We start from the raw sequence: 56,476 nt of genomic DNA on the forward strand, positions 1-56,476 counted from the left end.
TGAGCTGACACTGGAGTCATCGTTTCAGACGCAGAAGGAATCTCCTGCCTTCAGGTAGGGGAGGATGTCAACGATACGTCCGTGTATCCGCTGTCGAGCAAATCGTCGACCAACGTGGATTCGCCGCCACCGACATCAATGATGCTGGCCGCTGCCGTTGGGGCCGCGGCGCGGATATACGCCATCGAGCTTTGCAGGTGAGGCGCGTACCAGCTTACCTGCTCGGCCGACTTGCGTTGATAGACGCTTTCCCAATGGGATCGATTGGTCATGGTGCACTCGAATTCATCGCTTCTATACTGAGCTTACGACGTTGCGAGACTCGCGCCCGGCGCAGTTGTGACCCGTCCGGCGTGGATGTCATCGCGGGTTCACATTTGCCTCGAATCGGGCAAGGAGATTTTCCATGGCCAACACTCAAGGACAACTTGTCTTCACCCTGAACCACCTGATCGAAGTCGGCAAGGATGGCGAGCTCACTTGCATGACCGGCGCTCGCGAAGTGAGCAACGCCGAGATGCGCAGCGTCCTGAGCGGCACCGCCGATACCTGCCGCAATTCGGTGGCCGAGTTGCAGACTTTGGTCAGCTCGATGGGTGCCGTGCCGCGCGACCGTGGCACCATGACCGGCACGATGCATCGCGGCTGGATGGAGGTAATGCACATCATCGCACCACACAACGATGACGCGGTGCTGCAGTTATGCGAGCGTGAAGAAGAGGCGGCCAGGCGCGAGTACCGCTCGGCGCTGACGAAGGACATGCCGGATGAAGTCCGCTCGGTGCTCCTGCGCCAGTACGAAGGCATGCAGAAATACCATGAACGCATCCACGCCATGCGCGGCATGCAGATTCATTGATGCACCGTTTGTGTTCGAGCGCGTTCGAGCACGCTGATTGATCCGTTCGCACAGGCGGGCCGGCAGCCGGGAGGCTCCGGCCCGCTTCCTGTTTCGACGCACCCATCCGGTTAGCACGATACCGAGCGATTTCGACGTCTATAATCGGCCGGCACGATCGCAACGTCGAGCAACTTCGATCCTGGCCTCGCTTCTTGACGTGCCAACCAAGCCCAATTTTTTCTTAAGCCTTTCAACCGCGGAGAAAACAATGATTGACCACACCGGCGTTACGGTAAGCGACTATGCGAAGAGTCTCGCGTTCTATACGTCGGCGCTGGAGGCCATAGGTATGGCCAAGATCATGGAAATTCCCGCCAGCGTAACCGGACACACCGATGTTGCGGGTTTCGGGCCGCCGGGCAAGCCGGAGTTCTGGATCAGCCGCGGCAGGCCGAACGACCCGCCGGTTCATATTGCGTTCCGGGTAGATAGCCGGGCAGAGGTCGACGCGTTCTACCAGGCAGCGATCGCTGCAGGTGGTTGTGACAATGGTGCACCTGGAATCCGTGCGCATTATCACGCCGACTACTATGGCGCCTTCGTGCTGGATCCTGATGGCCACAATATCGAGGCGGTTTGTCACCGGCCCGCCTGAGAGAGCCGATTTCAAGGGCAGGGGGGCAGCAAGCGACCGAGCCAATAGCTCGGTCAATTGCGCGTTGGGACGGCTCCGAATGCGGCGATGGATCAGTGTCTTTCGGCAGTCTGCGACGGAAGATGCAACATCGCCCCGACAGCTTCGGCCTGGGAACGCGTGCCAGTCTTCTCGAAGATCGCGCGCAACTGGGTACGAACCGTGGCGACGGATACACCGGCGGCAGCGGCATACTCGTCGGGTGTCTTGCCGCCTATTAGCGCTTCACCCACCGCGGCCTCGGCCGCAGTCAGCCCGAACGCCTGCTGCAATTGTTTCGCGCGAACCAGTGGCACTTCGCCGCGGCGCCTGGCCGTTACCAGGATTTCCGCATGGCCGAAGGCCATTTGGGTATCGCGGCCAGGAAGTCGGCTGATACCCAGGAAGACTTCGGGCTGAAGGCCCGGTGCCGGCCGCAGTGCCAGGCTTTCTCCCTGGCGCGATCTCGCGGCACTGGTGATTGCGGCCTGCAGCCTGGCACTCTCGCTTGCTACGGTGGCGGACAGCCGCCCATGGCTGAGCTTCAGGCAGGTCGCGGCGCGCAGCATGTTCTCCGCCGATTGATTGGCAAAAACCACCTTCATGCTGCCATCGAGCGCGAATACGGCAACCCCCAGCTGCGCCATCAGTTCCGACCCTACGGCCGCGTCGCGATGCAGTACGCGCGCATCCATCCAGAGATTGATGGCGCGCTGCAGATGGGGCGACATGCTGTTGATGCCCTGGCGCTCCTGGTCCGAATAGGCCGGACGATCGTTCGAGCGCAACAGCCCTAGCAGGATGTCATCCGAACCGGTCCGCGACAGACGCGCACCGGCAAGGTAGCGGAAGCCCGTGGGAATATGAAAGTCCTGATAGAACTCGCTGCGCGCCACGTCAGCCTCGCTCAGGTAGTCCTGGCAGAACTGGAACTGGCCGATTTCCGCCTTGGCCACCACCTCGCGCCGCGGATCCAGCGCGCCGTAATACTGGTCATAGAGCGCCACGACCGTATCCCAGTGTTTGTCCGAGGTGTAGGCAGCCAGGTGTGGGGCGTTGCGTTCCGGGTCCCAACTGAACATATGGAATCCGGTGGCTCCCAGCGTTTCTACAGTTGTTTGAAACACGTCGAGAAAGCCGTCCCGTTGCAAGGCGGCCTCATAAAGGTCGCCAGTAAGATGGTCCCGTAGCAATGTCTTCCTCCCTGAACAGATTCTTTTCCTATTGACCGGCGCAGACGCCGGCAAGCCTCTAGTGGGCGTCGTTCAGCTTCGCACAACGACGACCTGGATCGTGCCCTGCGGATTGGGGGATTGACGGCATTTCATTCAAATGAATGATGCGCAAGGATTTTCCATTTCAGAGAATCGCAGCGCGAAGACGGGCCATGCCCGTCTCTCGCTTTCTGAAAACGACAGGGGGAATCCGGTTCATGAAAACAAGACTTATATTCGCGGCAATTGCCGCTGCCGCACTGAGCGCGTGCGGTGGTGGTTCCGATTCGACGACGCCGTCGGCTACACCAGTCACGCCGACCACCACCACCACCAAGTTGTCCGGCACCGCCGCGGTGGGTGCGGCATTGCCGAATGCCACGGTGCAGGCCAAATGCGCATCCGGTAGTGGTACGGCTACCACGGCGGCCGATGGCACTTTCACGATCAACATCCCGGACGCCAAGCGGCCGTGTGTGCTGAGCGTCACAACTGCCGACGGTACGGCGCTCCATTCGGTGGTCGAGGCCGGCACGAGCACGAGCGCCGTGGCCAACATCACGCCACTGACCGAGCTGATCACGGCATCGCTGGCCGGCGGCAATACCAAGGCCTTCTTTGACAGTTTCGATGCCGCTGCGCAATCGAAACTGAACGCCGATGGCCTCAGCGGCGCGATTGGAACGGTGAAGCTGATCCTGAGCGGCACGGTCGATCTGGCCGGCATGGATCCGCTCAAGGACACGCTCGTTGCCGCGCATGGCAATACGCCGGGCAACGCGTTGGACCAGCGGCTCGATACCTTGGGCACCGCGCTCTCCACGTCGAAGACATCGATCTCGGATCTGTCCGATGCCGTGGCCAGCAACAAGGGTTCGACGGACGGCATCAAGACCCTCCTGAATCCCGCATCGGCCACCTGCGCGACGTACCGCAGCGGCAAGTACCAGAAGGTGGACCTGACCGCGAACACGATCCAGCGGTTTACCGTGGACGCAGTCGCGCTTACACGCACCAATGACGCCACGAGCACATCGGAACTGTTCGAGGCGAATGCCACCGAAGTCTGCCGCTTTGGCAATGTCGATGCCAGGCTGATGGTTTCCAAGTCCGGCCTTGGGCTGGAGCGCCGCGCCGGCGCCCCGAGCCTGTTGATTCCGGAGCAGACCATTCCGCTGTCCGAACTGGCGGGCGACTGGGTGGCGATGAGCTATGAGCGCGCCACCAATCCTGGCAACTACGGCTCCGGCCTGATCCAGTTCAAGGTGGATGGCGCGGGCAAGTTCACCACGGCCGCCGATTGCGGCATGAGTGGCTGTGGTCAGCCCTGGCCTGCCGGTGACCTGCCGACGTTCTCGGTCAATGCCAATGGTGGCTTCGATCTTACCGACACCAGTGGTACGGCTCGCGCATTCGGCTTCAAGGGCGTGGATGGGCAACTCGCCATCGTGATCGTCCATGCAAATGGCTTCATGATCGCAAGGCATCCGGTCGCACGTGTACTGCCTGCACTGGGCTTCACCAACGCCTACTGGGATGCTTCGGTAAGCCCTGTTGGTGTCACCGACATCACCACGTTCTCGAACACGGTGACTGCCGTCGATACGACCGCCCACACGTACACGCGCCAGCGCAACGACGGCCGCATCGACACCTGGTATGACAACGTGCCGTCCACGGGTCTTCGTTACCGGCCTGCCGTGGCACCGGTCAACGCCATCCCGGGCGCCGCCGCGTCCATCGGCATGAACCTGTCCAATACGGGCCTGACCATTTCGATCAACGTCGACCCGAGCAACCCGTTCTATTCGATCTCGATTGACCGGCCGTAAGCCAGTCCGGCTGATTTTTGTTTGCTCCAGGCCCTGCGGGACTTTCGTCCCGCGGGGCCTTTTTTTATTGTTCGGGAACTGGAGGGCATCGTGTTTGCGGTCCCCGATCGACTGGGTACTCGCTCGTCTGGCTGTCAGTGCTGTCAATTGGAAGTTCCTTCCGGCAAGTGGGTCGGAGCGCTAAACTTTTTACAAAGTCAGGTGCGGTGCCAGGCTCGTGAATGGCGACCGGACAGGTGCGTAGATGCCGATTGATCACACGCACCCGATGTTGTCCTTGTCGACAGTTCGGCGCGAGTTCCTGGTCCGGCAACCCGTCGTCGCTGGTCGTTCGATGGGTTCACTCTTCAGGGAGGTAGCGCCATGGGCGAGTTTGCGATTCAGGAATTTCGCGGGAGGCTGATCGGTCCGTCAGACCAGGACTACGATGAGGCGCGAGCGCTGTACAACGGCATGATCGATAAGCGGCCCAAGGTGATCGCTCGCTGTGCCGACGCCGCCGATATCATGGCGGCGGTAAACTACGCGCGCGAAAACAACCTGCTTCTCGCAATACGCGGCGGCGGACACAATGGCCCCGGTTTGGGCAGTTGCGAGGGTGGACTAGTCATCGACCTGTCGCAGATGCGTAGCGTGCGTGTCGACCCCGCGAACCGCACGGTGCGTGTCGATCCAGGCTGCACTGCAGCGGATCTCGATCACGCGACCCACGCCTTTGGCGTCGCCGTACCGCTGGGCATCGTCGGCAGCACTGGCGTCGCAGGTCTCACCTTGGGCGGAGGAACCGGCTACCTCACGCGCAAGCACGGCCTCACGATCGATAATTTGCTAGAGGTGGATGTAGTGCTGGCCGACGGCTCTTTTGTCACCGCTAACAAGGACAAGCACGCTGACCTCTTCTGGGCGGTACGCGGTGGCGGCGGCAACTTCGGCGTGGTCACGAGTTTTCTGTTCCAGGCCCACCCCGCCAAGATGGTGTTCGCCGGTCCGATCTTCTGGGACGCCAGCGAAGCCAAGCAAGTCATGTCGATGTACCGCGACTTTATCCCACACGCGCCCGAAGAACTTGGCCTTTTTGTCGGCCTTAAAACCGTGCCTCCAACCGATCCCTTCCCCAAGGAGCACTGGAACAAACGCGCCTGCGCCCTGATCGGTGCTTTCAACGGGCCGATCGCAGAGGGTACCAAGCTCATGGACTCGCTGCTCCAGAAACTGCCCGCGCCGCTGTTCAACTGGATGGGCGAAATGCCGTGGACTGCCATTAACAGTCTGTTCGACCCCTTCTTCCCTAAAGGCTTGCAGTGGTACTGGAAGGGTGACTTTGTCAAGGCGCTGCCTGACGAGGCGATTGACGCGCACATCGCCAACGCGCTCAAGGCACCGACTCCTTTTTGCCTGATGCACCTCTATCCCATAGACGGCGCCGTTCGGCGGGTCGCCGCGGACGCCACGCCGTGGAGCGCTCGCGATGCGTCTTTTTCAATGGTAATTGCCGGGATCAGCGCGGATCCCAAGGACGCTGAGGCGCTAAAGACCTGGGGCCGTGCATACTGGGCGGCTGTCCACCCGTTCAATCTGGAAGGCGCCTATGTCAATTTCATGGACGCCGACGAGGCCGAGAATCGAGTCGAACTAAGCTACGCCGGGAACTACGCGCGCCTTGCCTCGATCAAGGCGAAGTACGATCCCAATAACCTGTTTCGGGTCAACCAGAACATTAAACCGAAAGCGTGAACGGGGCTATTTCTGGTGCTCTCCGTCCCACGCTGAGACGCCCCGCTTGAAAGCGGGCCCGACGCATCACGAGGACGACATCGAATAAAGGTGACGACATGTTGACGCAGCATACGAAGGACATTGTGAAAGCGACGGCGCCAGTGTTGGCGCAACATGGGTACGACATCATCAAGTGTTTCTACCAGCGTATGTTCAATGCCCATCCCGAGCTCAAGAACGTGTTCAACATGGCGCATCAGGAGCAGGGGCAGCAACAGCAAGCGTTGGCGCGGGCGGTCTATGCCTATGCCGAGAACATTGAAGACCCGGGTAGCCTGGCGGCGGTGTTGAAGAACATTGCGAACAAGCACGCCAGCCTGGGCGTCAAGCCAGAGCAATACCCGATCGTCGGGGAACATCTGCTGGCTGCCATCAAGGAAGTACTCGGCGCGGCGGCCACGGACGAGATCATTTCCGCATGGGCGCAGGCGTATGGCAACCTGGCTGACGTCCTGATGGGGATGGAGAGCGAACTGTACGAGCAATCGGCAACGCAGCAGGGCGGATGGAAAGGCTGGAGATCATTCGTCGTACGTGAGAAGCGGCCTGAAAGCAGCGTCATTACTTCGTTCATCCTGGAACCTGCCGATGGCGGCCCGGTGGTCAACTTCGCGCCCGGCCAGTACATCAGCGTGGCGATACAGGTCGCCGCGCTCGGCTTGCAGCAGATTCGCCAGTACAGCTTGTCCGATATGCCAAATGGGCGAAGTTACCGTATTTCGGTAAAGCGGGAGGCCGGTGGCCCGCAGCCGGCGGGCTATGTATCGTCACTGCTGCACGACAGTGTCAATGTCGGTGACGAGGTCCAGCTTGCAGCGCCCTACGGCACGTTCCATATCGACGTGAACGCGAAGACGCCACTGGTCCTGATCAGCGGTGGGGTGGGGCTGACGCCAATGGTCAGCATGCTCGAACAGGCGATCCAGGACCCCGATCGGCAGGTTGTTTTTATCCACGGTGCGCGCAATAGCGGCGTTCACGCGATGCGCGACCGGCTACGCGAGACAGCGAAGAAGAATCCGAATTTCAGTTTGGTCGTGTTTTACGACAATCCCTTGCCCGAAGACATGGCCGGCCGCGATTTTGACTATGCCGGGCTGGTCGACGTGCAAGCCATTCGCGACAAGATTTTGTTGCCGAATGCCGACTACTACATCTGCGGTCCGATTCCTTTCATGCGCAAGCAGCACGATGCACTCAAGGCGCTGGGCATACCCGAGGCGACCATTCATTACGAAGTGTTTGGTCCGGACCTGTTTGCCGAGTAGTGGCGCGGGCGGGTGCCTTCCATGGCGACCAGCATCCGCCTGCCTTCACGGGTGAGGCCGAAGGTGTTATCCGTTTTCCAACGCTGGCGGGCATCGACAAGACTGCGATCTATCAGTGCGTCGATGTCCCGGGGATCCAGGGTGACTGAGGAACCGCCGGATTCGAGGACTAGCAGCGCAGCGATTTCATGAGCGCTCAACATGGGCTGTCTCCACATGACCTAAGAAATGTCATAGCCATTTGCTTGGAAAATAACGACAGCGCGAAAAGTTTGCTCAACGAATCTCCATGTGGTTGACGATGATCAACTGCCGGGGCTGCCGGCGTGCATCCGAGCTATCGCGCGTGCCTGGCTACCGCACGGTGAACTTCCAGCGAGTGAGCCCAAAGTCCAATGAAAACGCGTAGTGCATGGTCTAGGTTCGAGGATTGAAGCGGGGCAATGCTGCCCCAGCACGTCATCGACGGTAACGACGTCGCGATTGACGTAGGTCATAAATGGTTGGCCCAGGTTGGAAGATTCAAAAAGGAATCACTATGCTCGACTCAAATGCTCGACTCCCGGCGCTTCTGTTCATCGTGGCCATAGGCAGTTTCCTCTCCATGTCGGCCGGTGCAACAGAACAGGCGCAGCAACGGCGAGAGGGGCGTGATGTCAGGCAGGACACGCGGCAGGGTTCCAGGGAAACGAAACAGGACTGCCGTGCGGCCGACCAGAAGAGTAATCCACAGTGCCGCCAGGACAAGCGGCAAGCCAAACAGCAGGGACGGCAGACCGCACGGGACATCAAGTACTGACCAGATACTGATGCGTCGCGCGGAGTCCTGCCGCGGTTCATGATTGCATTGCAAGAGGGGTGAAATGGCTACGCTAATGAAAGCCGCGGTCGTGCGGGAGTTCGGGGCGCCGCTCTCGCTTGAAGAGGTGCCGGTGCCAACGCCGGGCTTCGGACAAATCCAGGTAAAGATCGAGGCGTCAGGGGTCTGTCACACGGATCTTCATGCCGCGAACGGTGACTGGCCGGTGAAGCCGGCATTGCCGTTCATTCCGGGGCACGAAGGCGTCGGCTATGTCTCGGCGGTGGGCGGTGGCGTAACACGGGTAAAGGAAGGGGACCGTGTTGGCGTCCCATGGCTGTACAGCGCATGTGGATACTGCGAACACTGCCTGAAGGGATGGGAAACGCTTTGCGAGAGGCAGAAGAATACCGGCTACTCCGTCAATGGCGGGTATGCGGAGTACGTTGTGGCCGACCCGAACTACGTCGGGCTGCTGCCGGCTGGCGTCGATTTCATCGAGATTGCCCCGATACTGTGTGCCGGAGTGACTGTTTACAAGGGGCTTAAGGTGACGGACACCAGGCCAGGCCAATGGGTCGCCATCTCCGGCATCGGCGGACTCGGTCACGTGGCGGTGCAGTACGCGAGAGCAATGGGCCTTCGCGTGGCCGCCGTCGATATTGACGAGGAAAAGTTGTTGCTTGCCCGCAGGCTCGGGGCGGAACTGACGGTCAATGCCACGACAAACGATCCCGCCGCGTTTCTACAGAAGGAGCTTGGCGGTGTACATGGTGCACTCGTCACGGCTGTATCCCCGATTGCTTTCTCCCAGGCGATTGGCATGGTCCGCCGCGGCGGCACCATATCGCTCAATGGGTTACCGCCGGGTGACTTTCCTACGCCAATCTTCGATGTCGTACTGAAGGCCATCACGATCAGGGGTTCCATCGTGGGGACCAGAAGCGATCTTCAGGAAGCCCTTGAATTCGCGGCTGCGGGTGCGGTGACTGCCAGTACTTCCACTGCGAGCCTCGGCAACATCAATGAAGTGTTCGAAAGGCTGAAGGCCGGCCAGATCAACGGCCGGGTCGTCTTGAACCGATTCGGCGACTAGGTCCCATAGGACCGGGACCACCCATCGCATCTTCACTGGGGAGCGTCATGCTGGAACTCTTCGAATCGCTCACCCAGCGGGTGATCACGGAGTGGGAACTCCGCAAAAGAGGCGAGAGACTTTCCCGCGCCTACCATTGCCGTTGCAAATCGGCCATCTTCTTTCGCAACACCCAGTGCCTGAATTGCGCGTCCCAGTTGGGTTACCTGCCGGATACGCTGTCGATGGCCGCGCTTGATCCCGGCCCCGAGGCCGGCACGCTAAGCGCCGATGGCAATGATCGCCTGTACAAATACTGCGGCAATCGCGAGACGCCGGCGTTGTGCAACTGGATGCTGGATGCGAGCGATCCGGCCGCGCTTTGCATTGCCTGCCGTCTCAAGCATACGATCCCGGATCTCAACGACGTCGACAACGCGCGCTACTGGGCCGCGATTGAAGTCGCCAAGCGGCGCCTGGTGGCACAACTGCTTGCGTTCGGTCTTCCGGTGAAGTCCAAGGTCGATGAAGATCCCGAACGAGGCGTGATGTTCGATTTCCTGCGCTCGCCGCCTGAAGGCCCGGCGGTGATGACCGGCCATGCGAACGGTCTTATCACCATGAATGTGGAAGAAGCCGACGACGTCAAGCGCGAGAAGATCAAGCACGATCTGCACGAACCCTATCGCACGCTGCTTGGACACTTCCGGCACGAGATCGGCCATTACTACTGGGATCTGCTGGTGCGCGACACGACGTGGCTGGAGCCGTTCCGCCAGCTTTTTGGCGATGAGCGCGCGAGCTACGCCGAGGCGTTGAAGCGTAACTACGAACTGGGGCCGCCGGCGGACTGGCGCGACGCGTACATTTCTTCCTACGCCACCATGCATCCCTGGGAGGACTGGGCCGAGACGTGGGCGCATTACCTGCACGTGGTCGACACCATGGGCACGGCGCTTGGCTTTGGGCTGGAAGCCGATGATATCGACGGCAGGGTGACACCGTTTACAAGTGAGGACCTGTACGCACCGGATGATCCCGGAGCGTCGAGCTTCCTGTCGCTGCTCAACTCATGGATCGAGGTCATCATGGTCCTCAATGAACTGGCGCGCAGCATGGGGCAACCCGACTTCTATCCGTTCATCATGTCCAGGCCCGTGGTGGCCAAGTTGCAACTCGTGCACATGATCGTCTTCGATGCGCGCAACCACGGTGCGAAGGAAACAGAGCCCGTCGAGGAGGAAGCATGAGTGACGCGGTGGCGTCACCCAGGGGCTTGCGATCTTTAGGTCAAGTAACCTGACACGCCATCCCACAGCAACTTCATCGCCGTGACCACCAGCAAGCCATAGCATGCCCGATACATCTGGCGCTGGTCGAGCTTGTCATGCAGGCGCCAGCCCAGCCATACCCCTGAGGGGATGGCGAGAAGGCAAATCGCCATCAACTTCCAGACGGCGCCCACCGGCGTGGCCAGCGCCAGCCATGGCACCGCCTTGACGATATTGCCGACGGTGAAGAACATGCTGGTTGTGCCGGCATAGACCTGTTTGCTGAGGCCAAGCGGCAGCAGGTAGATCGCCAGCGGCGGCCCGCCGGAGTGGGCGACCATGGTGGTGATCCCCGAGGTCAGGCCTGCGGCTACGGCCTTGGGCGATGAACGAGGCTGCACCACGACCTCTCCGCCACGCAAGAGCCACAAGCCGACGAAAACCAGCGTGACCACCGCCATGACGATGGAAATCGCGCGGTGGTCCAGCACCCGGAACAGCAGGTAGCCCAGGCCAATGCCGACCACTAGCCCAGGCACCAGCAAGCGGAGATCAGGGCGGGACCACGTTGACGGCTTCCAGTAGCGCAGGCTGAACAGGTCCATCGCGATAAAAAGGGGCGCCAGCAGGCCGCCCGCTGCCACGGGATCCATTACCAGCGATAGCAGGGGAATGCCGACGATGGCAAAGCCTCCACCGAAGGCGCCCTTCATAAAGCAGATCAGGAACACGCCGGCGAACGTGACGAGGATGGTGGTGGCGTTCAGTTCCATGCTGCAAACCTCAGGGTATCGACAATCAGTCGGAGAAAGTACTGACCCATCGTAGTGCGCTGTATCAGTACAATCAAACGATTGTCATGGATACATTGACCATGCCCCGACATCGCTACAAGGAACTGGTCGACCGGTTCGCCGCAGACATTCAGGAAGGTCGCTTGCGTCCCGGCACACGGCTGCCTACTCACCGGGAGCTTGCCGCCAGCGAAGGGCTGGCGCTGGTTACCGCTACGCGCGTCTACGCGGAATTGCACGCCATGGGGCTGGTAAGCGGCGAGACCGGGCGCGGGACGTTTGTGAAGGAAGTGCTACCCCGTGGGCATGGCATCGACCTCCAGCCATGGAGTGACGACACGGTCGACCTGAGATTCAACAACCCATCGATGCCTGGCCAGGGTGATTTGCTTCGAGCGGCGTTGCGTGAGCTTGCCGGCGCAGGCAACCTGGAAGCGCTGCTCAGGTATCACCCTCATGGTGGCCGTGCGCGCGACCGGGCGACGATGGCGCGGCATCTGGCGGGTCGCGGCTTGCCAGCATCGGCGGACAACACCGTGCTGGTCAGCGGTGGGCAACACGGATTGACGGTGACGGCGATGGCGTTGCTGGAGCCGGGCGACGTGGTGGTAGTGGACGCGCTGACATACCCCGGTTTCAAGCTCACCGCCGAGGCTTGCCGGCTTGAACTTGTTGCGATCCCGGCGGCTGCCAACGGTCCGGACCTGGAGGCATTGGCAAGGCTGTGCCGGCGACGCAGGGTGCGCGCGGTGTACGCGATGCCCACCTTGCATAATCCGCTCGGGTGGGTCATGAGCGCGCGTCGTCGACGCGAGATGGTCGCTATCGCGCGGCAACACGGTCTGATCCTGATCGAGGATGCGGCGTATGCCTTTCTGGACGAGCACACTCCGCCGCCGTTGGCAGCGCTGGCGCCAGAATCGACCGTGTACGTGTCAAGCCTGTCCAAAAGCGTCGCAACCGGGCTGCGCATAGGATCAATCTGCGCGCCGCTTGCGTGGATTCCAAAACTCGAACGCACGATTCGCGCAACAACCTGGCATACACCGACGACGATGACGGCGATTGCCTGTGGTTGGATCGAGGACGGCACGGTTGCACGACTGGAAGCAGAGAAGCGGCAGGACGCAACGTTGCGCCAGCGCGTCGTGACCGAGGTGCTGGGGCACTTGAATCCGGTCCGCCATCCTGCGTCTTACTTTGTCTGGCTTCCCTTGCCTGAGGATACACGTGCCGACGCGGTGGCGAAGACGTTGCTGGGCGAACGTTTATCCGTGTCCACTGCGCAGCCGTTCGCCGCCTTGAAACAAGTGCCGCACGCCATCCGACTGGCCTTGGGCTCCGTCGCGATGGACACGCTCCGGCAGGCGCTCGGGACCGTGGCCAAAGTCGTCGATGATGTGGCTTACCTGTGAAGCTGCCTGCCGGCGACACGCATGATGCCGGGAGTGTATTGCGGTCAGTGCCGATGTGCTGCCGGTGCTGCCGGTGTTGCTGGTGCTGTCGGCTCCCGCCGGTCGGGCACCGTCACCATCACCACTTCGGTCGCCGCGATCTGGTGGGTCGGGTCGGCCAGTTCCAGTCGCAGCTTGTGGGGTCCCGGCGGCAGTCCCACCACAATGATGGGATCTTCGCTCGTATGGGCCCAGGTGGCGGGGCCCTCATCGACTGTCACATGCAAGTGGCCGATGCGCGGCGATACCTGCGCAGCGGTCTTGCCAAAGACGGGCATGACCCGGAAGTTCTCGGTACGAAACTGCACGATCACCACGCCACGTGCAAGCGCCTCAGCGATCGGTGCGTAAGTGATCAAGCGTGAAGCAGGCTCCGCTTCGAGCGGGAGGACGGCTGGAGGACGGCCGGCGTCCAGCGACGTCTGCGCCATTGCAGGCGTCAGCGTGGCCGCAACTGTCGCAGCGGCGAAAAGGTAGGTGAGCTTATGCATGTCTGTCTCCAACTCAGGCAATCCGTCTCAAGGACTAGGGCGCCGATCATGCCTTAACAAAATACTCGGCGAGCCATGTTTTTGTACGCGCGCGTATCTACACGTCGCTGGCGTACATCCCGATACGAATCGGCCCCACACGGCCACAGCAGGGATACAACGCTTTCCTCTAATGCTGCATATGCAACACATGCAGCGAGGGAAGTGAAATGAATGCGCACTCAACCAAACTTCGGTCAGCCCTGTCCGCGGGCGTCGCAGCTGCCGCGGTGGTCCTTGGTGGCCTGTCCGGCAACGCTGTTGCGGTGGATAGTCGGCCGGTTGCCGAAGTGAGCTATCTCGATCTCAGCCCCGAGATCCGGCTCCGGCGCATGGTGGTCCGCAATCCCGACCATCAAAGCACCACGGGCACCATGAACCTCAAGGGCACGGTGCTGTTCCTGCATGGATTTCCGGAAACGATGCTTGCCTGGCAGGAAGTCGCCCGTACGCTTGGCCAGGACTACGAAGTGCATGCGTTCGACTGGCCTGGTTATGGCGATTCGTCGCGCCCCACGCCGGACGTTTTCGCTTATGCGCCGCGTGACTACGCAAACATACTCACGCAGTACATCGACAAGGCAGGAATCGACAGGCGCAACCTGGTCATCTACGCCACGGATATTGGCGCATTACCGGCGTTGCTTGCGGCGCTCGATCAGCCTGACCTGGCAAGGACGCTTATCGTCGGTGACTTCGCGCCGTTCAATCGGCCCGAGTACATGCAGGGGCGGTTGCAGGCGCTGAAGGAACCGAAGTCGGCCGAGGTGGTGCGGCAGGCTTTCAACGCCACGCGCGACGAAATCCTGCGCAACGCGTTTACGCGCGGATTGCCCGATGCGTCAGGCTATTCGCTGCATCCTGACTTCCAGGCCGATATGGCTCGCGGATGGAGCAACGGCGCGCTGACGTCCGGTGATGCCTTCTACCACTACTACACGCACTTCACGCGCGACCAGGATGCCTTCGAGTCCGGCCTGCAGCGGCTGAAGACCCCGGTGAAAGTCGTCTGGGGCGAGCAGGACATCTATATCAGCAAGGATATGGGTGTCGAGTTCGCACGCAGGACTACCGCACCATTGCGGGTGCTGCCCGGCACCGGCCACTACCCCCATCTGCAGCACCCCGAGCACACCGTCGACGAGGTCCGTGACGCATTTCGCTGACACGGCATGACGTTGTCCGTGTCGCCACCACGGGCCGCCGATTTCCAGATGTGGCGAACACTCCTACTCATCCCAGCACAACATGACCCAGCCTACTGTCATCTATACCGGCAAGACCCGCACGACCGGTGGCCGCAACGGCAACGCCCGCAGCTCGGATAACCGGCTCGCCATCGAACTCTCCGGCCCGGGCAGCAACGGCCCCGGTACGAATCCCGAGCAACTTCTTGGCGCCGGTTGGTCCGCGTGCTTCCTTGGTGCCCTCGGCAGGGCGGCGCAGGCTGCTGGCGTGGTGCTGCCGAAGGATGCGGCCGTAGAGGCGGAGATCGACCTCTGCCGCCTGGAAGACGCCTTCCTGCTTGCGGCCCGCCTCAGTGTGTCGCTGCCGGGCATTGACGCCGACATGGCGCGATCACTTGCCGAGCGGGCACACCAGCTTTGTCCCTACTCCAAGGCGACGCGCGGAAACATCGATGTCGCCATCCATGTCATTTGACGCGGCCGATCTTTCATTACCCGATTTTTCATTGGAGTTGACCGTGAAGAAAACACTCATGCTTGCCGCAGCCGCGCTCGCGTACGCGGTAGCGCTACCTGCTGCCAACGCGCAGGCACCCGGCATCCATCGGACTGATCTCGTCAAGAACGATCTCAGTGCGCCGCAGCTGGAAGCAGTACAGGTTCGAGTCGACTTCGAGCCTGGTGCGTTCGCACCGAAACATGTACATCCCGGCGAGGAGATTGCCCATGTCCTGGAAGGTACGCTCGAATACCAGCTTGGCGACCAACCGCCGGTGACGCTCAAGACCGGGCAGGCACTGTTTATTCCTGCTGGAATGCCGCACTCTGCCCGCAATGTTGGTGGGACAAAGGCTTCTGAACTGGCGACCTATGTCGTGAAGAAGGGCGCACCCCTGGCCACGCCGGCCAAGTAGCGGCTGCATTCATGGCGCGGGGTCGGCAGGCGGGCCCCGCGGACCGGCGCTTTGTATCACTACGTATCAATGCCGGTTGCGGACACATTGCGAGACGGACAGGTGCTTCGGCGACACATCGCCGATACGTCTGCCATGCCTAATGGAAGCATGGCTTTTACTGGTTTACTGGAGAGGAGAATGATGATGCTGAAGAAGACCGTACCGGCACTGATGGTTGCCGCCCTGACCGCACTCGGTGCCGTGCAGCTGGCCCATGCGCAGAATTCGCCAAGGAAGGTGGATCCGTACTCGGACGGGGCGAAGACGGGCAAGCCCGATCCCTATCTGGACGGTGCCAAGTCCGACAAGTTTGATCCGTACACCAGCGGCGCCAAGAAATCGACCCGCACCGACCTGGCGCCAAGGAAAGCGGATCCGTACACCGACGGCGCCAAGACCGGCAAGCCCGATCCGTATCTGGACGGTGCCAAGGCTGGCAAGGCGGATCCGTATACCGACGGCGCAAAGAAGTAACGCTTCCGGTTTTTTCCCCTCTCCCGCATTGGCGGGAGAGGGGCCGGGGGTGAGGGCTGGCGGCTCAAGACGCGATATCGGCAATTTGAACCTCATGCCCTCTCACCCCGCGCGCGGGAGAGGGGAGCGAACCCGCAGGGAAATTTTTCCCCGCAGCTTTACTTCGCCGTAGGCATCGCGAACTCTGCGCCGCGCGCGGTATCGTTGGGCCAGCGTTGCATGATGCTCTTCTGACGGGTGTAGAAGCGCACGCCTTCTTCGCCGTAGGCATGCATGTCACCGAACAGCGAACGCTTCCAGCCGCCAAAACCATGCCATGCCATCGGTACCGGGATGGGCACGTTGATGCCAACCATTCCCACCTCGATGCGGCGGGAGAATTCGCGGGCGACCTGACCATCGCGCGTATAGCAGGCCACGCCGTTGCCGAATTCGTGTTCGTTGACCAGCTTCACGGCCTGTGCGAAGTCGTCCACGCGTACGCATGACAGCACGGGACCAAAGATCTCTTCCTTGTAGATGCGCATGTCCGGCGTGACGTTGTCGAACAGCGTTCCACCCGTAAAGAATCCTTGCTCGTGGCCGGGCACCTTGTAGTTGCGTCCATCCACCACCAGCTTCGCGCCTTCTTCCACACCCAGCGCAATATAGTTCTCGATGCGTTCCAGCGCTTGCCCGGTGACAACGGGGCCCATCTCGGCGTCTGCCTCCATGCCGTTCTTGATCACCAGTTCGCGCGCGCGGGCTTCGAGCTTCGGCATGATCTTGTCGGCCACGTCGCCGACCAGCACTGCCACCGAGATCGCCATGCAACGTTCACCTGCCGAGCCATAGGCGGCACCGATCAGCCCGTCCACGGCCTGGTCGATATCGGCGTCGGGCATCACTACCATGTGGTTCTTCGCGCCACCCAGCGCCTGGACCCGCTTGCCGAGTCGGGCGCCGGTCTCGTAGATGTAGTTTGCGATCGGCGTGGACCCGACGAAGCTCACGGCCTTGACATCATCGTGTTGGAGCAGGGCGTCGACCACGGTCTTGTCACCCTGGATGACGTTGAACACGCCATCGGGAAGGCCTGCCTGCTTGAGCAGTCGAGCCATGAACAGCGAAGCCGACGGGTCGCGCTCGCTTGGCTTCAGGATAAAGCAGTTGCCGGTGGCGATGGCCACCGGGAACATCCAGCACGGCACCATGCAAGGGAAATTGAACGGCGTAATGCCCGCGACCACGCCCAGCGGCTGGCGCATCGTCCAGTTGTCCATGCCGGTTGACACCTGATCGGTGAAATCACCCTTGAGCAACTGGGGCACGCCGCAGGCGAATTCGATGATGTCGATGCCGCGGCTGACTTCACCTGCGGCATCGCTGAGCACCTTGCCGTGCTCGGCCGTGATGATCGCGGCAAGCTCGTCCTTGTGCTGGTTCATCAGTTCCAGGAACTTCAACATCACGCGCGCCCGGCGAATCGGGGGCGTGTCGGCCCACTTGGGAAACGCCGCTACCGCGGAGGCCACGGCGGCATCGACGTCCTCGACCGTACCCAGGCGGACCTGGCGCGTTACCGCGCCGGTGGCGGGATTGAACACCGCCTGCGACCGCTTGCCATTGCCTTCATACGGTTCGCCGGAAACGAAATGAATCACGTCGGAGGGGTTGGTGTAGGGCGCCGTCATGGGAATCTCCTGTCAGTACTTAGGGCGGGGCAGGGTTGCCCGCCGCGTGATTGAGGTCTGGATGTCCGGAGTGTATGGACCGCCTGGACTGTGCGGTAGTCGTCCACCCACGAACTCACTGTTCAGGAAATTGATATGCTGCCATGCTACAGATGTGAAATGTCTTGTGAAATGTACGCGGCTGAAGGGGACGGGAATGCGCAAAGAGAACGTTGAGGAACTCTGGGAACACCTGCACTGGCTGGTGGTGTTGCAGCAGCAGGGCAGCTTCAGCAAAGCCGCCGCACGGCTTGGCGTCAGCAAGGCTTCCATGAGCCAGCACATTACCGATCTCGAAAAAGCGGCTGGCATTACGCTGGTACAGCGGACGACCCGCAGTGCGAGCCTGACCGATGCGGGGCGGCAATTGGTGGAGTCGATGCGCGGCGCATTCGAGCAGATCGCAACCGGCTATGCCAATGTCCGGGATCTGGCGGGGGCGCCACGGGGCTTTCTGCGCGTGACGGCGCCGGTGGCCTTCGCGCGGCAACAGCTGGTCCCGCGGCTGCCGGACTTTCTGCGCCAGTACCCGCAGATCCAGCTCGAACTGGATATGTCCGATCGCCTGCGGCCGCTGGCCCAGGAGGGTTTCGATATCGCGGTCAGGCATACCTCCACACCGCCCGAAACCCATGTGGCATGGACGTTGGCGGCAACGCGCACGCTTCTGGTGGCCAACCGTAGCTACCTGCGCAGCAGGGGAACACCAGAGACGCCGGAAGCCTTGCTCGAGCACGCGTGCCTTCACTATCCACGGGCGCAGGGAACTGCCACCTGGACCTTTATTCCTGCTGTGGCGGAGCCCGGTGCCAGGCATGCTGATCCCGTGACGATCCCGGTCACCGGGCCGCTGGCCGTCAATAACAGCGAAGCGTTGCGTGATGCCGCGATCGAAGGATTGGGCATCGCGTTGCTTCCTGATTTCAGCGCGCAATCAGCACTGGAAACGGGGCGCCTCGTGGAGATATTGCCGCAGTGGCGACCCACGGGGGCATTTGGAGACTGGCTCTATGCAATCCGGCCATATTCGGCGCACGCCTCGCGGGTCTCCCAGGTGTTCGTGGACTACTTGCGCGAGACTTTTTCCGAGGGTTTTGCGTCAACGCCGCCCACCCTGATCTAGGAATGGCTACAACAAGTAACTATTAAGCCATTTTTTATTCTTAAGTTCAAAAAATATCAAGATATAAATCATTGATTCAGAAATATCGATTACTTAAACTCGTTTCAACACAACCACAGAAGACCACGACCGAAAAACGGTCGGGTATGGAGACAAAATGCTCGGTTCCGAACTCGTCATTCGAGCGCTGGCGCGCCGCGGTGTTACCACGATCTTCAGCCTGTCGGGCAATCAGATCATGCCGCTCTACGACGCGTGCATCGATGCCAATATCCGCATCGTGCACGTGCGTCACGAAGCCGCCGCGGTGTTCATGGCCGATGCATGGTCGCAGGTGACCGGCCAAATCGGCGTGGCGATGCTTACGGCCGCGCCCGGCATCGCCAACGGCATGGCGCCGCTGTTCTCGGCACTGCAGGCGGAAAGCCCGGTGCTGCTGCTCTCTGGCGACTCCCCGGTGGCGGAGGACGGAATGGGGGCATTCCAGGAACTCGATCAGGTCGCGATGACCACGCCCCTGACCAAGTGGTCGAAGCGGGTAACCGACGCACGGAGTCTGGTCTCGACGGTCGACACGGCGATTTCCACGGCAATGACCGACCGTCGCGGCCCGGTTCACCTGGCGCTTCCGTTCGATCTGATGACGCGTGAATCCGGTCTCGATGCATTGCCGGCGCAGATCCCGGATGCGGCCCCCGTGGCGCCAGCTACCGCTGCCATCGAGTCCATCGCACAACTGCTGGAACAAGCGCGTCGACCACTGATCCTGGCTGGACCTTCATTCTGTCGCGAGCCAGGCGGGGCTCAACTGCGTACGCGCAGCCAGTCGCTGAACGTTCCCATGGTGTCGATGGAGAGCCCGCGCGGCCTGCGCGACCCCTCGCTTGGTGCGCTTGCCGAGGTGGTCGCCGAATCAGACCTGATCGTGCTGCTGGGCAAACGCCTTGATTTCACCACCGGGTTCGGGCGCGAGAACGTCTTCGGCAAAACGGCCCGTGTGGTGGTCATCGATCCCGACGTCGACATGATGCGGCGCGCCGAGCGACTGCTGGGCGACCGGCTGGCCGCGCGCTGCGTGGCAGACGTGGGGGCCGCGCTGGCTGCCCTGGAGTCGGTTGCTCGCAAGCCGGGTGTGGAACGGGGCGACTGGATCCAGCGTGTCACGGCAGCCCGCCTCGAACGAGGTTCCCCGGTGCCCGCGTCGGCATCGGGCATTCATCCGCGGGCCCTGTGTGAAACCGTCGACGCCTTTCTGCGCGAAGTGCCTTCGCCCGTGCTGGTCTGCGACGGCGGTGAATTCGGCCAATGGGCGCAGGCGTTCTGCAGCGCGCCAACACGGATCATCAATGGCATGTCGGGGGCTATCGGCGGCGGCATCTGCTACGCCATTGCCGCCAAGATCGCCCGGCCCGAGTCCACCGTGGTGCTGCTGATGGGCGATGGCACCGCCGGTTTCCATCTGTCCGAGTTCGATACCGCAGTGCGCGAGCAGGCAGCAGTGATAGCCGTCATTGGCAACGACCTGCGCTGGAACGCCGAACACGTGATTCAGCAGCGCACCTACGGCGAGGATCGCCTGATTGGATGCACGTTGAGCGCATCGGCGCGCTATGACGCGGCAGTGGCCGGGTTGGGCGGGTTTGGCAGGTCGGTCGAGCAACTCGACGAGCTGGCGCCAGCCCTCAAGGCCGCACTCGACAGCCAGCGGGCGGCTTGCCTCAACGTGCAGATGGAAGGACATCCGGCGCCGGTCTTCGCGCGCAACCAGGCTGGCGCGTCGGCGCACTGAATGAAACGGGGGAGAGTGATGGAGGCAACAACAGCAACACAGGCGACCACGGCAACCACGGCCGCGCAACGCACGCTGACGGTACGGATTGCCCGCGGCACCGAGGAAGGCAATTTCGCCACGTATGAAGTGCCATGGCGCGAGAACCAGACGGTTCTCGATGTGGTGACCGAAGTGCAGCGCCGCATCGATTCCACATTGTCGTACCGCTTTGCATGCCGGGTAGGTGTGTGCGGATCGTGTGCGATGACGGTGAACGGCAAGCCGCGCTGGACCTGCCGCACGCACGTGAGCCGGGTCGAGGAAGACGGCGTGATCGTGATCGAGCCGCTGCGCAATATGCCGCGCATCAAGGACCTCGTGGCCGACATGTCGGAGTTCTTCGACAAGTGGAAGAAGGCCGGCAACACGTTCGTTGGTACCGCGACGCGCCACGACCCACCGGCAGCGGTGTCCCCGACCAGCAAGAAGCGCAAGCAGGCCGATGCGGCCATCGAATGTATCAATTGCGGCGTTTGCTATGCCTCGTGCGACGTGGTGGCCTGGGACAAGGAATACCTGGGGCCGGCTGCCTTGAATCGCGCATGGACGCTCTTCAACGACGAACGCCATGCCGATCCGAAGGACGTCCTGAAAAAAGCGACTTCCGGCAGCGGATGCAATTCCTGCCACACCCAGGGTAACTGCATGACGCATTGCCCAGTCAGCCTGAGCCCGACCGGCAGCATTGCGGGCCTGAAGAAGAACGCCCTGCTGCAATTCCTGAAGGGAGGTGACTGATCATGGAGCAGCGTCTGTTCGCACTCCAGCGTCTCAGCGCGATGGTCATGGCGCCGTTCGTGCTGGTGCACCTGGGCGTGATCCTGTATGCGGTGCGAGGGGGTCTGACCGCGGCTGAAATCCTTTCCCGCACGCAGGGCAGCCTGCTCTGGATCCCGTTCTACTCGCTGTTCGTGGTCAGTGTTGCGGTCCATGTGCCAATTGGCCTGCGCAATATCCTGATCGAGTGGGGCAGGCTGAGCCGCGGTGCTGCTACCGCTTGCTGCTTCGCGTTCGGTCTGTTGCTGCTGTCGATGGGCCTGCGCGCCGTGGCGGCGGTAGGAGGTTTGCTGTCATGAAGTCGCCAAGAAATCACCGTGCCTATTGGGCGTTTCTTGGGCACCGTCTGTCCGGGCTGGCACTTGGCATCTTTCTGCCTGCGCACTTCTATGTGCTGGGTCTCGCGCTGGACCAGCAGGCGCGCATGGATGCCTTCCTGAAGTTTGCCGACATGGGCGCGGTCAAGTTCGGCGAATGGGGCCTGGTGCTGCTGCTGTCCATTCACATGTGCTTTGGCCTGCGACTGCTGGCGCTGGAGCTCCTGCCATGGAGTTCCACCCGCGACGCACGCCTTTCGTGGATCAGTTGGGGCGGCGCGCTGTCGCTGTTCGTCGGCGTGATCTTTGCCCTGGGGGTAATCTGAAATGCAAATCGAGAACCACAAGACAGACATCCTGATCCTTGGCACCGGTGGGGCAGGGCTGTTTGCTGCCTTGCATGCGAAGAAGGCCAATCCCGCGCTCAAGGTATCGGTCGCGGTCAAGGGCCTGCTAGGCAAGTGCGGCTGTACACGGATGGTGCAGGGCGGCTACAACGTGGCACTGTCCACCGGCGATTCGGTCGAGCGCCATTTCATGGACACGATCGAAGGCGGCAAGTGGCTGCCGCGCCAGGATCTGGCATGGCGGCTGGTTGAAGGTGCGATCGAGCGGGTGCGCGAACTCGAGAACGAGATCGGCTGCTTCTTCGACCGCAACCCCGACGGCACGCTGCACCAGAAGGCCTTCGCCGGGCAGAGCTTTGACCGCACGGTTCACAAGGCCGACCTGACCGGCATCGAGATCATCAACCGGCTGATGGAACAGGTGCGGGCGCTCGACGTGGAAGAGCTGGAGGAGCATCGGGCCATCGAACTGATCCCGGCCGCGGACGGTTCCGGTATCTCTGGCGTGCTGTTTATCGACATGCGCCGCGGCACCTATCGCTTCGTACAGGCCAAGGCAGTGCTGCTGGCCACCGGTGCCGGACCGACGATGTACCGCTACCACACGCCGTCCGGTGACAAGACCTGCGATGGACTGGCGATGGCCATGCGTTATGGCCTGAGCCTGCGCGACATGGAGATGGTGCAGTTCCACCCGACCGGGCTGCTGGGCGGACCTGATACCCGCATGACCGGCACGGTGCTCGAAGAAGGCCTGCGCGGTGCTGGTGGCTGGCTGATCAATGGCAACGGCGACCGCTTCATGACCAACTATGACGCGCGCGGAGAGCGGGCCACACGCGATGTGGTCAGCCGCGGCATCTATGCGGAAATGCGTGCGGGACGGACCGGACCGATGGGCGGCGTCTATATCCAGATGAGTCATCTGGGCCCAGAGAAGGTGGCCAAGTCCTTCCCCGGAATGGTCAATCGATGCAAGGACTGTGGCTTCGACCTGGCCGGCGGACGTGTAGAGGTGGTGCCGACCGCGCACTACCTGATGGGTGGCCTGGAGTTCGATGTGGATTGCAGTACCGCGTCTCCGGGGCTGTTTGCTGCCGGGGAAGACTGCGGCGGCGTGCATGGCGCCAATCGGCTGGGCGGCAACGGCGTTGCCAACTCGACGGTGTTCGGTGGTATTGCGGGCGATTCCATGGCCGCATACGTACCGAAGGTGCCGCACTGGAAAGAGCCGGACAAGCGGGTCATCCAGAGTGGCATCGAGCGAGCCGAGTATCCGTTTTCGAAAGCCCCGGGCGCGATTCACGATCTGCGCGATGCGCTGGCCCAGACGATGTGGGATGACGTTGGCGTCCTGCGCACCGAACAGGCGATGCGGCGCGGCCTGGACTCCATTGCCACACATCGTGATGCATTGCTGGCGATGGGTGTTCCGGACGGAGACCGGCGCTACAACGTTACCTGGCACGACTGGCTCAATCTGCAAAGCCTGGTGGACATGTCCCGCGTGATAACGGTATCCGCGCTGGCCCGCGAGAACAGCCGGGGCGCACATTTCCGCGAAGACTTTCCCGAGGCCGGCGATCTGCACAGCAGTCGCTATACCCGCGTGACCGCGGATGGCGACGATATTCGCCTGGAGATGGTTTCGGTGAAGTTCGACATCGTGACGCCAGGCACATCACTGATTACCGGTGAGGCCGGTCAACCCCCCAAAGTTGCAGCATAGAGGACCGCTACGATGACCATCTCTATCGACCGGGTCGAGGAAGCCGCGTTCGAGATCATGAAACGCGCCGCGATCGAGATCCCGAAGGACTACAAGCAGGGCATCCAGGCGTTGCAGAAGACCGAGACCGGCAAGCTGCCGCGCTTCGTGATCCACGCCATGCAGGACAACTGGGAAGCCGCCGACCAGGACCGCCGGCCAATGTGCGCCGACACCGGTCTGCCGCGCTACTACGTCAAGGTTGGCAATAACGCCACGGTGCAACGCGGCTTTGTCGCGGTGGAGCGCGCGTTGCGCAAGGCCACGGCCGACGCCACGCTGGCGGTTCCGCTACGTCCCAATCGCGTGCATCCACTCTGGCGTACCGATAACAACAACAACGTGGGCATCAATGCGCCCGAGATCGAATGGTCGTTCGAGCCCGATGCCGACTGGGTAGACATCACCACCGTGCACAAGGGTGGGCTGTTCGGGACCGATTACCGGATGCTGTTCCCCGGTGACGGCATCGACGGTATCAAGCGCTTCGTGCTCGATACCCTGATCGCATTCGGCAAGCGCGGCCTGGCCTGCCAGCCGGCGATCGTCGGCATTGGGCTGGGCGGATCCAAGGATACGTGCATGCAGCTCGGCAAGCAGGCGGCATGTCTGCGCGTGGTGGGTGACCGCAATCCCGACCCGAAGATCGCCGAGCTCGAACTGGAACTGATGAAGCTTGGCAACTCGATTGGCATGGGTGCGATGGGCTTCGTGGGTTCGTCGATGGTGGTCGACTGCCATATCGAAGTGGGCCACACGCACACGGGCGGCATGCCGATCAGCATCCATACGTTCTGCCTGTCGTCGCGCCGCGCGACCGCGCGCATCCATCCCGACGGCAATATCGAATATCGCACGGACCCACAGTGGTTCACCCCTTATCTGCGCAGGGAGACGGTCGAATGGTAAGCCCGCAAGATGATGAACTGAAAGTCTTCCATATCAACCTGCCCGCCACGACGGAAGACATCGCGAAGCTCGAGCTCGGAGCCGCCGTCTACCTGACGGGGATGATCTATACGGCTCGGGAAGGCGTTTACAAGAAGGTGCTCGACGAGGGCCTGGAGCCACCGGTTGAGCTGCGTGGGCTCAGCAATGTCAATTTCCATTGCTCGCCTGCCGCGGCTCCCAATCCGGATGGCAGCTACAACGTGGGCGCGGTGACCGCCACGGCGAGTTTCCGCTTCTCCAAGTGGATACCGAAGTGGATGGAGAAAACCGCGTGCCGCATCTTTATCGGCAAGGGTGGCATGCCTGCCGACGACTACAAGCGCGTGCTGGCACCGGGTGGGGCCATCTACCTGACGACGGTTGGCTATGGAACCGGCGCGTTGCTCGGTCGGGGCATCAAGCAGGTGAAGGACGTGTTCTGGCTGGACGAACTCGGCATTGCACAGGCGATGTGGATGTTCGAGGTGGAGAACTTCGGCCCGTTCATTGTCGAGAGCGACCTGGAGGGCAATTCGCTGTTCGCGCAGCACGCCGAGGTCATCAATGCCGGGATCGAGAAGCTCTACGCTGGCCTGAAACCGCCGGCGTTGCACCGGTACGGCGAGACCGATGACCGCAAGAACGAGGTGATGTAAGCACATTCCCAGGAATACGACATGATCATTGATTTCAGACTCCGTCCGCCGGTCGGTGGCTTCCTCGATACGTTGATGTACTCGGCCGGGGAGCGTCGTGACGGCTTCACGCGCACGGTTGGCTTCGAGCCGTCGCCTGCCGCCCAACAGCAGTCCATGGATCTGCTGCTCAAGGAAATGGACGAGGCCGGTGTCGACAAGGGGGTCGTGGTCGGGCGCCTGGCCGGAACCTTGGGCAGTGTTTCGAATGAGGATGTCGCGCGTATCGTGCGTGATGACCCGCAACGCTTTATTGGTGCCGCGTCAATTGATCCGACGAACCGGGTGGCCGCGTGCAAGACGATCTCCGATGCGGTTGCCAACGGGTTCAAGGCCATCAATATCGAACCGGGTTCCTATCCGATCCCGATGTATGCCGACGATCGGCGCCTGTATCCGATCTATGCACATTGTGAAGATCTGGAGGTGCCCGTAATCATGATGGTGGGTGGTACCGCCGGTCCGGACCTGAGCTATTCCGACCCGGTGAAGACCGACCGCGTCCTGACGGACTTCCCCCGGCTCAAGGTGGTGGTCGTGCACGGTGGCTGGCCGTGGGTGACGGAGATCCTGCATATCGCGTTCCGCAGGCCGAACATGTACCTGTCGCCCGACATGTATTTCTCGCGGATGCCGGGCTGGGAGGAATACGTAAAGGCCGCTGATACGTTCCTGGCGGACCGGATGCTGTACGCAAGCTCTTTCCCGTTTTGCCCGGTACGCGACTACAAGCGATGGTTCGAGACCTTGCCAATCCGTCCCGAGAACATGGAGAAGGTCATGGGCGGCAATGCCCGCCGTTTGTTGGGGCTCTAGTCTGTGTGCGCAACGTCCATGCGGCAAAATGTCGACGCAGCGCGCTAGCGGGTTGAATCACACATCAATTTGTCAGACATGGACGTCAAGACGCTTTACACACTGGTAGCCATTGCCGATAGAGGCAGCTTCGCCGAGGCAGGCAACGTCATCGGGCTGACGGTTTCGGCAGTCAGCATGCAGATGCGCGCGCTCGAAGAAGAACTGGGCATCACGATCTTCGACCGAAGTCGCCGGCCGCCGGTGTTGACCGACGCGGGGCTTGCGTTCACGAATCGTGCGCGTGACCTGCTGACGCATTGGGAGAGCATGAGCGCGGCGCTCAAGCGCGAAGCGGCCGGCGGCGTGCTGAAGCTCGGCTCCGTGCATACCTGCGTCTCCGGGGTATTGCCGCTGGCATTGAAGCGGCTGCACCAGCAGGGGCACCGCATCGACATCCACCTGACTACCGGTCTTACCCATGACCTGGAGCGGGCCGTATACCGGCGGCAACTGGACGTGGCGGTTGTTACCGAGCCGGAGGTTCCGCGCCTGGACCTTCAGTTCATGCCCTTCTTCAACGAAGAGTTCGTGGTGATCACACCTGTCACGACGCGCGGGGACTCGGACAAGGGCGTACTGGAGACTACGCCTTACGTGCGCTTCAACCGCACCGCTCGCGTTGGCCTGCTGGTGCAGGAGGAGATGGTGCGGCGCCAGATTGCGGTCCGGTCGACCATGGAGATCGACACGCTCGAAGGCGTGATTGCCATGGTGGCCAACGGCCTGGGTTCATCCGTGGTGCCGGCCCGCGGTGTCGAGAACGAGTTCCCGGCAACGATCCGTACCATCCCGTTTGGCTCGCCGCCGTTGATGCGCCGGCTTGGCATCCTGGTGCCGCGCGATAACCCTCGCGCGCATCTGTCGCGGTTGTTGTTCGATGCGCTGACCTATGTGACCACGCCGGACGACAGCCGTCCGAAACTGGCGCAGAAGGGCTAGCCATGGCGACAATTCCGGAGTTTCCGAACCCGTATCGAACGGGATAGCAGCAGCAGTACGGAAACAACATTCGATTGAATAGCCAATCCCATTGAATTGATGAGTCGATGGGAGTGGGATGGTTTTGCCTTGAAAAAACACAAGCACTCAAATCGGTAAGAACGCAAGAAGCAACACTCGAAGCAGCGTACGAAGCAGCGTACGAAGCAGCGCAAACGATAGTCGTCCGGATAGTGACGACACCATAAAGGAGACAACGATGCACTCACAAGACACAGGAAAGGCCATCGGCAACTGGCTTGCGCGAGGGCGGCGATGGTTGCGCCGCCTGCGCCAGGACCCCATCGTCAAGGAGCTGTGCCGCGATGCGGATGCACCGCGGTACAGGACATCGACCGCAGTGGCCATGTTTGCGTTTGCCATTGCGCCGCTGGCCATGGTGCCTGCCCACGCGGAGGAGTGGCCGAACAAACCGATCCGCCTGGTCGTGCCGTTTGCATCGGGCGGCGCCACCGATCTTCTGGCGCGCGCGGTCGGCGTCGAACTTGGCAAGCAATGGAAGCAGCCCGTCGTGGTGGACAACCGGCCAGGTGCCGGCGGCGCGGTAGGAGCCGAAGCGGTTGCCAAATCGGCGCCCGACGGCTACACGCTCCTGCTTGCATCGGGAAGCATGTTTACGGTCAATCCGTTTATCTACCAGAAGCTGCCGTACTCAGCGGAAAGCTTCGAAATGATCAGCAAGATCGCCAGCGGGCCGATGGTGCTGACGGTTAACTCGAAAATTCCGGCCAAGACCATGGCCGAGTTCATCAGCTATGCCAAGGCCAATCCGGGCAAGCTGACGTTTGCGTCGGCGGGTAACGGCAGTCAGGTGCATATCGCCAACGAAGCCTTTGCCGAAGCCGCCGGCATCAACGTGGTACACGTGCCATACAAGGGCGAAGGACCGGCCTATTCGGACCTGATGGCGGGAACCGTGGACATGACCGTGGGCAACATCAATGCCATCTCGCCGCTTCTCAAGGGTGGCCGCCTGCGTGCGTTGGCGGTAACCGGCAAGGAGCGATCCCCGCTGCTGCCCGATGTGCCGACCACCGACGAGGCTGGCTTGCCGGGCTTCACATTCTATGGGTGGTTCGCGCTGATGGCTCCGGCAGGCACGCCCAAGGAACTCACCGCGAAGATGTATGCCGATCTCGAGAAGGCTGCCGCCGAACCGAGCATGCAGCGATACCTTGCCGCGCAAGGCATGACCAAGACCCTCACGCCAAAGGGCCGCCTTCCCGAGGAAATCGTCCAGGAATCGGGCCGCTGGAAGGTACTGGTTGGCAAGCGGAAGATTTCCGCCAACTAGCCGTGAGGAGACAGTCGATATGAAAACGCTTCTCGGCGGATGCATCAAGGCGTTGGGCATTGGTACGGTCGCGATCGGCGCAGTCACGGCTGGTGCCCGGCCTGCCGCGGCGCAGGCGTATCCCAATCGCCCGGTCACCATTGTTGTTCCGTTCGCGGCGGGAGGGGACGCGGATCAGTCTGCCCGTAACCTTTCCGTGACGGCCTCGACCCTGTTGGGCCAGCCAGTCGTGGTCATGAACCGGCCCGGCGCGAACGGCGCAATCGGGTCCCAGGTGGCAAAGGATGCCAGTCCGGATGGATACACGCTGCTGCTGGCGCGGGTCGGCTCGCAAGTGCTGCTGCCCGCGATCCAGGAATCCGGACTGGCCTACAAGTGGAATGACTTCACGTTTATTGGCTTGCTTGAGCTCAATCCGGTAGTGTGTGTCGTGCATCCGGATTCCAGGTTCAAGACGCTGGCCGATCTGGCGGCGGAACTCCAGGCGCATCCCGGCAAGCTTAACTACAGCGCGTCGGGACCGGCCACGGTACAGAACCTCGCGCCGCAACTGCTGTTGCAGAGCCTGGACCTGAAGTCGAATGGCGCGGTGAACGTGAACTACAAGGGCGGTAATGAGGCCGCGCTCGCCGTGATCTCCAAAGAGGTGGATTTCAGTTGCAATAACCTCAGTTCGATGGCTGGGCAGGTGGCTGGCGGCAAGTTGCGTGCCCTGGTGACGACCACGCCGGAACGACTGAAGCAGTTCCCGGATGTGCCAACTGCAAGGGAAGCGGGCTTTCCGAAGCTGGAAGCGGTGATTGGCTGGAGCGCGCTGTATGGCCCGCCCAACATGCCGGTGGAGATCGTCAGGAAATGGGCTGGCGTCCTCAAGTCGGCATCGACCGACGCCCGCTGGATCTCGGCGAATGCGACCTACGGCGGCATTCCCCGGGTCCTGACACCTGAAGAGACGGCAAAATACGTGCTTGAGAACTACCACGCGTATCAGGCGCTCGCCAGAAGCGCGGGCATCAAGATGCAGTAGGCCTGAACGATTCCAATAAACGAGCCGACGATCGACGATCCATGGGAACGGAACATTACGCAGTGCTGGGGGCAACTGTCGCAGGGGCCTACACGGTATTCGGACTGACGGGCTTCGGCGCGGCCATGGTGGCCGTGCCAATCCTGGTGCAGTTCATCCCCCTGCAATTTGTGGTTCCAATGCTCCTGCTGCTCGATCTCGTGACGACGGCGCTGGTTGGCATGCGCAACTGGAACTCCGTCTCGCGTCCGGAACTGCTGCGCCTGCTTCCGTTCATGATGGTGGGCGTGGCGCTCGGTACGACGGTGCTCGCGAAGGTCGAGTCGCGTTGGTTGCTGATTGCTCTTGGTCTGTTTGTACTGATGATGACGGGGCGGGCCCTGCTGAAATCCTCGGCACGGACCGAGGAAGTGGCAAGAGGATGGTCGGTGCCCGCCGGGGTGGTTGGTGGCGTATTCAGCGCGCTGTTTGGCACCGGCGGGCCGGTCTACACGATGTACCTGTCCCGCCGTCTTCCGCAGATGGACGCATTCCGCTCCACGATTGCCGCCGTCATCCTGTTCAGTGCACTGGTGCGCCTGGCCGCATTTGCGGGCAGCGGGTTGCTGCAACAGGGTGACTTGCTGCGCAGCGCCGCGTTTGCGATGCCATTCAGTCTCGTCGGCCTTGCAATCGGATCGCGCTTGCGCAGGAAAATATCGGCGGACGCCGTGCGGCGGGCGCTGCTGATCTTTCTCTGCGCCAGTGGCGTTTCGGTGCTCTGCCGCGGGCTATTGATGCACTGAGAAGTGTTTGTCGCTCATTTGCGGCAAATCCAGGTCAATCGTCGGTTATTTTTCGGGATTGTCCGCTGTCTGGCCGTCGGGGGCGGGGGCTGGCGCGTCCTTCGGAGCAGCCGGCTTTGCCTTCGGCCTGGCGGCACGCAGTTGATGGGCTCGCCGCGCATCGGCTTCGGTGACCAATCCTGCTTCTTGTCCGGCCAGGTCGACGCGCTTGTTGCCGATCGTCAGGCAAGCCCAGTAGCGGGCACCCCGGCACCAGGTCCGGATGGCGCTGCGAAGTTCGTCTTCGGTCAGCGCGAGGTCCTTGGCGTGCGCAAGCAGATCCTCGAAGATGCCGATCTTGAGCGGCAGCTTGGGTGCGGGATTCTTGGGGAAAGCCTGGGGGAACCGCTTCTGGAGCTTGCCAATGTTCCGTACCACGGGGTCGACGGGCGTCGACGGCGTGGCGGGAGTTGCCGGAGCCGCCCGTTTGGCGGCAGGCGCCGGGCGCGGGCGAGGCTTTTTTGCCTGCGATGCGCTCTTTGCCTGCTCGGCCATTTTTGCTTTCAATGCTGCCAGTTGTTCAAAGCCCATTTTGTCCAGCCTAGTCATGAGCCGCAGATTATACGGCGGCGCCGGATGTCCGGCTTCCGGAGTTGCGGCCGGAGGTGATCGGCATCACGGCAAGCGGCCAATCGGGTTCCGGTCTATCCTCACGCCTGCGGCACCGGCAGGCGGACCATACCGACGCCGGGAGCGCGTATCCCAGACACCCACGACTCGTCCAAGGAGCCCCCATGGCCCTCTCGATGTACGACGTATCGGTCCCGGCTTTTATCCGGGCCCTGACCAATCTTTCCGCAATTCTCGACAAAGGCGCGGCGCATGCGCAGGCCCAGGGGATGGACGCCCTGGAATTGATCCAGACGCGCCTGGTCGCCGACATGGATCCACTGTCGTCGCAGGTGCAGCGCGCCAGCGATTCGGCCAAGGGTTGTGCGGCACGCCTCGCGGGGATCGAGATCCCATCATATCCAGACAATGAAACGACCTTCCCCGAGCTGCAGGAGCGCATTGCAAAAACGGTGGGCTTCCTGAAAACCATTCGCCCCGAGCAACTCGATGGCAGCGAGACCCGCGTGATCGAGTTGAAGCTGCGTGGCGGCCCGGTGACGTTCGACGGCAAGAGCTATCTGCTGGGCTTTGTGTTGCCGAACTTCTATTTCCACGTGACCACGGCCTACGACATCCTGCGCCACAAGGGCGTACAAATCGGCAAGATGGACTACCTCGGCGCACCCCGCTGATCTGTGTTGTGTGTTTGTTGCTCCCCTCTCCCGCACGGCGGGAGAGGGGCCGGGGGAGAGGGCAAAGACGGTCAAATTGCCTTCATCGCATCCTGAGTCGCCGGCCCACTCCCGTCACTATTCTCCGCACGATCCAGCCGCCCGCTGAGCTCAGTCAGCCCCAGCGCCACCAGTACCACCAGCGCGCCAATCCACGGCGTATGCATCAGCCCCAGGTGTTGCACGATCAGGCCACCGGCCCACGCGGCGCCGGCAATGCCGAGGTTGAACGCGGCGATGTTCAGGCCCGATGCCACGTCCACGGCTTGCGGTGTGTGACGCTCGGCCTGCTTGACCACATAGACCTGTAGGCCCGGCACATTGCCGAACGCCACCGCGCCCCAGGCCAATACGGTTGCCACGACCAGCCAGCGGTGCGGTGCGGTAAACGTCAGCACGAACAGCACGGCGGCCAGCAGCAGGAACACGACGCGCAGCGCGGCAATCGGGCCGTGCCGGTCGGCCAGCCGGCCGCCCCAGATATTGCCGATGGCCACGGACACACCATAGACCAGCATCACCAGGCCCACGGCGCCGGCACTGAAGCCGGACACGTCCTGGAGGATTGGCGCGAGGAACGTGAACGGAATGAACGAGCCGCCATAACCGATGGCCGTCTTGGCATAGACCAGCAGCAGGCGCGGTTCGGCCAGCACGCGCGCCTGTTGCAGCAGGGAGGCCGGCGGCGTATGGCGGATCGACGACGGCACGAACAGCAGGCTGCCGAGGAACGCGACCACGCCCAGCGCGGAGACCGCCAGGAAGGTTTCGCGCCAGCCAAAATGCTGGCCGATAAAGGTGCCCAGCGGCACGCCGGTAACCAGTGCCACGGTCAGGCCGGTAAACATGATCGCGATGGCACTGGCGGCCTTTTCGCGGGGCACAAGCCCGGTGGCAATCGTCGAGCCGATCGAGAAGAACACGCCGTGCGCCAGACCGGTCAGGATGCGGGCAACAATCAGCGACTCATAGCCCGGTGCCCGCCAGGCCAGCAGGTTGCCGGCCGTGAATAGCGCCATCAGCGACAACAGCAAGGCCTTGCGCGGCAAGCGGCCGGTCAGCGCGGTCAGCACGGGCGCGCCAATGGCCACGCCTAGCGCATAGAGGCTGACCAGCAGGCCCGCCGATGGCACACTGATATGCAGGTCGGTGGCAATGGTGGGAATCAGGCCGACGATCACGAACTCGGTGGTCCCGATGGCAAACGCGCTGATGGTCAGCGCAAGCAGGGCAATGGGCATGGAAGGCTCCGGATTACAGGGTGGAGCGCAGTGTGCCCGGGTCTTTCTTGCCAAAAAACCCCGTGGTCGACAGAAAACATTTGAGAAAAAATCAATAATACCGGTGCTTCGACGCGCGACCGGCTGGCGATTGCGTTTCAAGAACCTGCCTTAGCGGAAACCCTAGGTTTTTGATACAATCGCCGGTTGCTCACGCCTCGGCTTTTGCCTATTTTTTGAGCAAGCCCCCACATTATCGACACAAAACCCATGACATACGCCGTCAAGGAAATCTTCTATACGCTGCAGGGCGAGGGCGCCAACGCCGGTCGCGCGGCGGTGTTCTGCCGTTTCTCGGGTTGCAACCTGTGGACCGGCCGCGAGGAAGATCGCGCCAAGGCTGTCTGCCAGTTTTGCGATACCGATTTCGTGGGTACCGCCGGCACCCGTGGCGGCAAGTACCGGACCGCGGCGGAGCTGGCGGACGTGGTGGCTTCCGAATGGCCGCAAGGCGCCGGCGGCCGCCCGCTGGTGGTGTGTACCGGTGGCGAGCCGCTGCTGCAGCTGGATGCGCCACTGATCGAGGCCCTGCACGCGCGCGGCTTCGAGATCGCGATCGAGACCAATGGCACGCTTGCCGTGCCCGACGGGATCGACTGGGTTTGCGTCAGCCCCAAGATGGGTGCGGAACTGGTGGTGAAGAAGGGCGACGAACTCAAGGTCGTGATGCCCCAGGACGGCCAGGATTTCGCGGCATACGAGCAACTGGATTTCCGTTATTTCATGGTGCAGGCCATGGACGGTCCGCTGGCCCGGCAAAATACGGCTGCAGCGGTTGATTTCTGCCAGCGCCATCCGCGCTGGCGCCTGTCGCTGCAGACCCATAAGCTGCTGGGCATTCGCTGACACATGAGCAAACAAGTTTCGATTACTCGCCGCCTCGAATTCGATGCCGGCCACCGCATCCCGAGCCATGGCGGCCAGTGCCGCAACATCCATGGCCATCGCTATCGCCTGGACCTGACGCTGTCGGGTGAGGTGCTGCGCCAGGAAGGCGCGTCCGACGACGGCATGATCCTGGACTTCGGCGATATCAAGACGCTCGCCAACGAGCACCTGGTGTCGAAGTGGGACCATTCGTTCCTGATCTATCGTGGCGACACCGCATTGCTGAATTTCCTGCAGTCGATGGACAACCACAAGACCGTGGTCATTGACAGCATTCCCACCGTTGAGAATCTGGCGCAGGTGGCGTTCGACATCCTGGCGCCGGTCTTCAAGGACTGCTTTGGCCACCATCTGCAACTGACGAAGCTGGTGCTGTTCGAAACGCCGAACTGCTGGGCCGAAGTCAGCGCGCCGCTATCGTTGCCGGCGCAGGACTGAATCACGATGTCCGCTGCGCCCGCATTCGAGGACGAAGCCGCGCGCGACCGCTACTACATGGCGATCGCGCTCGACGAAGCGCGGCTGGCGCAAGCGGCCGGCGAGGTGCCGGTGGGTGCCGTGGTGGTCTGGAACGGCGAGATCATTGCGCGCGGCCATAACCTGCCGATCCGCTCGATCGATCCGTCCGCGCATGCGGAAATGCAGGCATTGCGCGCCGCGGCCAAGGTGCTGGGCAACTATCGCATGCCTGAATGCGAGCTGTACGTGACGCTGGAGCCGTGCGCGATGTGCAGCGGCGCCATCCTGCATGCGCGCCTCAAGCACGTGGTATTCGGTGCCACCGATCCCAAGACCGGTGCGGCAGGCAGTGTCGTGGACCTGTTCGCGCAGGCCACGCTCAATCACCAGACCACGCTGACGCGCGGGGTCATGGCCGACGAATGCGGCCAGTTGCTGCGCGATTTCTTTGGCGATCGCCGCCGCGCGCAGAAAGCCGCCCAGAAGCTGGCCCAGCAGGCAGCCCAGCAGGCGGTAAGCGACGGCCAGGCCGCTCCGCCCTCGCCATCGGGCGCCGATTAGGTGAGAATTCATGCTTCCGATCAAGAACACGAAGCATGAGCCAGTCCATCGAAGTCCGCCTGATTGCCTCTTCCGGTTACCCGCATGACGTGGCCGTTGCCGCGCGCGGCTGTGCCTGGCTCAAGCATCACGGCTACCACGTCAACAATCCCGATGTACTGGCGCGGCGCTACATGCGCTTTGGCGGCACCGATGCCGAACGGCTGGCCGACCTGCATGCGATTGGTACCGGACCCGCGCGCGAACTGACACTGGCGGTGCGTGGCGGCTATGGCCTGGCGCGCCTGCTCGACAAGATCGATTTCACGCGCATTGCCACCCAGGCACGTGCAAGCGGTACGCCTATCGTCGGCCATAGCGATTTCACCGCATTCCAGCTGGCCTATCTTGCCGCCACCGGTGGCGTGAGCTTTGCCGGCCCGATGTTGCTGGCCGATTTTGGCGAAGAGCACGTCGATCCGTTCATGTGGGAGCACTTCGAGGCCATCCTGCGCCAGCCGGAATACCGGATCGAGGTGGCAGCCCCGCAGGCCTTGCCGGCAGGGCGGTCGGCGACAGCGCAGGGCACGCTGTGGGGCGGCAACCTGGCCATGCTGTGCAGCCTGCTGGGTACGCCCTATATGCCGAAGGTGGATGGCGGCATCCTGTTCCTGGAGGACATCAACGAGCCGCCGTATCGCGTGGAGCGGATGCTGCTGCAGTTGCTGCAGGCCGGGGTGCTGGCCACGCAGCAGGCGCTCGTGCTCGGTGATTTCTCGAACTACCGCACCACCGACTACGACAACGGCTACGACATGGCTGCCGTGTTCGACTATCTGCGCGGCCGGCTCGGCATCCCGGTGCTGACGGGCCTGCCATTCGGCCATTGCCCGCGCAAGCTGACGTTGCCGGTGGGCGGCACGGCGCGCCTCGAGGCCGGTGCCGACGGGTTTGCGCTGGCGTTGTCGGGATATCCGACGCTGTAGCGCCAAAGCACTGTAGCCCGCCCCGGGTGGGACGGCTTACGGGATACGCCCGCCAGTGGTAAAATCGCGGGCTATTTCCGCATTTTCGCTGCGCCTGGCACGCCAATCGGGTGCGTGCCGCCAGATCCGCCAGATTCCGGCTGCCAGCAGACATACCCCGGGTGCCAACGCGGCGCCCCACATTCCAGACAAGGTTCAGACGTGCTTTCTACCGCAAACATCACCATGCAGTTCGGCCCCAAGCCGTTGTTCGAGAACATCTCGGTCAAGTTCGGCGAGGGTAACCGCTACGGCCTGATCGGCGCGAACGGCTGCGGCAAGTCCACCTTCATGAAGATCCTGGGCGCCGACCTGGAGCAATCGTCGGGCACGGTCATGCTGGAGCCGGGCGTGCGCCTGGGCAAGCTGCGCCAGGACCAGTTCGCCTATGAAGACAACCGCGTGCTCGACGTGGTGATGATGGGTCATACGGAAATGTGGGCTGCCGCCAGCGAGCGCGATGCGATCTATGCCAACCCCGAGGCCACCGACGAAGACTACATGAAGGCGGCGGAACTGGAAGCCAAGTACGCCGAGTACGACGGCTACACGGCCGAGGCGCGTGCCGGCGAACTGCTGCTGGGCGTGGGGATCCCGACCGACCAGCACCAGGGCCCGATGAGCGAGATCGCCCCGGGTTGGAAGCTGCGTGTGCTGCTGGCCCAGGCGCTGTTCTCGAATCCGGACGTGCTGCTGCTGGACGAGCCGACCAACAACCTGGACATCAACACGATCCGTTGGCTGGAAGACGTGCTCAACGAGCGCAATTCCACCATGATCATCATTTCCCACGATCGCCACTTCCTGAATTCGGTGTGCACGCACATGGCCGACATGGACTACGGCACGCTGAAGGTCTATCCGGGCAACTACGACGACTACATGCAGGCGTCGATGCAGGCCCGCGAGCGCCAGCTGGCCGCCAATGCGCGCGCCAAGGAACGGATCACCGAACTGCAGGATTTCGTGCGCCGCTTCTCGGCCAACAAGTCGAAGGCCCGCCAGGCCACGTCGCGTGCCAAGCAGATCGACAAGATCAAGGTCGAGGACATCAAGCCGTCGTCGCGCCAGAATCCGTTTGTCCGCTTCGAGTTCGAGAAGAAGCTGCACAACCTGGCCGTGGAAGTCGAGGACGTTACCAAGAGCTACGAGCGCAAGATCCTCAACAACCTGTCGATGGCGGTCCAGGCCGGCGAGCGCGTGGCCATCATTGGCGAAAACGGCGCGGGCAAGACCACGCTGCTGCGCAGCCTGCTGAACAACGTGCTGGAAAGCGGCGTGCAGCGCGGTGTCGAAGTGGACCGTGGTGCGATCAAGTGGGCCGAAAACGCCAACGTCGGCTACATGCCGCAGGACACGTACGAGGAATTCCCGAACGATGTGAACGTGATGGACTGGATGAGCCAGTGGACCCAGGCCGGCGACGACGACCAGTCGCTGCGCGGTACGCTGGGCCGGCTGCTGTTCTCGGCTGACGATATCAAGAAGTCCGTCAAGGTCCTGTCCGGTGGTGAGAAGGGCCGCATGATCTGGGGCAAGCTGATGCTGGGCCGCCATAACGTGCTGGCCATGGACGAGCCGACCAACCACATGGACATGGAATCGATCGAATCGCTGCAGATCGCGCTCGACAAATTCCCCGGCACCCTGATCTTCGTGTCGCATGACCGCGAACTGATCAACGGCCTGGCCACGCGCGTGATCGAAGTGCGCACCGATGGCACCATCAGCGACTACCTGGGCACGTACGACGAATACCTGCAGTCGCAGGGTATCGAGGCGTAAGGCTTAAAGTCCCAATTGGTTTGCTCCCCTCTCCCGCACAGCGGGAGAGGGGCAGGGGGAGAGGGCCGGCGGTTCAAATAGCCGCAGGTGGCAAGCAGAACCACTTACCCTCACCCCCAACCCCTCTCCCGCGTGCGGGAGAGGGGAGCTTTCATCCTCTCTCTACCGCGCTGGTGCCACCCCCATCTCGGCCAGCAGGTCATCAAGCTGGTCGACGATTGCGTGGGCCGTGATGTCGCCCTTGGCTTTCTGCAAAGCGGTACCAAGCATGTCGCGCAACGCGGCAAGTTCGACCACGGTCGAAGCTTTCTCTACCTTCACCTGCAATACATAGCCACGCAAGCCCAGGTGGTTGCCGATCACATCGGTATAGAAGTGGTAAAGCCGCTTGTAGCCATCGGCGCCGGCCGGGGCTGATGGGGGGGCGACCATGGTCGGTGCGATAGTTGTGTCCGCAAGCATGTCGACGCGATCGTCGATCCCCTTTCCAGCAGCGGAATTGAAACCCGAATAGGCGGCGAACAGGTTGGTTTCGGCGCGCGCTTCCCGCCTGGCGGGGCTCGGCGCCCGTGGGGCGGCCGATGCCACTTCGGCAGGCTCCGGCAATGGCTCGATCAGGCCCAGTGCCAGCAATGTGTCGAATGCTTCTTCGGAAACGCCCATACCGCTGACTTGCGCCAACAGCGCCGATTTCACGCGTTCTCCGTTCACGATCAGCAATAACGCGCGCAGTTTGTGCTCCAGCTTGCGCGCGCGTGTGCGGATCTCCTCTTGACCAGCCTCCGTCTTGTGATAGATCGGGTCGACCATGTCTCGCTCCTTTGTTATGTTTCGGCCGCCCGCGGCGAGTCCCTCGGGTGAGTCTTGCGCGGCCGATTATCGCCATCTTGCGTCTGAAACGGCTGGCGGCAAAGGAAAAGCGATGCCGCAAACCGCTCTACAATGTGGTGCACCATAAAAGTATCAAAAAAATTGCAACCGCCGATCCACCTAATGAGGGCATGTGGCCATGCAACAACGAGACAAGCTTTTCATCAATGGCAAATGGGTGACGCCCCATGGTACGGGCAGTATCGAAGTCATCCATTCCGCCACCGAGGCAGTGATGGGCAAGATTCCCGAGGGTCACGCCCGTGACGCAGAGGATGCCATCGCGGCCGCCCGTGCGGCGTTCGATGGCTGGTCGAATACTCCGCCCGCCGAGCGGGCACGCTATATCCGCAAGATCGCCGACGGTTTGAAGGAACGCACCGAGGAACTCGCGCAACTGATTGCGGGCGAAGTCGGCATGCCGATCAAGCTGGCACGCGCGATCCAGGTAGGAGGTCCGGTATATAACTGGGGCCAGGCCGCAGCGCTGCTGGAAGGCTTCGCGTTCGAAGAGCAGGTTGGCAACTCTCTGGTGGTGCGCGAGCCGGTGGGTGTGGTAGCGGCGATTACGCCATGGAACTACCCGCTGAACCAGATCACGCTCAAGGTGGCGCCCGCGCTGGCCGCCGGCTGTACCGTGGTGCTCAAGCCGTCCGAAGTGGCGCCGCTCAATGCCTTTGTACTGGCTGAAGTGATCGAAGCCGCCGGCCTGCCGCCGGGCGTGTTCAACCTGGTGACCGGCTATGGGCCGGTGGTCGGTGAAGTGCTGGCAAGCCATCCGGAGGTCGACATGGTGTCGTTCACCGGCTCCACGCGCGCCGGCAAGCGCGTATCCGAACTGGCGGCCCAGTCGGTCAAGCGGGTGGCACTGGAACTCGGCGGGAAGTCGGCTTCGGTGATCCTGGACGATGCCGACCTGCCAGTGGCGGTCAAGGGCACCATCAGCGCCTGCTTCCTGAACTCGGGCCAGACCTGCTCGGCACATACGCGCATGCTGGTGCCGCGCAGCCGTTATGACGAAGTCAAGGCGATTGCCGCCAAGGTGGTCGAAGGTTTCACCGTGGGTGACCCGCTGGCCGATACCACGCGGCTTGGACCGCTGATTTCCGCTGTGCAGAAAGAACGCGTGACTGGCTATATCCGCCGCGGCCTGGAGGAGGGTGCCGAGCTCGTGGCAGGCGGCCCCGACGCGCCGGCCGGTTTCGAACGCGGTTTCTTCGTCAAGCCGACGGTGCTGGGCAATGTCGATCCGCGGGCGACCGTCGCGCAGGAGGAAATCTTCGGCCCGGTCCTGTCGGTCATCTGCTACGACACCGAGGACGATGCGATCCGGATCGCCAACGACAGCATCTATGGTCTTGGCGGTGGCGTGTGGTCTGGCGATGAGGCGCGCGCGATTCGTGTGGCGCGACGTATCCGGACTGGCCAGGTCGATATCAATGGCGGACCGTTCAACATGAACGCGCCGTTCGGCGGCTTCAAGCAGTCTGGCAACGGTCGTGAAGGCGGCAAGTTCGGATTGGAGGAGTTCCTCGAGTACAAGTCGCTCCAGCTCAAGAAGGCTGGCTGACCGGCCACGTGCCGGGTCAAAAGATACGCGTATGATCGATGCCCGGCTGGTCCGGGCATTTTTGTTTGCGCGGAATTCTGCGATGCTTGCGTCTTTCCACGGTGGAGGAAGTTCCGATGCGCTGGGTTAAACGGCTGGGATGGGGATTGCTGGGCGTGCTGCTGCTGGGCCTGACTGGCGCCATCGGCGGCTACATCTGGTATCGCCAGGCCACGCAGCCCGAGGTTGCCGGCACCATGCGCCTGCCAGGATTGCGCGAGCGCGTGGTGGTGGTGCGCGACCGCAACGCCGTGCCGCATATCCAGGCCGCCAATGCGCAGGATGCCTACTACGCGCTGGGGTATGTGCATGCGCAGGATCGGCTCTGGCAGATGCAGATGAACAAGCGCATCGTGGCTGGCCGGCTGGCCGAGATACTGGGCCCGAACGCGCTCGATACCGACCGTTTCCTGCGCACGCTCGGGGTACGCCGCAACGCCGAGGCCATCTACGCGCAAGCCTCGCCTGAAACCCGCGCGGTGCTGCAGGCCTATGCGGACGGGGTCAATGCGTTCATCGATACGCGCAATGCGGCCTTGCCTCCCGAATTCCTGATCCTGGGTACCCGCCCCGAGCACTGGGAGCCAGTCGATACGCTTGGCTGGCAGACCATGATGGCCTGGGACCTCGGCGGCAACTGGACGCAGGAGGTGCTGCGCATGGGTTTGTCGCAGCAGTTGCCGACGGCCCGCATCGCGGAGATCCTGGCGCCGTACCCCGGTGAGAAACCGCTGCGTACGATGGACTATGCCAGCTTCTATCGCCAGCTTGCCCCGGTTGCCACGGCCATGGCGCGCGTGGTGGACCATGCGCCGTCCGGATACGTGGAGGGCATGGGTTCGAACAACTGGGTGGTATCCGGCGCGCATACGCGTAGCGGCAAGCCGTTGCTGGCCAACGATCCGCACCTGGGGCTGCAGGCGCCTGCGCTCTGGTATTTCGCGCATCTGCAGGCGCCGGGACTGGAACTGGCCGGCGCCACGCTGCCCGGTGCGCCGCTGGTGGTGCTGGGCCATAACAAGCGCATTGCGTGGGGCTTTACGAATACCGCGCCCGATGTGCAGGATCTCTATATCGAGCGAATCGACCCGGCCAATCCGCGGCGCTACCAGACGCCCGACGGCTGGGCCGAATTCGAGACGCGTACCGAGACGATTCACGTCAAGGGGGAGGCCGATGTCACGCTCAATGTGCGAGCCACGCGCCATGGGCCCGTGATGTCCGACGTGGCCGAGCCGATCAGCGCGGCCGCCAAGGGGCTGGGTGCCCAGTATGTGGTGTCGTTCCAGTGGACCGCGCTGCGGCCCGACGACAAGACGTTCCAGGCCAGCCTCAAGATGGGCATGGCCACGGACTGGAAGAGCTTTCTGGCGGCATTGCGCGATTTTCATTCGCCGCAGCAGAACATGGTCTATGCCGATGTCGACGGCAATATCGGCTATATCGCGCCGGGCCGTGTGCCGCTCAGGCGGGCCGACAACGACCTGATGGGCCTGGCGCCGGCGCCCGGCTGGGAGGCGCGCTACGACTGGCAAGGCTTTATTCCGTTCGAGCAGTTGCCGCAGCGGTTCAATCCGCCGACCGGCATGATCGTTACGGCCAACCAGAAGATCGTGGACGACAAGTATCCGTTCTTCATTACCAGCGAATGGTCGGTACCGTATCGCGCGCAGCGCATCCAGACCCTGCTGGAGGCCGAGCCGCGCCACACACCCGACAGTTTCGGGAAAATCCAGAAGGACGTGGTGTCGCTGGCGGTGCGCGATGCCTTGCCGTTGCTGCTGGCCGCGCCGGTAGCCAGTGACGCTGCGCGTCCGGCGCGCGAGCGGGCATTGTTCGATGCGCTACGCAAGTGGGACGGCACGATGGGCGCCGACCAGTCCGAGCCGCTGGTGGTGACCGCATGGTTGCGCGAGCTGTCGCGCCTGCTGTTCGAGGACAAGGTTGGCGATCCGCTCTTCAACAAGCTCTGGGACCAGCGCAATGTCCAGTTGCCGATGCTCAATGCATTGCGCGATCCGGCCGGCGTGGGCGCGTTCTGGTGCGACAATGCGCGTACCACTACCCGGGAAACCTGTGCCGAAACCGTGGGACTGGCCTGGCAGCGCGCGATCGCGGACCTGGACCAGCGCTATGGCGACGACGCCGGCAAGTGGCGCTGGGGCAAAGCACACACCGCGCGCTCGGAGCACAAGCCGTTCGGCAAGGTGCCGTACCTGTCGAGCCTGTTCAATGTGCGCGTGCGCACCGGCGGCGATACGTATACGGTCGATGTGGGCCGCCACAGTTTGCGCGACGAGAAGGCGCCGTTCGAGAGCGTGCATGCGGCGAGCCTGCGCGCAATCTACGATCTTTCAGATCTGTCTGAGTCCCGCTTCATGACATCGACGGGGCAATCGGGCAATGCGCTGTCGCCGCACTATCGCGACTGGACCGACAAGTGGGCCGCGGTGCAATACATCACGATCGGCTCGCATCGTCGCAATCCGGGCGGCGACAGTTTCGATACGCTGGTGCTGCAGCCACAGTAAGATGCCCGAGGGTTGTCTCCCCTCTCCCGCGAGCGGGAGAGGGGCGGGGGAGAGGGCCAGCGGTTCAAACTGCGAGAGTCGGCAAGCAGAACCTCATGCCCTCTCCCCCAACCCCTCTCCCGCCGTGCGGGAGAGGGGAGCAGAACAGAATGATTTCTCTTGCAGGAGTACCAACCGATGAGCGAACCAAGCCGCCAGCCTCGTACGGACGTGATCCAGCACGTTGCCTTCGAACATGCGGGTGTGATTGCCGATGTGGCGCGCGACCGCGGACATGAGATCCGCATCTTCCAGGCTGGCGTTGACGACCTGACGCTGGTCGAAACCGATCCGGCTGACCTGCTGGTGGTGCTGGGCGGGCCGATCGGCGTTTACGAAACCGAAGCCTATCCGTGGCTGGAGGCTGAAATCAACGTGATCCGCCAGCGCCTGGAGGCCAGGTTGCCGATGATCGGCGCTTGCCTCGGTGCGCAACTGATTGCCGCCGCATCGGGGGCCCGCGTGTATCCGGGCACGCGTGAAATCGGCTGGGCGCAGATTACCCCGACCGAGGCGGCCATGCGTTCGCCGCTGGCATTGCTGGCCAATGCCGACTGGGAAGTCCTGCACTGGCACGGTGACACCTTCGACCTGCCTGAGGGGGCCCAACTGCTGGCGTCCACGGCGGCGACGCCGCACCAGGCCTACGCGATCGGCAAGCACGTGCTCGCGCTGCAATTCCATCCGGAGGTCAAGGCCGGCGACATCGAGACCTGGCTGATTGGGCATACCGTCGAACTGGCCAAGGCTGGCATCGACCCGCGCGTGATCCGTCGGCGCACGGCCGAGATTGGGGCCACGGTCGCCAGTGCCGGCGAATTGATGTTTGCCAGGTGGATGGAGGAAGCGGGTCTGTGAGTAGCCTGAGCACCGTAGCCATCGATATAGCCATTGACGCGGTCATGGCGGGCCGGCTTCGTGCGTTCGGACCCAAGGGCGTGCCGAGCGGGATCGACAAGCTGGCCGTGACGGGTGCCGTGCGCGTGACGACGACCGGACTCGACATCGACGAGCAGGGCGACCCACAGCACCATGGTGGTCCCGAGAAGGCGCTCCACCATTATCCGCACGACCACTATGCACCATGGCATGGCGAGTTGGCCGGGCAGGGGGGCGATGCCGCCGTGCTCGACCGCGCCGGGGCGTTCGGCGAGAACATCAGCACCTCGGGCCTGACCGAAGCCGACGTCTGCATCGGCGACCGCTTCCGGCTTGGCTCGGCACTGGTGGAGGTGTCCCAGGCGCGCCAGCCCTGCTGGAAACTCAATCATCGTTTCGGGTTTGCGGGCATGTCACGTGCGGTGCAGGCCAGTGGCCGCACAGGGTGGTATTACCGTGTACTCGAAGAAGGCGAGGTGTCGGCTGGCGACCGCCTGGTATTGACATCGCGCGCTTACCCGCAATGGACCCTGCAACGGTTGCTGCATGTGCTCTATGTCGACCGGCTGAACCATGATGCGCTGGCGGAGATGGTTGAGCTTTCCGCACTGGCGGAAAGCTGGCGCAACCTCGCGCGCCAGCGGCTGCAAAGCCATGTTGTGGAAGATATGGAGAAACGGCTGGCTGGCGGGTAGTCCCCAAGAGTTTTGCCTGCGGCGTGCGGACTAATCGTTCCCGGTGTCGTCGTTCCCTTGGTAGCCGTGAGCCGCAACTAGCTGGAACCCGGCGCGCTGCTTGATAATCGCCGATGGCTTCGTTACTGCACTGGCAACCACCGCGGTGACGCCACGACCTTGCAGATAAGTCAGCGCGGCGTGCAGTGCCGCGCTGCCGGCGCCACGCACCACGCCATTTTGGCCACCATAAACGACATTGCGAGGCGCACTGACCACAGTATCGATTTCCGCCAGGCTGGGGTCTTCATCGTCGACGATGGCCATTAGCACGGCCGCCGGTTGCCCTCGATAATGTGCCACGACGTAAGTGCCAGTTTCACCGTAAGCGACCGCCCTGTAGAGGCTTTCTGCCATATCGGTGCCTCTATTGGCGAGCGTCCGCTGGGCCGGTGTGAGTGCGTCGTCGTTGGTGATGGCGCGATAGCCGTCAGTCCAGTCTTGTAAGACTGCCTGCAGGTGCCGGTGTGCCGCCCTGTCGTCGGACGTAATGAACTCGAACTCGAACGGATGCTGCGTATCGGGTTGCAAATGCCCATCTCTGGTGATGCGCGGCAAGATCGGTATCGGTTGATAGTGGCTCAGATCGAGCCGATACGAACCGAGCAACGCTGTGCTTGCCTCTGCAAGGGTAGCCGGTGCCGTGGCAGATGGGGGCGATCGGAGCGTGTCTGCCTGCTCCAGGTCCAGCGTGCCGTTCCGTGAGGTTTGGTACAGATGGTCTGCGGCACGAAACGCTGCCACCGCAGTCTCGCGTCTGGTGTCGGTCGAGGCGGAACCGGTCTGGCGTCGCACGGCTCCGATCAGTTCGCTTTCAAGCTCAGGTTGGGAGCTGGCGTAACCAGTGGTACCGTGAGCAAGGATATGGTCAATCGTTCGCTGGAAGTTGTCGGCGTCCCACTGCGGCCCGAACAGCGCCTGATAAAGGGCGATGATCGTCATGGTGCGCTCGATGCAGGCGGACGAAGCGGACATGTGGTCGGGACTGCGACGCACGCGGTGAGTTCCCGCAGCGGACGCCTTTGTGTGACAGACGCGGGATGCGGCATACCGTGCCAGCGGGTTGTATCCGCGTACATACGATGCCAGAAGTGTGGGCGGTGCAGGGATTCTTGGTGCCGTTACCGGGTTGACGGTCATATGGCGCTGGTTTGGCCGCGCTCCGGCGCTAAAGACGATTGTCTTGGCATCGTGCGTCGTGGGGCCCGGTGACGGGGCGCTGCAAGGACCCAGAAAATGGCCGGTCACGGCCAGCATTGGATTACTCCAGCATTGCGAGGCTGGTTGCACCCACGCCTGCGGTGCCACATTTGCGAAAGACAGCGCCTTGAGCCGGACAGGATGGTTCGAATCGTTCTCGATCGCAAAGGTCTGGGTGAGTCTCCCCGCATCTTGCGCCACCGTTGCGATGGGCGACGCATTCATAAATCTGCGTGAGCGGTCCGATGCGATGAGCTGATAATCGAGATCGGTCGTGCCAGCGCGGAATCCCAGTGCAATCGACACATACGCGGTGCCGTCATCGAGCTCGAACTGGTCGGCGTTGACGGTGTCGTCGCGATAGGTCGTCGTGACCGTGCGGCCAACAAACCGGAACTCGACTGCGTTGCCGGCATTGACGGTAAAGGACTGCCGCGAATCGGTCTCGAATGTCGCTACCGCCTGGCTCAGGCGGGCCCATTTGCCCTTGTTGGCCTGCAGCGAAGTCGTATACACCACCTTGTCGAGATCGTAGGCCTCCGAATACGGGATCGGGCAATCCTCGAAGCAGTTGGCGATCCACCTGACCAGCTGGAGCGAACGCGCCTTGTCGTTGAAAGTGCGCAGGAATGGCTGGTTTCCATAGTGAAACGAGCTGTCGCCTTTGCCGTTCTGTTCCGAGAACGTATAGAGTGCCAGCCCGCGCGCCATGGTTACCGATGAAATTGCCGCGTCAAGGGTTGTCGTGAGCTCAGGCTGGAGAGGACCTGGCGCGAAGCATGTCTGGCGACCATGGTAATGCGCATCCTGATAGACGCACGCGCCAGGCCTGACCTGAAACGAACGATACCGTGTACCGTCGGGCTCGGAGAACGCGGGATGGCTTACGCTTTGCGAGAGCCGCGAGAGAGCACCACTGAGCTGGGTGCCCGTTGCAACGATCAGCTCGGCGCCAGGGTCCACGCGCACGGACTTGATTGCAATGCCGTCCGGCACGTCGGTCAGCGCATCCATTCGGAAACAGTGTGGCGTACCCTGGAACTGGCTTTCGGTAAAGACGCACGCTTGCTGGGCGAGTGCCCTGGCGGGCGTTATGGCCAGCAGGCAGGCGCACATGGCGAGCCATCGGATTCTCGAGATCGTGAGCGCCAGCGGGACTGCAAACGGGACTGCAAACATGATCGAACTCCCAGTGCCGCGGAAATTTCCGCTGCTGGGAATTCTGTGAAGGTCAGCCCCTGTCAGTGTTGTGGCGTATCAAATCGCGACATTACTGTGAGAAATTTCGCAGGAATGTGAAGAGGTTGGCCGCATGGGCGGCAATTTCTCAGTCCCGTTGGAATCGTCGCGCGGTGTTTTCACGCGTAATACGATCCCAGATCACCTGCTTTTCGTCGTCGCTATAGAACACCCAGTTGCTGACTTCGGCCGCGGTGCGGCCACAACCCTGGCAAATTTCGTCGAACAGCGTCGAACAGATGCCGATGCAGGGGCTATCCGGGCGGTCGCTCAGGCGTGTCTGAGCCTCGGCTTCAGCGTTTGCGGCTTGCGAGGTGGGCGATTCGGACGGCTTGACGGACATGAAACGGGGCGGCGATGACGGGCCGCACATTATAAACGGGCGCGGTGGGCGCTTCAGGCACTTGGGAATTACCCGTGACGTCATTGTGGCCGCCCGGCAGGCCGCCTACGCTGGACCCATCGTGGTTCCACGCGCATTCATAATCGCAACCGTTTTCAGGGAGATCACCCATGCCCGGCAAGACTGTCGATCCCCGTAATGCCGCAATGCTTGAATCCGTGCTGATCGGGTCGCCGGTCGCACGTACGCTCGGTATCCATTTTGACGCGGTGGAAATCGATCACGTTGAACTGCTGTTACCCTTCAGCATGAACCTGATCACGGTCGGCGACATGGTGCACGGCGGCGTGATCGCGACACTGATCGACGTGGCGGGTGCGGCGGCCGCGTTCAGCAATGTGGATCTCGACGTGGTGAAGGGCGGGGCGACGGGGTCGTTGTCGATCCAGTACCTGGCGCCGGCGAAGTCCGCGACGCTGCGGGCGGTGGCCGACGTGGTGCGCCGTGGCAAGCGGCAGGTGGTGACCGAGGTGTCGGTCTTTGCCGAGCGCGATAACGAGGCCGTGCTCGCGGCCAAGGCGTTGATGAGCACGGCCTTGCTGTGATGCGTCAGCGCATCAGTACTTCCAGAAGATCTGTTGCAGCGCCTTCGGATCGTTGGTCTTGGTCAGTGCCAGCGCCGTCAGGATACGTGCCTTCTGCGGCAACTGGTCATCGGTAACGACCCAGTTGTACTTGTCGTCGGGCTGTTCGGCATTGCGCACGACGATGCCGCTGCCGGTGCGCGAGGCCCGCACGATCTGCACGCCCTTGGCCTGGGCGGCCTTGAGCGGTTCGACCATGTAGTCACCCACGCTGCCGTTGCCGGTGGCCGCATAGACGATCGCCTTCGCACCATTCTTGACGGCCGCATCGATGCTGGCGGGATTGACGTTGCCATAGGCGTAGACGACCGCCACTTCAGGCAGCTTGTCGATCTTGTCGATGTCCCATTCGGTCTGCAGCGTGTGCGGGCGGGCCGGGATGCGATAGTACAGCGTGCGGCCTTCCACCACGTAGCCGAGCGGGCCGAACGGCGAGCGGAACGTCTCGGTCTTGAACGTGTTGCTCTTGGTCACGTCGCGGCCGGTATGGATTTCGTCGTTGAGCACCACCAGCGTGCCCTTGCCCTTCGATGCGGGGTTTGAGGCCACGAGTACCGCGTCATAGAGGTTCAGCGCACCATCGGCGCCCAGCGCCGTGCCCGGACGCATCGAGCCGACCACCACCACGGGTTTGTCGCTCTTGAGCGTCAGGTTCAGGAAGTAGGCGGTTTCCTCGATCGTGTCGGTGCCATGCGTGATCACGATGCCGTCCACGTCGGGTTGCTTGAGCAGTTCCGATACGCGCTTGCCGAGCTTGAGCAGGCGCTCGTTGTTGAAGCTCTCGGAACCGATCTGGAAGATCTGTTCGCCCTTGACGTTGGCGACCTTCGAGATCTCCGGCACCGAGGCAATGATCTTGTCGACCGGTACCACGGCGGACTGGTAGGCCGCGGTATTGGTCGCCGAGGCACCAGCGCCGGCGATGGTGCCGCCGGTGCCAATGATGACGATATTGGCCTTGCGTGCTTCGGCGGTAGTGCCGGCCGGTGCGGTGGCGCTGGCCGGTGCAGGTGCGAGTTGTGCGTGCGCGTAGCCGCTCAGCAGGGTGGCGGACAGCAGCAGGGCGGCCAGGGGGCGAGCTTGGCAGGTCGTTGCATGATTCTCCTCATCTCGGCGTAACGATGTCTCTTGTGGAGACAGCTTTTGCGCTTGTGGTTGGTTCGTGAAACCGTGGCAGCTTGTTGTGTGTCGCATTGCCAGCGGAGCGTGCACTATAACCATGCATCGGCGTTGCGTCGACAACTTCACCAGAACCGTTGCAACCCGCAAACGTACGCTGGATAAGACAAAGCGGCATCTTCCCGTCACGAAAGATGCCGCCTCATGACGACAATCAGACCGGTGTGCGATGCGTCAGAAGCTGTCGCCCGGCACGCGTACCCAGCCTTCCATCAGCACGCGGGCGCTGCGGCTCATGATGGCCTTGGTCACCGTCCATTGACCATCGACCAGGGCAGCCTGCGCGCCCACGCGCAACGTGCCGGACGGATGCCCGAAACGCACGGCTTCGCGCTCGCCGCCACCGGCGGCCAGGTTGACCAGCGTGCCCGGCACGGCCGCTGCCGTGCCGATGGCCACCGCGGCGGTGCCCATCATCGCGTGGTGGAGCTTGCCCATCGACAGCGCGCGCACCAGCAGGTCGACATCGCCGGCGTTGACGGTCTTGCCGCTCGATGCGGTGTAGGTCGTCGGGCTGGCCACGAACGCCACCTTCGGCGTGTGCTGGCGCCTTGCGGCCTCGTCGATGTCCTTGATCAGGCCCATGCGCTGCGCACCGTACGCACGAATGGTCTCGAACATGGCCAGCGCTTTCGGATCGCCGTTGATGGCGTCCTGCAGTTCGGTGCCGGTATAGCCGATGGCTTCGGCATTGACGAAGATCGTCGGGATGCCGGCATTGATCATGGTGGCCTTGAGCGTGCCCACGCCGGGCACTTCGAGGTCATCCACGAGATTGCCGGTCGGAAACATCGCGCCGCCGCCATCGTCGCCTTCGTCCGCCGCCGGATCCAGGAACTCGAGCTGGACCTCGGCCGCCGGGAACGTGACACCATCGAGTTCGAAGTCGCCGGTTTCCTGCACTGCGCCATCGGTGATGGGCACGTGCGAGATGATGGTCTTGCCGATATTGGCCTGCCAGATCTTCACGACCACGGTGCCATTGCGCGGAATGCGCGCGGCATCGACAAAGCCGTTGCTGACCGAGAAGGGCCCCACGGCGGCCGACAGGTTGCCGCAGTTGCCGCTCCAGTCAACAAATGGCTGGTCGATCGAGACCTGGCCGAACAGGTAGTCGACGTCATGGTCCGGACGCGTGCTCTTCGAGATGATCACGGTCTTGCTGGTGCTCGATGTTGCCGCACCCATGCCGTCGATCTGCTTGCCATACGGGTCGGGACTGCCGATCACGCGCATCAGCAATGCATCGCGCGCGCGGCCCGGGACCTGCGCCGCCTCGGGCAGGTCCTGCAGCCGGAAGAACACCCCCTTGCTGGTGCCGCCACGCAGATAGGTGGCGGGAATCTTGATTTGCGGTACGTGAGTCATGTCTGTCCTTGTCAGGGCCGGTCAGGCCGCCGCGCGCGACGATTCCAGGAAGTCCTGCGCGAAACGCTGCAGTACGCCGCCGGCTTCGTAGATCGAGACTTCCTCATCGCTGTCCAGACGGCACAGCACCGGCACTTGCACTTTTTCGCCATTGCGGCGATGGAGCACCAGCGTCAATTCCGCGCGCGGCTTGCGATCGCCAACGATATCGAACGTTTCGGTGCCGTCGATGCCCAGCGTGGTGCGGTTGGTGCCCGGCAGGAACTCCACCGGCAGCACGCCCATGCCGATCAGGTTGGTGCGGTGAATGCGCTCGAAGCCTTCGGCAACGATGGCTTCCACGCCAGCCAGGCGCACGCCCTTGGCAGCCCAGTCGCGCGACGAACCCTGACCATAGTCGGCGCCGGCAACAATGATCAGCGGCTGCTTGCGGTCCATGTAGGTTTCGATCGCTTCCCACATGCGCACGACCTTGCCTTCGGGCTCGACGCGGGCCAGCGAGCCCTTCTTGACCGCACCGTCCACCACGGCCATTTCGTTCATCAGCGTCGGGTTGGCGAACGTGGCGCGTTGCGCGGTCAGGTGGTCGCCGCGGTGCGTGGCGTACGAGTTGAAGTCTTCTTCGGGCAGGCCCATCTTTGCCAGGTACTCGCCGGCGGCGCTGTTGAGCATGATCGCGTTGGACGGCGACAGGTGGTCGGTGGTGATGTTGTCACCAAGCACTGCCAGCGCGCGCATGCCTTGCAGCGTGCGCTCGCCGGCCAGCGCGCCTTCCCAATACGGCGGGCGGCGGATGTAGGTGCTTTGCGGGCGCCAGTCGTAGAGCGGGTCGGTCGACGTATCGTTCTCGGCGTGCAGCGCGAACATCGGCTCGTAGACCTTGCGGAAGTGCTCGGGCTTGACGCTCTGTTTGACGATGGCGTCGATCTCGTCGTCGCTCGGCCAGATGTCCTTCAGGTAGACCGGCTTGCCGTCGGCATCGGTACCCAGTGCATCGCGCTCGATATCGAAGCGGATCGTGCCGGCGATGGCGTAGGCCACCACCAGCGGCGGCGAGGCCAGGAAGGCCTGCTTGGCGTACGGGTGGATGCGGCCGTCGAAGTTGCGGTTGCCGGACAGCACGGCCGTGGCATACAGGTCGCGATCGATGATTTCCTGCTGGATCTTCGGATCGAGCGCACCCGACATGCCGTTGCAGGTCGTGCAGGCGAAGGCCACGATGCCAAAACCGAGCTTTTCAAGGTCGGGCAGCAGTTTGGCTTCTTCCAGATACAGCTCGACCGCCTTCGATCCCGGCGCCAGCGAGGACTTGACCCACGGCTTGCGCGTCAGGCCGCGTGCGTTGGCGTTGCGCGCCAGCAGCGCGGCGGCAATCACGTTGCGCGGGTTGCTGGTATTCGTGCAGCTCGTGATGGCTGCAATGATCACCGCGCCGTCGGGCATCTGGCCCGGCGTTTCTTCCCACTTGCCGGCAATGCCGCGCGCGGCCAGGTCAGAGGTGGGCAGGCGCTTGTGCGGATTCGACGGGCCGGCCATATTGCGCACCACGGTCGACAGGTCGAACGTCAGCACGCGCTCGTACTCGGCATCCTTGAGCGCATCGGCCCACAGGCCGGCGGTCCTTGCATAGGTTTCCACCAGCTGCACCTGCGCTTCGTCACGGCCGGTCAGGCGCAGGTATTCGGTGGTCTGGCCGTCGATAAAGAACATCGCGGCGGTGGCGCCATACTCGGGGGCCATGTTCGAGATCGTGGCGCGGTCGCCCAGCGTCAGGCTTGAGGCGCCTTCGCCACGGAATTCCAGGTAGGCGCCCACGACCTTTTCGCGGCGCAGGAACTCGGTCAGGGCCAGCACGATGTCGGTGGCCGTGATGCCCGGCTGGCGACGTCCGGTCAGTTCGACGCCGACGATATCGGGCAGGCGCATCCACGATGCACGGCCCAGCATCACGTTTTCGGCTTCCAGCCCGCCCACGCCAATCGCGATCACGCCCAGCGCGTCCACGTGCGGGGTGTGGCTGTCGGTGCCAACGCAGGTATCGGGGTAGGCCACGCCATGCTCCGCGTGGATCACGGGCGACATCTTTTCCAGGTTGATCTGGTGCATGATGCCGTTGCCCGGCGGAATCACATCGACGTTGCGGAACGCCTTCTTGGTCCAGTTGATGAAGTCGAAGCGGTCTTCGTTGCGGCGATCTTCGATGGCGCGGTTTTTCGCGAACGCGTCGGGGTCAAAGCCGCCGCACTCGACGGCCAGCGAATGGTCGACGATCAGTTGCACCGGCACCACCGGGTTGACCTTGGCCGGGTCGCCACCCTGGTCGGCAATCGCGTCGCGCAGGCCGGCCAGGTCCACCAGCGCGGTCTGGCCCAGGATGTCATGGCAGACCACGCGCGCGGGGAACCATGGGAAATCGAGCTCACGCTTGCGCTCGATCAGTTGCTTGAGCGAGGCGGTCAGCGTGGCGGGGTCGCAGCGGCGCACGAGGTTCTCGGCCAGCACGCGCGACGTATAGGGCAGCTTGTCCCACGCGCCCGCGGCAATGTCGTTGACGGCTGCGCGCGCGTCGAAGTAGTCAAGCTTGGTGCCGGGTAGCGGCTTGCGGTATGCAGTGTTCATGGCGTCGTGGAGACTGGCGTGCCTGCCGTCCCGCCGGATTCAATGTGGCAGGACGGTGGCACTGTTTTTGTTGCGACTAATGTCAGGCGCGCTTTTCGATCGGCACGAACTTCAGGTTCTCCGGGCCGGTGTAGTTGGCCGTCGGACGGATGATCTTGTTGTCGATCCGTTGCTCGATCACATGCGCGGCCCAGCCCGAAGTGCGGGAAATCACGAACAGCGGCGTGAACATCGCGGTGGGCACGCCCATCATGTGGTAGCTCACGGCGCTGAACCAGTCGAGGTTCGGGAACATCTTCTTGGCATCGGCCATGACCGTTTCCAGACGCTCGGCGATATCGAACATCTTCATCGAACCGGCGTCCTTCGACAGCTTGCGCGCCACTTCCTTGATCACCACGTTGCGCGGATCGCTGATGGTGTACACCGGGTGGCCAAAGCCGATCACGACTTCCTTGTTCTCCACGCGGCGGCGCACGTCGGCCTCGGCTTCGTCGGGCGTGTCGTAGCGCTTCTGGATCTCGAAGGCCACTTCATTGGCGCCGCCGTGCTTCGGGCCGCGCAGCGCGCCAATGCCGCCGCAGATGGCCGAGTACATGTCGGAACCGGTGCCGGCAACCACGCGGCAGGCAAACGTCGAGGCGTTGAACTCGTGCTCCGCGTACAGGATCAGCGAGGTCTGCATCGCGCGTTCCCAGAGCTTCGACGGCGGTTCGCCATGCAGCAGGTGCAGGAAGTGGGCGGCAATCGATTCGTCGTCGGTTTCCACTTCGATGCGGCGGCCGTTGTGGCTGTAGTGGTACCAGTACAGCAGCATCGAGCCCAGGCTGGCCATCAGGCGGTCGGCGATATCGCGCGCGCCCGGGGTGTTGTGGTCGTCCTTTTCCGGCAGCACGGTGCCCAGCACCGACACGCCGGTGCGCATCACGTCCATCGGGTGGGCGCTGGCCGGCACCCATTCCAGCGCCGCCTTGACGTTGGCGGGCAGGCCGCGCAGCGCCTTGAGCTTGACCTTGTAGGCCGCCAGTTCCGACTTGGTGGGCAGCTTGCCGTGCACCAGCAGGTGGGCGATTTCCTCGAATTCGCAGGTGTCGGCGATATCGAGGATGTCGTAGCCGCGATAGTGGAGATCATTGCCGCTACGGCCAACGGTGCACAGTGCGGTATTGCCGGCGGCAACGCCCGACAGGGCAACGGACTTCTTGGGCTTCGGCGTGGCCAGCGGTTGGGCTTCGGACATCTGGGTCTCCTGGTTCTGTGAGGTAGTTTTGCGAGCTGCCATGGTGTTCAGCGCGTCTTGGGTCCCGGTTGTACGGTTGGCTTATTTGGTTTTGGCCTGGGCGAACAGGGCGTCGAGGCTCTGCTCGTAGGCATGGTAGTCGATCCGCTCGTAGAGTTCGGCGCGCGTCTGCATCGTATCGACCACGTTCTTCTGCGTGCCGTCGCGGCGGATAGCCGTGAAGACGTTCTCGGCGGCCTTGTTGGCGGCGCGGAAGGCCGACAGCGGATAGAGTGCCATGGCCACGCCCACGCTGCGCAGGTCGTCGAGCGTGAAATACGGCGTGGCGCCGAATTCGGTCAGGTTGGCCAGCACCGGCACCTTCACGGCATCGACAAACTTGGCATACATGTCGAGGTCGGTCATGGCTTCCGGGAAAATGGCGTCGGCACCGGCTTCCGCGCAGGCCACCGCGCGTTCGATCGCGGCATCCAGGCCTTCCACGGCCAGCGCATCGGTGCGGGCCATGATTACGAAATTCTGGTCGGTGCGGGCGTCGACGGCGGCCTTGATGCGGTCGACCATCTCGTCCTTGCCGACGATTTCCTTGTTCGGGCGATGGCCGCAGCGCTTGGCGCCAACCTGGTCTTCGATATGCATGGCGGCGGCGCCGAACTTGATCAGCGAGCGCGTGGTGCGGGCCACGTTGAAGGCCGACGCGCCGAACCCGGTGTCGACGTCCACCAGCAGCGGCGTGTCGCAGACATCGGTGATGCGGCGGATATCGGTCAGCACATCGTCGAGGTTCGAAATGCCCAGGTCGGGCAGGCCCAGCGAACCGGCAGCCACGCCGCCGCCCGACAGGTAGATTGCGCGATAACCGGCGCGTTTGGCCAGCAGCGCGTGATTGGCGTTGATGGTGCCCGGAATCTGCAGCGGGGCTTCGTCGATCAGGGCCTGGCGGAAGCGGGCACCCGCGGAGCGGGCGAGTTCGTTGGCGGAAAAAGTCATGGCGGGCATCTCTTGTAGGTTTCAACCTGCGTCAGGCAGGGCGGCGCATCTAGGCGCAAAGCGTGTGCCAGGTTTTCGAGGAACGGCCATGGCGCCTCGGTTGCGCCGGTGCGTCGCGCAGAAATCCTTTCTTATCAGTAGGTTAGGCTGCCTTGAGTCCCCTGGTGCCCGTTCTTTAAGCGGCTGCTTTTTCACATTTTGATTGCTTGAATGAAATTCAATGATTTCAAAGTTGAAATGTGAAAGGCGCCGGCGCACAATCTGGAACCGAACCTGATCGAATATATGCCGGTCCCGGCCCACCTTCCATGTCGTCACTGCCATCCCCCTTGCCGCTCAATCCTGCGTCCGCGCCAGCCGCCGGCGCCCGGCCACGCATCTGGGCGATGGGCATCAGCCGCTTGTCGCGTGCGTTCGCGGACCTGATTCCCGCCTATGCCGCACGGGCGGAATTCCGCATCGTCGGCCGGGCGTTCGAGGCGGCGGCCAGCGCCATCAATCGCGAGGCGCGCGAGAACCGAGTGGACGTGGTGGTGGCCGGTGGTTCCAATGGGGCCTACCTGCGCCAGCACGTCGATGTTCCCGTGGTACTGGTCAAGGTCACGGGCTTCGATGTCATGAGCGCGCTGGCCACGGCACGGCGCATTTCGCCGCGGGTGGCGCTGGTCACGCATGCTTCGACCTACGCCGAAGTGGATGAATTCGTTGGCGCGTTCGGGCTCGACATTCCACGCTACACCTATCTGACCGAGGACGATGCCACCGCACGCGTACGGGCGCTCAAGGAAGAGGGCATCCGGGTGGTGGTGGGGCCCGGCATGGTGACCGACCTGGCCGACAAGTACGGACTGGTCGGCGTATTCCTGTATTCGGGCAACGCAGTGCGGCTGGCCTTGGAGGATGCGATCGAGGCGGCGCGCCTGCGCCGTATCGAATCCACGCGGCGCGACTACGTCAACGCCATCCTGGCGCACCTGAACGAAGGGGTGGCGGCCGTGGATGCCGAGGGCAGGGTCCAGGCATTCAATCCGGCCATGGAACGCTTTCTTGGCACGCCGGCCGGCGTGGCGGTGGGACGCAAGCTGT

Annotated in this window: 54 protein-coding genes (1 of these 54 cut by a window edge); 38 read left to right on the forward strand and 16 right to left on the reverse strand. The window is 62.6% G+C overall.

Annotation, left to right across the window (positions count from 1 at the left end; translation table 11 throughout):
- Window positions 1-50 precede the first annotated feature (50 nt).
- Entirely contained in the window at window positions 51-272 is a 222-nt protein-coding gene (locus tag ACO550_RS20825) for a hypothetical protein (RefSeq protein ID WP_315593850.1), read from the reverse strand.
- Window positions 273-406: 134 nt separating this feature from the next.
- Between ACO550_RS20825 and ACO550_RS20830 the strand changes: the two genes are divergently transcribed.
- Together ACO550_RS20830 and ACO550_RS20835 are read left to right on the forward strand one after the other, a co-directional pair.
- Window positions 407-859, forward strand: a complete 453-nt coding sequence (locus ACO550_RS20830; protein ID WP_315593851.1) for a PA2169 family four-helix-bundle protein — start codon at window positions 407-409, stop codon at window positions 857-859.
- Between the two features lie 250 nt (window positions 860-1,109).
- A complete protein-coding gene (locus ACO550_RS20835) occupies window positions 1,110-1,496 on the forward strand; it encodes a VOC family protein (RefSeq protein WP_315593852.1) in 387 nt (128 codons plus the stop codon).
- A 92-nt stretch (window positions 1,497-1,588) separates the two neighbouring features.
- On the opposite strand, the gene ACO550_RS20840 is transcribed toward ACO550_RS20835, so the two are convergent.
- Entirely contained in the window at window positions 1,589-2,596 is a 1,008-nt protein-coding gene (locus ACO550_RS20840) for a helix-turn-helix transcriptional regulator (protein WP_485994949.1), read from the reverse strand.
- A 350-nt stretch (window positions 2,597-2,946) separates the two neighbouring features.
- On the opposite strand from ACO550_RS20840, the gene ACO550_RS20845 reads away from it, so the two are divergent.
- From ACO550_RS20845 to hmpA, 3 genes are all read left to right on the forward strand, one after another.
- The gene (locus tag ACO550_RS20845) at window positions 2,947-4,560 is read left to right on the forward strand and encodes a hypothetical protein (RefSeq protein WP_315593854.1); all 1,614 of its coding nucleotides are present in this window, start codon (window positions 2,947-2,949) and stop codon (window positions 4,558-4,560) included.
- A 363-nt stretch (window positions 4,561-4,923) separates the two neighbouring features.
- A complete protein-coding gene (locus ACO550_RS20850; RefSeq protein ID WP_315593855.1) occupies window positions 4,924-6,294 on the forward strand; it encodes an FAD-binding protein in 1,371 nt (456 codons plus the stop codon).
- Window positions 6,295-6,392: 98 nt separating this feature from the next.
- Entirely contained in the window at window positions 6,393-7,604 is a 1,212-nt protein-coding gene (hmpA, locus tag ACO550_RS20855; RefSeq protein WP_315593856.1) for an NO-inducible flavohemoprotein, read from the forward strand.
- Here the strand turns inward: hmpA and ACO550_RS20860 are convergent.
- Window positions 7,568-7,807: a hypothetical protein gene (locus tag ACO550_RS20860; RefSeq protein WP_315593857.1), complete on the reverse strand. Its 240-nt coding sequence runs from the start codon at window positions 7,805-7,807 to the stop codon at window positions 7,568-7,570. The two genes, hmpA and ACO550_RS20860, sit on opposite strands and share 37 nt — an antisense overlap.
- Window positions 7,808-8,142: 335 nt before the next feature.
- Here ACO550_RS20860 and ACO550_RS20865 point away from each other — a divergent pair, with 335 nt between their 5' ends.
- From ACO550_RS20865 to ACO550_RS20875, 3 genes are all read left to right on the forward strand, one after another.
- A complete protein-coding gene (locus tag ACO550_RS20865; RefSeq protein ID WP_315593858.1) occupies window positions 8,143-8,403 on the forward strand; it encodes a hypothetical protein in 261 nt (86 codons plus the stop codon).
- Between the two features lie 64 nt (window positions 8,404-8,467).
- Complete coding sequence (gene adhP, locus ACO550_RS20870; protein WP_315593859.1) at window positions 8,468-9,499, forward strand: alcohol dehydrogenase AdhP; 1,032 nt, start codon at window positions 8,468-8,470, stop codon at window positions 9,497-9,499.
- A 47-nt stretch (window positions 9,500-9,546) separates the two neighbouring features.
- A complete protein-coding gene (locus ACO550_RS20875; RefSeq protein ID WP_315593860.1) occupies window positions 9,547-10,728 on the forward strand; it encodes a zinc-binding metallopeptidase family protein in 1,182 nt (393 codons plus the stop codon).
- 35 nt (window positions 10,729-10,763) lie between these two features.
- Here ACO550_RS20875 and ACO550_RS20880 read toward each other — a convergent pair whose 3' ends face one another.
- Window positions 10,764-11,522 carry a TSUP family transporter gene (locus ACO550_RS20880; RefSeq protein WP_315593861.1) on the reverse strand — a complete coding sequence of 253 codons (759 nt, stop codon included), beginning with the start codon at window positions 11,520-11,522 and terminating at the stop codon, window positions 10,764-10,766.
- Window positions 11,523-11,623: 101 nt separating this feature from the next.
- On the opposite strand from ACO550_RS20880, the gene ACO550_RS20885 reads away from it, so the two are divergent.
- A complete protein-coding gene (locus tag ACO550_RS20885; protein ID WP_315593862.1) occupies window positions 11,624-12,958 on the forward strand; it encodes an aminotransferase class I/II-fold pyridoxal phosphate-dependent enzyme in 1,335 nt (444 codons plus the stop codon).
- A gap of 44 nt (window positions 12,959-13,002) precedes the next feature.
- Here the strand turns inward: ACO550_RS20885 and ACO550_RS20890 are convergent, their stop codons facing one another.
- Window positions 13,003-13,488 carry a DUF6130 family protein gene (locus ACO550_RS20890; RefSeq protein WP_315593863.1) on the reverse strand — a complete coding sequence of 162 codons (486 nt, stop codon included), beginning with the start codon at window positions 13,486-13,488 and terminating at the stop codon, window positions 13,003-13,005.
- 209 nt (window positions 13,489-13,697) lie between these two features.
- On the opposite strand from ACO550_RS20890, the gene ACO550_RS20895 reads away from it, so the two are divergent.
- From ACO550_RS20895 to ACO550_RS20910, 4 genes are all read left to right on the forward strand, one after another.
- Window positions 13,698-14,693: an alpha/beta fold hydrolase gene (locus tag ACO550_RS20895; protein ID WP_315593864.1), complete on the forward strand. Its 996-nt coding sequence runs from the start codon at window positions 13,698-13,700 to the stop codon at window positions 14,691-14,693.
- An 82-nt stretch (window positions 14,694-14,775) separates the two neighbouring features.
- Window positions 14,776-15,189 carry an organic hydroperoxide resistance protein gene (locus ACO550_RS20900; protein WP_315593865.1) on the forward strand — a complete coding sequence of 138 codons (414 nt, stop codon included), beginning with the start codon at window positions 14,776-14,778 and terminating at the stop codon, window positions 15,187-15,189.
- Window positions 15,167-15,628: a cupin domain-containing protein gene (locus ACO550_RS20905; RefSeq protein ID WP_315593866.1), complete on the forward strand. Its 462-nt coding sequence runs from the start codon at window positions 15,167-15,169 to the stop codon at window positions 15,626-15,628. Before ACO550_RS20900 ends, ACO550_RS20905 begins: the two co-directional genes overlap by 23 nt.
- A 186-nt stretch (window positions 15,629-15,814) precedes the next feature.
- Window positions 15,815-16,144 (forward strand): hypothetical protein, encoded by a 330-nt coding sequence (locus ACO550_RS20910; RefSeq protein WP_315593968.1) that lies wholly within the window; start codon window positions 15,815-15,817, stop codon window positions 16,142-16,144.
- Window positions 16,145-16,302: 158 nt separating this feature from the next.
- On the opposite strand, the gene ACO550_RS20915 is transcribed toward ACO550_RS20910, so the two are convergent.
- On the reverse strand, window positions 16,303-17,817 hold the full coding sequence (locus ACO550_RS20915; protein WP_315593867.1) for a CoA-acylating methylmalonate-semialdehyde dehydrogenase: 1,515 nt from the start codon (window positions 17,815-17,817) through the stop codon (window positions 16,303-16,305).
- 196 nt (window positions 17,818-18,013) lie between these two features.
- On the opposite strand from ACO550_RS20915, the gene ACO550_RS20920 reads away from it, so the two are divergent.
- From ACO550_RS20920 to ACO550_RS20980, 13 genes are all read left to right on the forward strand, one after another.
- Window positions 18,014-18,979 carry a LysR family transcriptional regulator gene (locus ACO550_RS20920; protein WP_315593868.1) on the forward strand — a complete coding sequence of 322 codons (966 nt, stop codon included), beginning with the start codon at window positions 18,014-18,016 and terminating at the stop codon, window positions 18,977-18,979.
- Window positions 18,980-19,136: 157 nt separating this feature from the next.
- Window positions 19,137-20,768: a thiamine pyrophosphate-binding protein gene (locus tag ACO550_RS20925; RefSeq protein ID WP_315593869.1), complete on the forward strand. Its 1,632-nt coding sequence runs from the start codon at window positions 19,137-19,139 to the stop codon at window positions 20,766-20,768.
- An 18-nt stretch (window positions 20,769-20,786) separates the two neighbouring features.
- On the forward strand, window positions 20,787-21,548 hold the full coding sequence (locus tag ACO550_RS20930) for a succinate dehydrogenase/fumarate reductase iron-sulfur subunit (RefSeq protein ID WP_315593870.1): 762 nt from the start codon (window positions 20,787-20,789) through the stop codon (window positions 21,546-21,548).
- Between the two features lie 2 nt (window positions 21,549-21,550).
- Window positions 21,551-21,886: a succinate dehydrogenase gene (locus tag ACO550_RS20935; protein ID WP_315593871.1), complete on the forward strand. Its 336-nt coding sequence runs from the start codon at window positions 21,551-21,553 to the stop codon at window positions 21,884-21,886.
- Entirely contained in the window at window positions 21,883-22,230 is a 348-nt protein-coding gene (locus ACO550_RS20940) for a succinate dehydrogenase/fumarate reductase transmembrane subunit (protein ID WP_315593872.1), read from the forward strand. The genes ACO550_RS20935 and ACO550_RS20940 overlap by 4 nt, the downstream gene beginning before the upstream one ends.
- Window position 22,231: 1 nt before the next feature.
- Window positions 22,232-23,980, forward strand: a complete 1,749-nt coding sequence (locus ACO550_RS20945; RefSeq protein WP_315593873.1) for an L-aspartate oxidase — start codon at window positions 22,232-22,234, stop codon at window positions 23,978-23,980.
- Window positions 23,981-23,992: 12 nt separating this feature from the next.
- The gene (locus tag ACO550_RS20950) at window positions 23,993-24,928 is read left to right on the forward strand and encodes a fumarate hydratase (protein ID WP_315593874.1); all 936 of its coding nucleotides are present in this window, start codon (window positions 23,993-23,995) and stop codon (window positions 24,926-24,928) included.
- Window positions 24,922-25,605 (forward strand): fumarate hydratase C-terminal domain-containing protein, encoded by a 684-nt coding sequence (locus ACO550_RS20955; protein ID WP_315593875.1) that lies wholly within the window; start codon window positions 24,922-24,924, stop codon window positions 25,603-25,605. The genes ACO550_RS20950 and ACO550_RS20955 overlap by 7 nt, the downstream gene beginning before the upstream one ends.
- Window positions 25,606-25,626: 21 nt before the next feature.
- Window positions 25,627-26,460 (forward strand): amidohydrolase family protein, encoded by an 834-nt coding sequence (locus ACO550_RS20960; protein ID WP_315593876.1) that lies wholly within the window; start codon window positions 25,627-25,629, stop codon window positions 26,458-26,460.
- 78 nt (window positions 26,461-26,538) lie between these two features.
- Window positions 26,539-27,441, forward strand: a complete 903-nt coding sequence (locus tag ACO550_RS20965; RefSeq protein WP_315593877.1) for a LysR substrate-binding domain-containing protein — start codon at window positions 26,539-26,541, stop codon at window positions 27,439-27,441.
- A 259-nt stretch (window positions 27,442-27,700) separates the two neighbouring features.
- Window positions 27,701-28,795 carry a tripartite tricarboxylate transporter substrate-binding protein gene (locus tag ACO550_RS20970; protein WP_315593878.1) on the forward strand — a complete coding sequence of 365 codons (1,095 nt, stop codon included), beginning with the start codon at window positions 27,701-27,703 and terminating at the stop codon, window positions 28,793-28,795.
- 19 nt (window positions 28,796-28,814) lie between these two features.
- Window positions 28,815-29,822, forward strand: coding sequence for a tripartite tricarboxylate transporter substrate-binding protein (locus ACO550_RS20975; protein ID WP_315593879.1), 1,008 nt, complete (start codon window positions 28,815-28,817; stop codon window positions 29,820-29,822).
- A 41-nt stretch (window positions 29,823-29,863) separates the two neighbouring features.
- The gene (locus tag ACO550_RS20980; protein WP_315593880.1) at window positions 29,864-30,607 is read left to right on the forward strand and encodes a TSUP family transporter; all 744 of its coding nucleotides are present in this window, start codon (window positions 29,864-29,866) and stop codon (window positions 30,605-30,607) included.
- Between the two features lie 45 nt (window positions 30,608-30,652).
- Here the strand turns inward: ACO550_RS20980 and ACO550_RS20985 are convergent, their stop codons facing one another.
- Entirely contained in the window at window positions 30,653-31,177 is a 525-nt protein-coding gene (locus tag ACO550_RS20985; RefSeq protein ID WP_315593969.1) for a ProQ/FINO family protein, read from the reverse strand.
- Window positions 31,178-31,380: 203 nt separating this feature from the next.
- Between ACO550_RS20985 and ACO550_RS20990 the strand changes: the two genes are divergently transcribed.
- The gene (locus ACO550_RS20990) at window positions 31,381-31,890 is read left to right on the forward strand and encodes a DUF1993 domain-containing protein (protein ID WP_315593881.1); all 510 of its coding nucleotides are present in this window, start codon (window positions 31,381-31,383) and stop codon (window positions 31,888-31,890) included.
- Between the two features lie 71 nt (window positions 31,891-31,961).
- On the opposite strand, the gene ACO550_RS20995 is transcribed toward ACO550_RS20990, so the two are convergent.
- The gene (locus ACO550_RS20995; protein ID WP_315593882.1) at window positions 31,962-33,170 is read right to left on the reverse strand and encodes an MFS transporter; all 1,209 of its coding nucleotides are present in this window, start codon (window positions 33,168-33,170) and stop codon (window positions 31,962-31,964) included.
- A gap of 249 nt (window positions 33,171-33,419) precedes the next feature.
- Here ACO550_RS20995 and queE point away from each other — a divergent pair, with 249 nt between their 5' ends.
- The 5 genes from queE to ACO550_RS21020 all read left to right on the forward strand — a co-directional run bounded on the left by queE (window position 33,420) and on the right by ACO550_RS21020 (window position 37,906).
- Entirely contained in the window at window positions 33,420-34,055 is a 636-nt protein-coding gene (queE, locus tag ACO550_RS21000; protein WP_315593883.1) for a 7-carboxy-7-deazaguanine synthase, read from the forward strand.
- 3 nt (window positions 34,056-34,058) lie between these two features.
- Window positions 34,059-34,535 (forward strand): 6-carboxytetrahydropterin synthase, encoded by a 477-nt coding sequence (locus ACO550_RS21005; protein WP_315593884.1) that lies wholly within the window; start codon window positions 34,059-34,061, stop codon window positions 34,533-34,535.
- 6 nt (window positions 34,536-34,541) lie between these two features.
- Complete coding sequence (tadA, locus tag ACO550_RS21010) at window positions 34,542-35,117, forward strand: tRNA adenosine(34) deaminase TadA (protein ID WP_315593885.1); 576 nt, start codon at window positions 34,542-34,544, stop codon at window positions 35,115-35,117.
- Window positions 35,118-35,152: 35 nt separating this feature from the next.
- A complete protein-coding gene (ldcA, locus tag ACO550_RS21015; protein ID WP_315593886.1) occupies window positions 35,153-36,082 on the forward strand; it encodes a muramoyltetrapeptide carboxypeptidase in 930 nt (309 codons plus the stop codon).
- A 201-nt stretch (window positions 36,083-36,283) separates the two neighbouring features.
- The gene (locus ACO550_RS21020) at window positions 36,284-37,906 is read left to right on the forward strand and encodes an ABC-F family ATPase (protein WP_315593887.1); all 1,623 of its coding nucleotides are present in this window, start codon (window positions 36,284-36,286) and stop codon (window positions 37,904-37,906) included.
- 162 nt (window positions 37,907-38,068) lie between these two features.
- Here ACO550_RS21020 and ACO550_RS21025 read toward each other — a convergent pair whose 3' ends face one another.
- Window positions 38,069-38,716, reverse strand: coding sequence for a hypothetical protein (locus tag ACO550_RS21025; protein ID WP_315593888.1), 648 nt, complete (start codon window positions 38,714-38,716; stop codon window positions 38,069-38,071).
- Window positions 38,717-38,915: 199 nt separating this feature from the next.
- Here ACO550_RS21025 and ACO550_RS21030 point away from each other — a divergent pair, with 199 nt between their 5' ends.
- The 4 genes from ACO550_RS21030 to ACO550_RS21045 all read left to right on the forward strand — a co-directional run bounded on the left by ACO550_RS21030 (window position 38,916) and on the right by ACO550_RS21045 (window position 44,529).
- A complete protein-coding gene (locus ACO550_RS21030) occupies window positions 38,916-40,346 on the forward strand; it encodes an aldehyde dehydrogenase family protein (protein WP_315593889.1) in 1,431 nt (476 codons plus the stop codon).
- 116 nt (window positions 40,347-40,462) lie between these two features.
- Window positions 40,463-42,916 (forward strand): penicillin acylase family protein, encoded by a 2,454-nt coding sequence (locus tag ACO550_RS21035; RefSeq protein ID WP_315593890.1) that lies wholly within the window; start codon window positions 40,463-40,465, stop codon window positions 42,914-42,916.
- Window positions 42,917-43,093: 177 nt separating this feature from the next.
- Entirely contained in the window at window positions 43,094-43,813 is a 720-nt protein-coding gene (locus ACO550_RS21040; RefSeq protein WP_315593891.1) for a glutamine amidotransferase, read from the forward strand.
- Between the two features lie 44 nt (window positions 43,814-43,857).
- Window positions 43,858-44,529 carry an MOSC domain-containing protein gene (locus ACO550_RS21045; protein WP_315593970.1) on the forward strand — a complete coding sequence of 224 codons (672 nt, stop codon included), beginning with the start codon at window positions 43,858-43,860 and terminating at the stop codon, window positions 44,527-44,529.
- A 30-nt stretch (window positions 44,530-44,559) separates the two neighbouring features.
- On the opposite strand, the gene ACO550_RS21050 is transcribed toward ACO550_RS21045, so the two are convergent.
- Window positions 44,560-46,947 (reverse strand): hypothetical protein, encoded by a 2,388-nt coding sequence (locus tag ACO550_RS21050; protein WP_315593892.1) that lies wholly within the window; start codon window positions 46,945-46,947, stop codon window positions 44,560-44,562.
- 148 nt (window positions 46,948-47,095) lie between these two features.
- Window positions 47,096-47,350, reverse strand: coding sequence for a DUF1289 domain-containing protein (locus ACO550_RS21055; RefSeq protein WP_485994950.1), 255 nt, complete (start codon window positions 47,348-47,350; stop codon window positions 47,096-47,098).
- Window positions 47,351-47,520: 170 nt separating this feature from the next.
- Here ACO550_RS21055 and ACO550_RS21060 point away from each other — a divergent pair, with 170 nt between their 5' ends.
- Window positions 47,521-47,955 carry a PaaI family thioesterase gene (locus tag ACO550_RS21060; RefSeq protein ID WP_315593893.1) on the forward strand — a complete coding sequence of 145 codons (435 nt, stop codon included), beginning with the start codon at window positions 47,521-47,523 and terminating at the stop codon, window positions 47,953-47,955.
- Window positions 47,956-47,967: 12 nt separating this feature from the next.
- Here the strand turns inward: ACO550_RS21060 and ACO550_RS21065 are convergent, their stop codons facing one another.
- From ACO550_RS21065 to prpB, 5 genes are all read right to left on the reverse strand, one after another.
- Window positions 47,968-49,188 carry a type II asparaginase gene (locus tag ACO550_RS21065; RefSeq protein WP_315593894.1) on the reverse strand — a complete coding sequence of 407 codons (1,221 nt, stop codon included), beginning with the start codon at window positions 49,186-49,188 and terminating at the stop codon, window positions 47,968-47,970.
- Window positions 49,189-49,347: 159 nt separating this feature from the next.
- A complete protein-coding gene (gene prpF, locus ACO550_RS21070; RefSeq protein ID WP_315593895.1) occupies window positions 49,348-50,541 on the reverse strand; it encodes a 2-methylaconitate cis-trans isomerase PrpF in 1,194 nt (397 codons plus the stop codon).
- A 21-nt stretch (window positions 50,542-50,562) separates the two neighbouring features.
- Entirely contained in the window at window positions 50,563-53,160 is a 2,598-nt protein-coding gene (gene acnD, locus ACO550_RS21075) for a Fe/S-dependent 2-methylisocitrate dehydratase AcnD (protein WP_315593896.1), read from the reverse strand.
- Window positions 53,161-53,242: 82 nt separating this feature from the next.
- Complete coding sequence (gene prpC / locus ACO550_RS21080; protein WP_315593897.1) at window positions 53,243-54,400, reverse strand: bifunctional 2-methylcitrate synthase/citrate synthase; 1,158 nt, start codon at window positions 54,398-54,400, stop codon at window positions 53,243-53,245.
- Between the two features lie 81 nt (window positions 54,401-54,481).
- The gene (gene prpB, locus ACO550_RS21085; RefSeq protein WP_315593898.1) at window positions 54,482-55,390 is read right to left on the reverse strand and encodes a methylisocitrate lyase; all 909 of its coding nucleotides are present in this window, start codon (window positions 55,388-55,390) and stop codon (window positions 54,482-54,484) included.
- A 308-nt stretch (window positions 55,391-55,698) separates the two neighbouring features.
- Between prpB and prpR the strand changes: the two genes are divergently transcribed.
- Window positions 55,699-56,476, forward strand: partial view of a propionate catabolism operon regulatory protein PrpR gene (prpR, locus tag ACO550_RS21090; protein ID WP_315593899.1) — the start only. The gene runs 1,211 nt beyond the window's last position; only the first 778 of its 1,989 coding nucleotides appear in the window; its start codon is at window positions 55,699-55,701; its stop codon lies beyond the right edge, outside the window.

This window comes from Cupriavidus sp., assembly GCF_057315035.1.

Bases quoted from the DNA above. Each gene is read 5' to 3' on its own strand.
- ACO550_RS20825 (WP_315593850.1), bottom strand. From the start codon at position 272: ATGACCAATCGATCCCATTGGGAAAGCGTCTATCAACGCAAGTCGGCC.
- ACO550_RS20830 (WP_315593851.1), top strand. From the start codon at position 407: ATGGCCAACACTCAAGGACAACTTGTCTTCACCCTGAACCACCTGATC.
- ACO550_RS20835 (WP_315593852.1), top strand. From the start codon at position 1,110: ATGATTGACCACACCGGCGTTACGGTAAGCGACTATGCGAAGAGTCTC.
- ACO550_RS20840 (WP_485994949.1), bottom strand. From the start codon at position 2,596: ATGTTCAGTTGGGACCCGGAACGCAACGCCCCACACCTGGCTGCCTAC.
- ACO550_RS20845 (WP_315593854.1), top strand. From the start codon at position 2,947: ATGAAAACAAGACTTATATTCGCGGCAATTGCCGCTGCCGCACTGAGC.
- ACO550_RS20850 (WP_315593855.1), top strand. From the start codon at position 4,924: ATGGGCGAGTTTGCGATTCAGGAATTTCGCGGGAGGCTGATCGGTCCG.
- hmpA (WP_315593856.1), top strand. From the start codon at position 6,393: ATGTTGACGCAGCATACGAAGGACATTGTGAAAGCGACGGCGCCAGTG.
- ACO550_RS20860 (WP_315593857.1), bottom strand. From the start codon at position 7,807: ATGTTGAGCGCTCATGAAATCGCTGCGCTGCTAGTCCTCGAATCCGGC.
- ACO550_RS20865 (WP_315593858.1), top strand. From the start codon at position 8,143: ATGCTCGACTCAAATGCTCGACTCCCGGCGCTTCTGTTCATCGTGGCC.
- adhP (WP_315593859.1), top strand. From the start codon at position 8,468: ATGGCTACGCTAATGAAAGCCGCGGTCGTGCGGGAGTTCGGGGCGCCG.
- ACO550_RS20875 (WP_315593860.1), top strand. From the start codon at position 9,547: ATGCTGGAACTCTTCGAATCGCTCACCCAGCGGGTGATCACGGAGTGG.
- ACO550_RS20880 (WP_315593861.1), bottom strand. From the start codon at position 11,522: ATGGAACTGAACGCCACCACCATCCTCGTCACGTTCGCCGGCGTGTTC.
- ACO550_RS20885 (WP_315593862.1), top strand. From the start codon at position 11,624: ATGCCCCGACATCGCTACAAGGAACTGGTCGACCGGTTCGCCGCAGAC.
- ACO550_RS20890 (WP_315593863.1), bottom strand. From the start codon at position 13,488: ATGCATAAGCTCACCTACCTTTTCGCCGCTGCGACAGTTGCGGCCACG.
- ACO550_RS20895 (WP_315593864.1), top strand. From the start codon at position 13,698: ATGAATGCGCACTCAACCAAACTTCGGTCAGCCCTGTCCGCGGGCGTC.
- ACO550_RS20900 (WP_315593865.1), top strand. From the start codon at position 14,776: ATGACCCAGCCTACTGTCATCTATACCGGCAAGACCCGCACGACCGGT.
- ACO550_RS20905 (WP_315593866.1), top strand. From the start codon at position 15,167: ATGTCGCCATCCATGTCATTTGACGCGGCCGATCTTTCATTACCCGAT.
- ACO550_RS20910 (WP_315593968.1), top strand. From the start codon at position 15,815: ATGCTGAAGAAGACCGTACCGGCACTGATGGTTGCCGCCCTGACCGCA.
- ACO550_RS20915 (WP_315593867.1), bottom strand. From the start codon at position 17,817: ATGACGGCGCCCTACACCAACCCCTCCGACGTGATTCATTTCGTTTCC.
- ACO550_RS20920 (WP_315593868.1), top strand. From the start codon at position 18,014: ATGCGCAAAGAGAACGTTGAGGAACTCTGGGAACACCTGCACTGGCTG.
- ACO550_RS20925 (WP_315593869.1), top strand. From the start codon at position 19,137: ATGCTCGGTTCCGAACTCGTCATTCGAGCGCTGGCGCGCCGCGGTGTT.
- ACO550_RS20930 (WP_315593870.1), top strand. From the start codon at position 20,787: ATGGAGGCAACAACAGCAACACAGGCGACCACGGCAACCACGGCCGCG.
- ACO550_RS20935 (WP_315593871.1), top strand. From the start codon at position 21,551: ATGGAGCAGCGTCTGTTCGCACTCCAGCGTCTCAGCGCGATGGTCATG.
- ACO550_RS20940 (WP_315593872.1), top strand. From the start codon at position 21,883: ATGAAGTCGCCAAGAAATCACCGTGCCTATTGGGCGTTTCTTGGGCAC.
- ACO550_RS20945 (WP_315593873.1), top strand. From the start codon at position 22,232: ATGCAAATCGAGAACCACAAGACAGACATCCTGATCCTTGGCACCGGT.
- ACO550_RS20950 (WP_315593874.1), top strand. From the start codon at position 23,993: ATGACCATCTCTATCGACCGGGTCGAGGAAGCCGCGTTCGAGATCATG.
- ACO550_RS20955 (WP_315593875.1), top strand. From the start codon at position 24,922: ATGGTAAGCCCGCAAGATGATGAACTGAAAGTCTTCCATATCAACCTG.
- ACO550_RS20960 (WP_315593876.1), top strand. From the start codon at position 25,627: ATGATCATTGATTTCAGACTCCGTCCGCCGGTCGGTGGCTTCCTCGAT.
- ACO550_RS20965 (WP_315593877.1), top strand. From the start codon at position 26,539: ATGGACGTCAAGACGCTTTACACACTGGTAGCCATTGCCGATAGAGGC.
- ACO550_RS20970 (WP_315593878.1), top strand. From the start codon at position 27,701: ATGCACTCACAAGACACAGGAAAGGCCATCGGCAACTGGCTTGCGCGA.
- ACO550_RS20975 (WP_315593879.1), top strand. From the start codon at position 28,815: ATGAAAACGCTTCTCGGCGGATGCATCAAGGCGTTGGGCATTGGTACG.
- ACO550_RS20980 (WP_315593880.1), top strand. From the start codon at position 29,864: ATGGGAACGGAACATTACGCAGTGCTGGGGGCAACTGTCGCAGGGGCC.
- ACO550_RS20985 (WP_315593969.1), bottom strand. From the start codon at position 31,177: ATGGGCTTTGAACAACTGGCAGCATTGAAAGCAAAAATGGCCGAGCAG.
- ACO550_RS20990 (WP_315593881.1), top strand. From the start codon at position 31,381: ATGGCCCTCTCGATGTACGACGTATCGGTCCCGGCTTTTATCCGGGCC.
- ACO550_RS20995 (WP_315593882.1), bottom strand. From the start codon at position 33,170: ATGCCCATTGCCCTGCTTGCGCTGACCATCAGCGCGTTTGCCATCGGG.
- queE (WP_315593883.1), top strand. From the start codon at position 33,420: ATGACATACGCCGTCAAGGAAATCTTCTATACGCTGCAGGGCGAGGGC.
- ACO550_RS21005 (WP_315593884.1), top strand. From the start codon at position 34,059: ATGAGCAAACAAGTTTCGATTACTCGCCGCCTCGAATTCGATGCCGGC.
- tadA (WP_315593885.1), top strand. From the start codon at position 34,542: ATGTCCGCTGCGCCCGCATTCGAGGACGAAGCCGCGCGCGACCGCTAC.
- ldcA (WP_315593886.1), top strand. From the start codon at position 35,153: ATGAGCCAGTCCATCGAAGTCCGCCTGATTGCCTCTTCCGGTTACCCG.
- ACO550_RS21025 (WP_315593888.1), bottom strand. From the start codon at position 38,716: ATGGTCGACCCGATCTATCACAAGACGGAGGCTGGTCAAGAGGAGATC.
- ACO550_RS21030 (WP_315593889.1), top strand. From the start codon at position 38,916: ATGCAACAACGAGACAAGCTTTTCATCAATGGCAAATGGGTGACGCCC.
- ACO550_RS21035 (WP_315593890.1), top strand. From the start codon at position 40,463: ATGCGCTGGGTTAAACGGCTGGGATGGGGATTGCTGGGCGTGCTGCTG.
- ACO550_RS21040 (WP_315593891.1), top strand. From the start codon at position 43,094: ATGAGCGAACCAAGCCGCCAGCCTCGTACGGACGTGATCCAGCACGTT.
- ACO550_RS21045 (WP_315593970.1), top strand. From the start codon at position 43,858: ATGGCGGGCCGGCTTCGTGCGTTCGGACCCAAGGGCGTGCCGAGCGGG.
- ACO550_RS21050 (WP_315593892.1), bottom strand. From the start codon at position 46,947: ATGTTTGCAGTCCCGTTTGCAGTCCCGCTGGCGCTCACGATCTCGAGA.
- ACO550_RS21055 (WP_485994950.1), bottom strand. From the start codon at position 47,350: ATGTCCGTCAAGCCGTCCGAATCGCCCACCTCGCAAGCCGCAAACGCT.
- ACO550_RS21060 (WP_315593893.1), top strand. From the start codon at position 47,521: ATGCCCGGCAAGACTGTCGATCCCCGTAATGCCGCAATGCTTGAATCC.
- ACO550_RS21065 (WP_315593894.1), bottom strand. From the start codon at position 49,188: ATGCGACACACAACAAGCTGCCACGGTTTCACGAACCAACCACAAGCG.
- prpF (WP_315593895.1), bottom strand. From the start codon at position 50,541: ATGACTCACGTACCGCAAATCAAGATTCCCGCCACCTATCTGCGTGGC.
- acnD (WP_315593896.1), bottom strand. From the start codon at position 53,160: ATGAACACTGCATACCGCAAGCCGCTACCCGGCACCAAGCTTGACTAC.
- prpC (WP_315593897.1), bottom strand. From the start codon at position 54,400: ATGTCCGAAGCCCAACCGCTGGCCACGCCGAAGCCCAAGAAGTCCGTT.
- prpB (WP_315593898.1), bottom strand. From the start codon at position 55,390: ATGACTTTTTCCGCCAACGAACTCGCCCGCTCCGCGGGTGCCCGCTTC.